Source organism: Sulfuriferula sp. AH1, assembly GCF_002162035.1.
Lineage (GTDB): Bacteria > Pseudomonadota > Gammaproteobacteria > Burkholderiales > Sulfuriferulaceae > Sulfuriferula.
The window spans coordinates 2748902-2806279 of sequence record NZ_CP021138.1; the positions used below are offsets into that span (position 1 = coordinate 2748902).

Sequence of the window (57378 nt, forward strand, 5' to 3'; positions counted from 1 at the left end):
TCTGCGCCCGGGCACAGCGCGTACCCGATCACGAATAATTTACCCATAAAAAAGGCGTTCCGTTTTTATCCGGAACGCCTTTTTTACAGGCTTTTTTACAGGAGCAAATCCCTTACATTTTTTTCGCATCTGCGGCCGGAGCAGCAGGTGCACCCGCAGGAGCTGGAGCAGCGGCACCTGCGGCAGGCGCAGCACCTTCAGGCGGCGTGAATTTCGCGCCGCCAGCATTCGCCATGTAAGCAACGGCACGGGCAATTTCGACATCGGTCAGATCAGGATTGCCGCCACGGGGAGGCATTTGCCGAATACCGTTCTCTGCGTGCTGAATCAAAGTCTGATAGCCCTGCTTGATACGAGGACCCCAGGCGGCTTTATCGCCGAACTTGGGCGCGCCTAACGCACCAGGCGTATGGCAGGCAGTACAAACTTCGCCGAACACTTCGGAACCTTCTTTATCGACGTGCACAGCATTGGCATCAATTATCTTGACTTCGCCAACAGGGTGAATCCGCTCTTCGACAGCCTGGTCATTGTAAGCCAGCGCTGCCTCATTGGAATGGCTACCCTGAATCTTGGCAATCAAGCCGACAATCAAGGCAATTGCAATAATTGGTGCAAACAACCCACCCCATAATGCAAAGAAAAACTGTTGTGGTGTGGTTTTAGTCATTTTTGTGTCATGGTCACTCATCACTACATCCTTAAAAGTCGCAAACTCGAAGATTTTACGATTATAACGTCAAATCTTCAATCGCAAAAGCACTGCATGCAAATGCATATAGACGTTAACGCTGAAAATCGTTATCCTAGCAGTCTGAATGCGCCCGTAGCTCAGATGGATAGAGTGTTGGTTTCCGAAGCCAAAGGTCACTGGTTCGACTCCAGTCGGGCGCACCACCCCTTTCCACATCCCGCGAATACCAGGAGTACAACATGGCAGGACTGGATAAAAACACCCCGCTCCCGACTGAGATCAAATTGCATCAAGCCTCGCATATCCTGGAAGTGGCATTTAACGACGGCAGCATATTTCAGCTACCCTATGAATTTTTGCGCGTCTATTCGCCGTCTGCCGAAGTACGCGGCCATGGTCATGGGCAGGAAACACTGCAGGTGGGCAAACAGGGCGTCACCATTACCGGAATCGAACCGGTAGGCAGCTATGCCGTGCAGCCAACATTCTCCGACGGCCATGATTCCGGCATTTATTCCTGGGATTATCTTTATGAAATCGGCAAAAATCAGCAAATGTTATGGGAACGCTATCTGCAACGGCTAGCTGATGCAGGCGCTTCACGCACTCCACTTTAAGCTGGATACATTCGCAACATGCAGCAACTTGTACTGGATATCGCACCTCCGCCACCTCCGCGCTTTGATAATTTTGTAACGGCTACCAATGCGGAAGTGGTTCATGCCACCAGCGCAATGGCCATACAAAACAATAGCGAACCGCAGCTCTACCTATGGGGTGCACAAGGCAGCGGCAAAACCCACCTGCTCCAGGCCAGCGTGCATCTCGCGTGCTCTCGGGGTCACCGCGCTGTCTATGCTGATGCCGCAGCATTCGGCGCCATCGATCACACGGCATTCGAACTGCTTGCAATTGATAACGTCGATCAGCTTGATGCGCCCAGTCAGATAAAACTATTCAATTTCATCAACCAAGTGCGTGAGGGTCAAGGGCGTCTCATTGCGGCAGGACTGACTGCCCCCATGCAACTCCCGTTGCGGAACGATCTGACCACACGCTTGGGCTGGGGGCTGATTTATCAAATCCACCCGCTCTCCGATGCTGACAAACTGTCTGTCCTGTCAACGCATGCGCAGGCGCGTGGTTTCGAATTGCAGGCAGGCGTCGCCGATTATCTGATACGCCACTGGCGGCGCGATCTGCCGTCATTAATTGCTGCACTGGATAGCCTTGACCGCTATTCGCTGCAAACTCAGCGTCCGGTTACGCTGCCATTGCTCAAGGAAGTGCTAGGTTAATCCAGCCATGCACTAAAATTCCGCTGCCGGCTTTGGAATGGAAAAAGGGCACTCAGCGAGTGCCCTTTTTTACAGCTTGCTACTTGCAGTCAAACGTTACGGATTGTACGCACGCTCACCGTGGGTTGTAGTATCCAGACCTTCGCGTTCCTCTTCTTCAGGTACGCGCAGACCCATGAACATGTCGATAAGTTTGAACAGCACAAAACTCACGACACCTGACCAGACCACTGCTGTGCCGACTGCCCACAACTGACTGACCAGCTGGGTAGAGGTACTGTACTCGGCAACCTTGTTCGCAGCGTAATCAAACACGCCGGAACCGCCCAACGCAGGATTAGCCACGATGCCGGTACCCAGCGCGCCGATGATACCACCGATACCGTGCACGCCGAACACATCCAGACTGTCATCGTAACCGAGCATTTTCTTCAAGCCGGTCACACTCCACAAGCACACAGCACCCGTCACTGCACCCAGTACGATGGCACCCATCGGACCGGCAAAACCTGCTGCCGGCGTTACTGCAACCAGACCGGCAACCGCACCGGAGGTCACTCCAAGCAAACTGGGCTTGCCTTTGATCATCCACTCGACGAACATCCAGGATAAACCGGCTGCCGCAGTTGCAACGATCGTGTTAACCATGGCCAGCACTGCCGTACCGGTTGCTTCAAGGTTGGAACCGGCATTGAAACCGAACCAGCCCACCCACAGCAAGGAGGCGCCGATCATGGTCATCACCAGGCTATGCGGCGCCATGGCTTCCTTGCCGTAACCGATACGTTTGCCCAAAACGATCGCACCCATCAGCGCAGCCATACCGGCATTGATGTGGACAACAGTACCGCCCGCAAAGTCCAGCGCGCCCTTACCGAACAGGAAACCGGAAGGATCGCCGAATGCGGAAGGGCCGCCCCAGAACCAGACCATATGAGCCATAGGCAGGTATGAGAAAGTAAACCACAATACCGAGAACACCAGCATCGCGGAGAACTTCACGCGCTCAGCCAGACCGCCGACGATCAGCGCTACGGTAATCGCAGCAAAGGTCAACTGGAATACCATGAATACCATTTCGGGAATGACGACACCCTTGGAGAAGGTTTCCACCGTGGAATTCACGTCCATGCCGCTGAGGAACAATCGCGACATACCGCCGATAAAGTCGTTCATCCCCCCGCCTGCGGTAAACGCCATCGAATAACCATACACTACCCATAAAATGGAAATCAGGCAGAAAATGGTAAATATCTGCGTCAGCACGGACAGCATATTCTTGGAACGCACCAAGCCGCCATAGAATAATGCCAGGCCGGGGATAGTCATCATGATCACCAAAGCAGTGGCGACTATCATCCAGGTAGTATCACCCTTATCAGGTACTGGCGCTGCGGCTGGTGCAGCTGCAGGTGCCGATACGGGTGCTGCGGCTGCCGGAGCCGCTGGAGCAGGCGCTGCGGCTTCCGGAGCAGAAGCGGCTGCGGGCGCTGCAGCCGGCATGGCGGCATCATCGGCAAGAGTCACGCCGGAGATGCCTAAGGTACACAACATACTTAGTGCGATGAGCCATTTTTTCATGTCGCTCTCCCTTTATAACGCTTCTGGCCCGGATTCACCGGTACGAATCCGCACGGTTTGCTCCAGGTTGAATACAAAAATTTTGCCATCACCAATTTTGCCGGTATGTGCGGATTTTTCGATAGCCTCGATCACCTGATCGAGCAATTCGTCAGCAATCGCCGCCTCAATCTTGACCTTAGGTAGAAAATCCACCACATATTCCGCACCGCGATATAGCTCGGTGTGCCCCTTTTGCCGACCAAAGCCTTTAACTTCGGTAACGGTAATACCCTGCACGCCAATGGCGGAGAGTGCTTCACGTACCTCGTCCAGCTTGAACGGCTTAATGATTGCCGTAACGAATTTCATGTTTCCTCCTTAGGTCGAGCGCAAAGTCAAACAGTGCGCCCGGGTTGGTTTGCAACGATCAAAGTTAGAAAGTCCGGGATACTGCAGCTACGAAATGGCCATCACCTTGGTTATTATCGGAATTTGCGCCAAGAATCTTCCATCCGGCATCTTTTGCATTGGTATCGGTGTAATAGGCAGTTGCGCTCCATCCAGTACCCAAATCCTTGGTCACGCCCAGTTTCCAGTCAACGTAAGAGTACAGACTGTCATTGGAAGCACCTCCGGCAACTGCAGTACCTGCAAAATACTGATTACCTACGTGTGCATTGATGGTCCAAGTATCGACGACTGGAATATTGGCTGATAAATCAAGATAATACGAGCCGCTTGCATCATTGACACCAAACAAGCCATTCGACACGACGTACGAAACCTTACCGGTTAACCATTTGTAAGATAATGCGCCGTATAATTCGGTAGTATCAGGTTTTACCGTACCGACAGGCAATACACCATAATGCCCCGGATAGTAATATTGCAGCACGCCTACATCATAACCGATGTCGCCAACGGTATTCTTATAACCACCGTACATGTCCCATTCCATGCTGACCGAATTTTTCGTACCATCCTGATTCGTCACGTTATCGGAGAACCAGCTAATGCTGGAAGCCCAGGTACCAGCATAAAAACCACTGGAATGGCTAAAATCAAATCCGCCTTGAATGGCTGGCTTGCTTGCGGTCTGTGTAATACCGCGATAAACGTATTGGCTGGTCAAGCTTACGTTTGCACTTAAAGTGTAATCTGGCGCGGGCGCATCAGCCGCAAAAACAGGTGCCGTCACGCAGGCGAGTGCGATGGTTAAAATGGTTTTATTAAATGTACGCATCAGAAACTCCTAAAGTAAAAATCGCAACATTGCGTGAGGGATATAGCACAACCCATGCCAGAAAAATTATTAATAATAAACATTGGATTAAGCATACCTCATTCAAGGCCACATTTTTCATCGCACCAAATTAATGCATAAAGGGATGGCTTGGCACCATTAGCGGGCACGAATATGGTGCATCGGATGAAATTTCCTTGCGCTTTGCCTAGCGGCTTGGCAATTTGCCGGTTAAAATGAATCGGTCATTGACATTGGCACATTCACACAGAGGATAAACATGCTACCCAACCAGAAACTATTCGATGAACTCGGTGACAAAATCAGTCAGGCGGTCAATCAGGGGCCTTTCAAGGACATCGAGCATAACTTGCGGGCGCTAGTGCAGAGTACATTGCAGAAACTCGACATCGTGACGCGGGAAGAGTTTGATGTGCAGCAGGAAGTATTGCTGCGTACCCGTGAACAACTCGTCGCGCTTGAGGCACGGGTAGCCGAACTGGAAAAACTGATCACCCAGCCGCCGGCAGCATAAGCCCATATGGCGATAGCGGTATTGCACAGCCGTGCACTCACAGGCATGGCTGCACCAGAAGTCGTTGTTGAGGCCCATTTGGCGAATGGGTTACCCAGCTTTACCATCGTCGGACTTCCTGAAACAGAAGTCAAAGAAGCACGCGACCGAGTCCGTGCCGCCATCCAGAATTCCCGTTTCGAATTTCCGGTCAGCCGCATTACTGTCAACCTCGCCCCGGCTGACCTGCCTAAAGAATCAGGCCGTTATGATTTGCCTATCGCGCTCGGCATTTTGGCCGCATCCGGACAAATCCCGGTGCAAGCGCTGAAGGAGTATGAATTTGCCGGGGAACTGGCTCTGACTGGCGAACTGCGTCCGATACGCGGCGCACTGGCCATGACGTTGGGTGCGGTATCCAGCGGGCGGGCATTCATCCTGCCGACCTCCAGCGCTGCGGAAGCCGCATTGGTCGAACATGCGGTCATTTATCCGGCTGACTCCCTATTAGCTGTATGCGCACATTTAACCCGGCAAACCCTGCTCTCTCCACAACCGCGAACGGCAGCCGGCGACTCGGCTTTTTCAGTGCCGGATTTCTGCGATGTCAAAGGCCAGGCGGGTGCCAAGCGCGCACTGGAAGTTGCAGCCTCGGGAGGACACTCCCTGCTGATGTCAGGGCCGCCGGGCACCGGAAAATCCATGCTGGCAAGCCGCTTGCCGGGCATATTACCGGACATGAGCGAACTCGAAGCCATCGAATCGGCCGCCTTATTGTCATTAAATGGCGGATTCCGTCTGGCGCATTGGCGCCAGCGTCCCTACCGCAGCCCCCATCACACCGCCTCTGCGGTCGCCCTCGTCGGCGGCGGCAGCAACCCCCGCCCCGGCGAAATTTCGCTCGCACACCATGGAGTATTGTTTCTGGACGAATTGCCGGAATTTCCGCGCACAGTGCTGGAAGTGTTGCGCGAACCGATGGAATCGGGTGCAATCACGATTTCTCGCGCCACACGGCAGGTCGATTTCCCGGCACGATTTCAACTGGTCGCGGCGATGAACCCCTGTCCCTGCGGTTATTTGGGGCATCCGGCAGGCAAATGCCGATGCACACCGGATCAGATCGCGCGCTATCGTGGACGTATCTCCGGCCCACTGCTGGATCGGATCGATATACAAATTGAAGTGCCTGCGTTAAATCATGACGAATTGCTCAAACAGGCTGATGGCGAAGCCAGTGCCATTATCCAGCAACGCGTTGCAACTGCACGTGCGTGCCAAATCAATCGCCAAGGCAAAGCAAATACCGCATTATCCGGCACCGAAATAGACCAGTATTGCGCGCCCGACCCGGCAGGGGAAGCATTATTGAAACAGGCCATCACCCGCCTGAACTTGTCAGCGCGAGCCTATCACCGCATACTCAAAGTGGCGCGCACGATCGCTGATCTGGCAGGAGAATCCAGCGTTACCAGCCGACACGTTGCGGAATCGATCCAATATCGCCGCCTCGCCCACACTTAAAGGCCAGCCCTCATGTCTGCACGTCATCACGCCCTCGAAGGCTGGCTGGAAGAAAAACGCTCAGCTTATCTGTATCGCAATATTGCGCTGGCCGAGACTGGCACTTCAAGACAGGGCTTGTTTACCGAATTGGCCAATGCGGCAGAACAGCAGGCGAAGTTGTGGGAAATCGAGTTAACCAAGGCAGGCAGCGCCATTCCGGCCCGTTTTCAACCCGACCTGCGCAGTCGGCTGGTAAGCAATCTGGTGAAACGGCTGGGTACGCGCACGATGCGCCCCGTATTATCGGCAATGAAGGTGCGCGGCATGGCCATTTATACACACGCCAGCGCCCAGCATCTTATGCCCGCCACCATTGAAGATGTCGGCCAACGCCACCGTCTCGGCGGACATGGCAATTTACGAGCCGCGGTATTCGGCATCAATGACGGCCTGATTTCCAATGCCAGTCTCATTATGGGGGTAGCCGGTGCAACCATGGGTCAAAGCCAGATGATATTGATTTCCGGGCTGGCCGGATTATTGGCTGGCGCGTTTTCGATGGCTTCGGGTGAATATATCTCTGTGCGCTCACAGCGCGAAATGTTCGAATACCAAATTGGCCTGGAGCGCGAAGAGTTAGCGCAATATCCTCAAGAGGAAGCAGCAGAGCTGGCGTTGATTTATGCCGCCAAAGGCATGGACAAAACCGAAGCGGAGCGGGTAGCCGACACCCTGATTGCCGACCCTGACCGGGCGCTGGATACCTTGGCACGCGAAGAGCTGGGACTCAACCCTGACGAGCTCGGTTCACCATGGGGCGCAGCAGTTTCCTCGTTCCTGGCATTCTGCACTGGTGCTGCCATCCCCTTGCTGCCTTTTCTGTTCAGTACAGGACTACCCGCATTGCGGGGTGTCATGGGCATAACCGCCCTGGCATTATTTCTGGTTGGCGCCAGCATCAGTCTATTTACCGGCAGACAGGCCATTTTAGGCGGCTTGCGCATGCTGTTAATCGGCGGTGCAGCGGGCGCAGCGACTTATTTTACAGGTCATCTTTTGGGGGTCAGCCTTGGTTAGCAACAGCTCAGCGAGACATTTATCCTTATTTGCGGCATAATTGCCAAAATTAAAGCATTACAATCAAAAACTAACAATAAATCATCACAGGAGATAACACATGGATTTCAATATCACCACCGTACTCAATTTTAGCGCCATCCTTATTATGTTCTACTGCCTGTATTTGGTACTTTCGCTCAAATCCAGTATCCCGGGCGGCATGGTAGGCAAGCGCTGGAATTTTCTCTCCATGCTGGTGGTATTATTCACCATCGGTTATCTGTCAACCCCCTTCTTCGACCAATTGCCCGATGACATCCTGCGCCTGGTAGTCTCCGGCATCTTCCTGTTCGGTGCAGTTTATGTGGTCGTGACCGTCCGTCTCATTTTCAACATTATTCGCGAATTAACTGAATAAACTGGAGTAATCATGCATCCAGATTTGATCTTATTTCGCACCCCGAAAGGTGAAGAAATTGCCCGCAGTCACGGGCATGAAATCTCTGCCAACCATCGCCGTGCCTTACTGGTCGTCGATGGCAAAACCTCTGTCGCCAATCTGGCAAAAAAGGTGTTCTGGGTCAGTGATGTGACCTCCGTCCTTAAAGAGTTGTACGCATTGGGACTGATTCATGATGACGTATCGACGATACATGGCCAGGTCAGCCAGTCCGGCGGGGGTGGATTGTTATTAAAAGTTCAGCTTGCGACCATCGCCAAGGAATTGCTGGGCAGCAACGCTGAGCGCGTCATTAAAAAGATAGAAGACGCTGATGGCACACCCGATGCACTGGATGAAGCACTACTGGCCTGCAAGAAATTGATTAAACTGACAATCAGTGACGAACTCGCCGATACGTTCCTGCGACGTGGGCGCAATGCGATCGGCAAATAGGCATCACAGATCCAGTGTGATCACAACTGGCGCGTGATCGGACGGCCGCTCCAGTCGTCGGGGCGCCTTATCTACCACGCAGCTGCGGCACTGCGTAGCCAGTATTTCGGACAAAAGCACGTGGTCAATGCGCGCACCCATATTGCGTCTGAATGCGGCCATGCGATAATCCCACCAGGTAAATACCGCTTCCGCCTGTTCAAACATACGGAAGCTATCAATGAATCCCGTTGCCAGCAGGCCTTGAAATGCCTCCCGTTCAGCGGCTGACACCAGTATCCCATCTCCCCAGGCTACAGCATCATAGACATCGGCATCCGCCGGCGCTATGTTATAGTCGCCGAACACTGCCAGTTGCGGGTGGCGTATCAGCTCATCAGCCAGATAAGCGGTCAACGCACGCAACCAGGCCAGTTTGTAAAGATATTTTTCCGAATCCAGACTTTGCCCATTCGGCACATAGACGCAAACTACCCGGACGCCTGCTACTGTTGCCGCAATGACCCGCTGCTGCGGATCTTCCCAACCCGGGATACCCATCACCACATCATCCAGGCCCGCACGACTCAGGATTGCCACGCCGTTATAAGCTTTCTGCCCGCAATACGCCACTTGATAGCCTGCTGACGTTATCTCATCCAGTGGGAAATTCGCATCCTCGAGCTTGGTTTCCTGTAAACACACTACATCCAGCTGCTCAGTTGCTACCCAGTCCAGCAAATGAGGCAAACGTACTTTTAAAGAATTAACATTCCAGGTAGCCAATTTCATCATTGCTTGATTTGCCCTAACGGTGGGGTGTCCTGCTTATGCGCACCCGCGGCGGATGATTTGGGATAACCGGCTTCATCCAGCATGGCGCTCCATCGCACTGGCTCGAATCCTTTCAATGTCGCTTTGCCTATCTGTATTACTGGCAATTCCATTGCGCCTGTCAGCGCATTCAGCGCTTCCGCATCTGCCTTGCTTTTCTGCGGGTCTTTCAGTGTGTAAGGAATCCCGCGCTTTTCCAGAAGCGTTTTAGCATTGGCACACAGTGGGCCGCAATCGCCGCCAAACAAGGTAACTGGATTTTTACTGACTGCATTTTTCACCAAATACGAGGCCTGCCCATCGATTACATTGGGATTCAATTTGCGCTGCTCCAATTTACTTACATGTCCGGTCGGCGCCTGATCGCTGTAATGAACCGCGCCAGTTTTATCTACCCAACGATAAAAATCCGTCCCATCCGCACTACCGGCACAGATCAGGAGTAATCCAATCAGGCTGTTACGCAGCATACTTCCTCCTTGCTCAATTCATCCCACTATGACGCAATAGCGCATCCATGTTCGGTTCTCGTCCCCGGAATGCCACAAATGATTCGAGCGCAGGACGCGACCCGCCAACGGCAAGTATCTCCTGCCAAAATTTGATGCCGATTTCCGGAGATAAAACACCATTGTCTTCAAACAGGCTGTACGCATCCGCAGATAAAACCTCTGCCCATTTATAGCTGTAATAGCCCGCAGCGTAGCCGCCCGCAAAAATATGTGAGAAATTATTGGGGAAACGATTGTAGTCCGGAGGAAACATCACTGCAATCTGTTGACGCACTTCTTGCAATAATTGCAATGCGCTACCGGATTCCGTGGCCGCACCGCCATGCAGGCGCAAATCGAATAACGAAAACTCGATCTGACGCAAGGTTTGCAATCCGCTCTGAAAATGTTTGGCCGCAATCATCTTGTCATATAACGCGCGCGGCAATGGCATATTGGTGTCGACATGCTGCGTCAAATGCGAGAGCACATCCCATTCCCAGCAGAAATTCTCCATAAACTGCGATGGCAACTCCACCGCATCCCATTCCACGCCATTGATACCGGACACACCCATGTCTTCTATCTGCGTCAATAAATGATGCAGACCATGACCAAACTCATGAAATAGGGTTATGACTTCATCGTGCGTCAATAACGCGGGTTTGCCGCCAACAGGCGCAGAAAAATTGCAGGTAAGATACGCCACTGGCGTCTGGATGGCATCTCCTTTGCGTCTCCGCGTCAGCGCATCATCCATCCATGCACCACCGCGTTTATGCTCGCGAGCGTAGAGATCCAAATAAAACTGCCCGATAAGCTTGCCATTGCTGTCAGTGATGTCGTAGAACTTGACATCATCGTGCCAAACTTCAGCCTTGCCGGGATTAACCTCCAACCCATACAGGGTATGGATCAGTTTGAACATTCCCGGCAAAACCTTTGATTCCGGAAAATATTGCTTTACTTCCTGGTCGGAAAAGGCATAGCGTTTGGCGCGCAATTTCTCGCTCACATAACTTATATCCCATGCTTGTAGATCGGTCATTCCCAGTTCTGTCAGCGCGAAATCACGTAATTCCTGCATGTCGCGCTCTGCGTATGGTTTCGCACGCTGCGCCAACTCTCTTAAAAATTCGTCGACTTGCTGCGAGGATTCCGCCATTTTACTGGCCAACGACAATTCAGCGTAACTGGGAAATCCAAGCATCAAGGCCGCCTCATGCCGCAACCTGACAATATCGGCAATCAACCCGGTATTATCCAGCTCTGCCAAACCAAACTCCGAAGCGCGGGTTACGTATGCACGGTAGATTTTTTCCCGCAACTCACGATTCTCAGCATATTGCATTACTGGTAAATAACTAGGGGCATACAATGTCAGTTTCCAGCCCGCCTGACCGTCGCGATGTGCGGCATCCTGTGCAGCCAGCAAGACATCATCAGGCAAACCTACCAACTCGGCTGCATTATCAATCAGCAAGCTAAACGCATTGGTGGCGTCCAGTAAATTCTCTTCGAATCTGGCAGAAAACTGCGCCAGTTGCTCCTGAATTTGCAAAAATCGTGGCTTGTCATTTTCATTCAGTTCAGCACCACCCAGCCTGAAGTCCCTCAACTCATTTTCGATTATTTTTTTCTGCGCGGGCGTCAGCCATGCGAAACTTTGGCTATGTTTTAGCTGTGTGAATTTATTAAACAATGCCAAATTCTGTGCCAGTGATGCGTAATACTGGGTTATTTTCGGCAAATTCTCATTATATGTTTCGCGCAGTTCGGGGCTATTCATTACGCTATTCAAATGGGAGACCGGTCCCCAGGCGCGAGAAAGCCGCTCATTTGCGTCTTCCATCGGCTGGATAAACGTTGTCCATGAAAGTATATGCTCTGACGCGAGCAGTTTTGCGATCAGGTCCGAATTCTCTTGCAATAGCTGATCAATTGCAGACGTTACATCAGACGCCTTTATACTATGATAATGCGGCAGGCCGGTGAAATCGAGTAACGGATTCATTTATTCCATTCTTAGTAAATAACAATTAACAGTAAAATTTTATTCGCATCAATCTGCAACCTTGGCACGAGCTTATAATAAGTCTTTTAGGATAACATTAGCAGAGCATATTATGCACAGCCATTTATCAGCGGTACAAGCCTATTTGAATCACATGCCCACAATTGCCGACAGCGCATGGATACATCATAGCGCCAATGTGATCGGCGATGCCACTTTAAGTGCCAACTGCTCAGTATGGTGCGGCGCCGTCATTCGCGGGGATGTTAATCATATTGAAATCGGCGCCAATACCAATATTCAGGACAACAGCATATTGCATGTTTCCCACAAAACACCTCTCGACCCCTCTGGCTCACCTTTATTCATCGGCAGTAACGTAACTATCGGCCATGGCGTCATCCTTCATGGATGCAAAATCGGTGATGAGTGTCTTATCGGGATGGGTAGTCTGATTATGGATAAAGTGACGATAGAACCACAAGTATTGGTGGGTGCAGGCAGCCTTGTTCCTGAGGGTAAAACATTGTTAAGCGGCCATTTGTATCTGGGGCGTCCCGCCAAACTCATCCGTCCGCTTAGCAGCGATGAGTTAGCCTACTTTCAATACTCTGCCGACCACTACGTGGCTTTATCCAAGCAATACGCAATACGTTAAATCCGGGATTGGGCAGGTGGTGATGCCAATTTCTGGCAATAAAAAACCCCCATGGCGTAAGCCCTGGGGGTTTCTGGAATGGGTGTCTGACGATGACCTACTTTCACATGGGTAATCCACACTATCATCGGCGCGGTCCCGTTTCACGGCCCTGTTCGGGATGGGAAGGGGTGGTTCCAGGACGCTATGGTCGTCAGACGTAAACGGTTGGGCATGTCACAGATTTTATGTCTTATGACATGCGCCTTATTCGGAAGAAGTAAAGTTCTGGTTTGCGTGTTATACACGCATGTTTCAATTGTATCGCGCTTTATTAACCCAACCTGCTACTTAAGGTTATAGGGTCAAGCCTCACGGGCAATTAGTACTGGTAAGCTTAATGCATTACTGCACTTCCACACCCAGCCTATCAACGTCCTGGTCTCGAACGACCCTTCAGGGGGTCTAGCCCCCGGGAAATCTCATCTTAAGGCGAGTTTCACGCTTAGATGCTTTCAGCGTTTATCTCTTCCGGATTTAGCTACCCGGCGATACCACTGGCGTGATAACCGGTACACCAGAGATCCGTCCACTCCGGTCCTCTCGTACTAGGAGCAGGTCCCTTCAAATTTCCAGCGCCCACGGCAGATAGGGACCAAACTGTCTCACGACGTTTTAAACCCAGCTCACGTACCACTTTAAATGGCGAACAGCCATACCCTTGGGACCGGCTACAGCCCCAGGATGTGATGAGCCGACATCGAGGTGCCAAACTCCCCCGTCGATGTGAACTCTTGGGAGGAATCAGCCTGTTATCCCCAGAGTACCTTTTATCCGTTGAGCGATGGCCCTTCCATACAGAACCACCGGATCACTATGACCTGCTTTCGCACCTGCTCGACTTGTCAGTCTCGCAGTCAAGCATCCTTTTGCCATTGCACTATCGCTACGATTTCCGACCGTAGCTAGGATACCTTCGTGCTCCTCCGTTACGCTTTGGGAGGAGACCGCCCCAGTCAAACTGCCTACCATGCACGGTCCCCGATCCAGATAATGGACCTAGGTTAGAATCTCAAACACACCAGGGTGGTATTTCAAGGTCGGCTCCACGAGAACTGGCGTCCCCGCTTCAATGCCTCCCACCTATCCTACACAAGTCTGTTCAAAATCCAATGCAAAGCTACAGTAAAGGTTCATGGGGTCTTTCCGTCTAGCCGCGGGTAGATTGCATCTTCACAAACACTTCAACTTCGCTGAGTCTCAGGAGGAGACAGTGTGGCCATCGTTACGCCATTCGTGCGGGTCGGAACTTACCCGACAAGGAATTTCGCTACCTTAGGACCGTTATAGTTACGGCCGCCGTTTACTGGGGCTTCGATCAAGAGCTTGCACCCCATCAATTAACCTTCCAGCACCGGGCAGGCGTCACACTCTATACGTCCACTTTCGTGTTTGCAGAGTGCTGTGTTTTTATTAAACAGTCGCAGCCACCTTTTCACTGCAACCCTGTTCTGCTCCGCGAGCAAGTCGCTTCACATACTAGGGGCACACCTTCTCCCGAAGTTACGGTGTTAATTTGCCGAGTTCCTTCTCCTGAGTTCTCTCAAGCGCCTTAGGATTCTCACCCTGCCCACCTGTGTCGGTTTGCGGTACGGTCGTCCTTGAACTGAAGCTTAGTGGCTTTTCTTGGAAGCAGGGTATCGCTCACTTCAGTGCCGTAGCACCTCGTCATCATGTCTCAGCATTAAACCCCCGGATTTGCCTAAGGATTCTGCCTACACACTTAAACCAACTATTCCAACAGTTGGCTGAGTTAACCTTCTCCGTCCCCACATCGCATTCAAGGCCGGTACAGGAATATTAACCTGTTTCCCATCGACTACGCTTCTCAGCCTCGCCTTAGGAGCCGACTCACCCTGCGCCGATGAACGTTGCGCAGGAAACCTGGGGCTTTCGGCGAACGGGCTTTTCACCCGTTTTATCGCTACTCATGTCAGCATTCGCACTTCTGATACCTCCAGCAAGGTTCACACCTCACCTTCGCAGGCCTACAGAACGCTCTCCTACCATATGTACAAGTACATATCCGTAGCTTCGGTGCACAGTTTGAGCCCCGTTACATCTTCCGCGCAGGACGACTCGACCAGTGAGCTATTACGCTTTCTTTAAATGATGGCTGCTTCTAAGCCAACATCCTGGCTGTCTATGCCTTCCCACATCGTTTACCACTTAACTGTGTCTTTGGGACCTTAGCTGACGGTCTGGGTTGTTTCCCTTTTGACACCGGACGTTAGCACCCGATGTCTGTCTCCCACGCTCGCACTCTTCGGTATTCGGAGTTTGCAATGGGTTGGTAAGTCGTGATGACCCCCTAGCCATAACAGTGCTCTACCCCCGAAGGTGATACGTGAGGCACTACCTAAATAGTTTTCGGAGAGAACCAGCTATTTCCAGATTTGTTTAGCCTTTCACCCCTATCCACAGCTCATCCCCTAATTTTTCAACATTAGTGGGTTCGGACCTCCAGTGCGTGTTACCGCACCTTCATCCTGGCCATGGATAGATCATCTGGTTTCGGGTCTACGCCCAGCAACTATCGCCCTTATCAGACTCGGTTTCCCTTCGCCTCCCCTATTCGGTTAAGCTCGCTACTGAACGTAAGTCGCTGACCCATTATACAAAAGGTACGCAGTCACGGATCAAGTCCGCTCCCACTGTTTGTATGCATGCGGTTTCAGGATCTATTTCACTCCCTCCCGGGGTTCTTTTCGCCTTTCCCTCACGGTACTGGTTCACTATCGGTCGATTACGAGTATTTAGCCTTGGAGGATGGTCCCCCCATGTTCAGACAGGATTTCTCGTGTCCCGCCCTACTTGTCGCAAACTTAGTTCTACACACAGGTTTTCACATACGGGACTATCACCCACTATGGTCCATCTTTCCAGAAGGTTCTGTTAACGTGTGTGCTATATCTTGCAGGCTCCTCCGCGTTCGCTCGCCACTACTTGCGGAATCTCGGTTGATTTCTTTTCCTCGAGCTACTTAGATGTTTCAGTTCGCCCGGTTCGCCCCACTGAGCCTATGTATTCAGCCCAGGGTACCCCTAAGGGTGGGTTTCCCCATTCGGATATCTGCGGATCAAAGCTTGCTTGCCAGCTCCCCGCAGCTTTTCGCAGGCTGCAACGTCCTTCTTCGCCTGTAATCGCCAAGGCATCCACCACATGCACTTAGTCGCTTGACCCTATAACCTTAAGCGCCTTTTTCAAGGCTATCCGGTTACAGGTTAATAAAGCGCTTATGACCCGGCATCGCTCGACTAAAAGCCATGCCGGTTGATACAATCAAAACCCATTTGTTAACGCCCTTCCTCATCACGCTTGCGCGCGACGCGTCCAGTCGTCAACCTTTACTTCTTCCTGTTTGTTAAAGAGCTTTCACACTAAAGCGTGAGGTCTGACGCGTCTTCAACGCGGCACACCTGACACTTCAAGTCAGGCTACAATTGTTTCTTCGCTACGCACATTGCGTTCTACTGCGGCCTTGCTCAATTTGATTATTCATCAATCAAGCAGGGTGTTTGGTGGAGGATGACGGGATCGAACCGACGACCCTCTGCTTGCAAAGCAGATGCTCTCCCAGCTGAGCTAATCCCCCGTAATCTTGGTGGGTCTGGTTGGGCTCGAACCAACGACCCCCGCGTTATCAACACGGTGCTCTAACCAACTGAGCTACAGACCCTGTAGCAGGATCTAGTCGTGTCGGGCTACTCCGCTCTGCTGTCTACGGTTCGCCTTCTTCGCGCCATTCCCTGTGCGTCGCTGACAACCGATAAGTGTGAGTATTTACAGCAGCTTCTCTAGAAAGGAGGTGATCCAGCCGCAGGTTCCCCTACGGCTACCTTGTTACGACTTCACCCCAGTCATGAATCCTACCGTGGTAAGCGCTCTCCTCGCGGTTAAGCTACCTACTTCTGGTAATACCCACTCCCATGGTGTGACGGGCGGTGTGTACAAGGCCCGGGAACGTATTCACCGCGACATGCTGATCCGCGATTACTAGCGATTCCGACTTCATGCAGTCGAGTTGCAGACTACAATCCGGACTACGATCGGCTTTCTGGGATTAGCTCCCCCTCGCGGGTTGGCAACCCTCTGTACCGACCATTGTATTACGTGTGAAGCCCTACCCATAAGGGCCATGAGGACTTGACGTCATCCCTACCTTCCTCCGGTTTGTCACCGGCAGTCTCATTAAAGTGCCCAACTCAATGATGGCAATTAATGACAAGGGTTGCGCTCGTTGCGGGACTTAACCCAACATCTCACGACACGAGCTGACGACAGCCATGCAGCACCTGTGTCTAAGTTCTCTTTCAAGCACCAAGCCATCTCTGGCAAGTTCTTAGCATGTCAAGGGTAGGTAAGGTTTTTCGCGTTGCATCGAATTAATCCACATAATCCACCGCTTGTGCGGGCCCCCGTCAATTCCTTTGAGTTTTAATCTTGCGACCGTACTCCCCAGGCGGTCAACTTCACGCGTTAGCTGCGTTACTAAGGAGGTCTCCCTCCCCAACAACTAGTTGACATCGTTTAGGGCGTGGACTACCAGGGTATCTAATCCTGTTTGCTACCCACGCTTTCGTGCATGAGCGTCAGTGTCGACCCAGGGGGCTGCCTTCGCCATCGGTATTCCTCCACATATCTACGCATTTCACTGCTACACGTGGAATTCTACCCCCCTCTGCCGCACTCTAGTCTTTCAGTTTCCAACGCAGTTCCCAGGTTAAGCCCGGGGATTTCACATCAGACTTGAAAAACCGCCTGCGCACGCTTTACGCCCAGTAATTCCGATTAACGCTCGCACCCTACGTATTACCGCGGCTGCTGGCACGTAGTTAGCCGGTGCTTCTTCTGCAGGTACCGTCATTAATCATGGGTATTAGCCACAATCGTTTCTTCCCTGCTGAAAGAGCTTTACAACCCGAAGGCCTTCTTCACTCACGCGGAATGGCTGGATCAGGCTTGCGCCCATTGTCCAAAATTCCCCACTGCTGCCTCCCGTAGGAGTCTGGACCGTGTCTCAGTTCCAGTGTGGCTGATCATCCTCTCAGACCAGCTACTGATCGTCGCCTTGGTAGGCCTTTACCCCACCAACTAGCTAATCAGACGTCGGCCGCTCCAATAACGCAAGGTCTTGCGATCCCCTGCTTTCCCCCTCGGGGCGTATGCGGTATTAGCACAGCTTTCGCTGCGTTATCCCCCATTACTGGATACGTTCCGACGCATTACTCACCCGTTCGCCACTCGCCACCAGACCGAAGCCCGTGCTGCCGTTCGACTTGCATGTGTAAAGCATTCCGCCAGCGTTCAATCTGAGCCAGGATCAAACTCTTCAGTTTAATTCCTGTTCGCTACTCGCCATCTTCCGAAAAAAACAACTTTCGCCGTCGCTTGCTCACAATATCTCTATTTCAAGCATGCGTATTTACTACAATAGTTTTTAGCTTCGCTATCCCGCCACGGTCTCCCGGAACAAAACAACAAAACCGCTACCGTAAATACCCACACTTATCGGTTGTCCAATTGTTAAAGAGCGATAATTCTTGGTTGCGGGGGCAGGATTTGAACCTACGACCTTCGGGTTATGAGCCCGACGAGCTGCCAGACTGCTCCACCCCGCGTCCGATTGTTTCTTTACTTCTTCGCTGCGCTGTAGCGCTGCGTCGAGAGGTGAGACTATAGCAAAAGCAGTTCACTCTCGTCAACACTTTATTTAATTCTTTGCTTTGCAGTACATGGAATTTCCTGCGAGAATACTTCCAACCTTTTGAGTTATATTGCTATTTACCCTGGCGGTATAATTAACCAATTATTTTAGACAACCATCATGTTCCCTGCCTTCAGCATTGCCCGCTTGCCACGCATCGAATTCGGTTCCGGAAAACTCAAGCTATTGCCGCAACTTATTGCCCTGCACGGCAAACGCGCGCTTATCATTACCGGCGCAACCTCTTTCCGCTCGTCAGAACACTGGCCGCGCTTGCTAGCGGAGCTCACTGCTCGACATATCGAGCACGTTGATTTACGCGTTACCAGCGAGCCGTCACCGCAACTTATTGATGCAGCAGTGCGGCAATTCCATGACGCAGACATCGATATCGTTATCGCCATAGGCGGCGGCAGCACACTCGATGCCGCAAAAGCGATTGCCGGGCTACTGAAATCCGGACATTCTGTTATGGACTATCTGGAAGGCGTGGGGGCCGAATTGAGCTACACCGGGCCTGCAACACCTTTCATTGCTGTCCCTACTAGCGCAGGGACAGGTTCTGAAGCAACCAAAAATGCCGTGCTGAGCATGCAAGGCGCCAACGGATTCAAGAAATCATTCAGGAATGAGCAGCTGGTGCCCGAATACGCCATTATCGATCCGGATCTGCTCGAATCGTGCACTCCGGCCATGATCGCTGCAAACGGCATGGATGCATTCACTCAATTGCTCGAATCGCTGGTCTCGACCAAAGCAAACGCATTTACCGATGCGCTAGCATTAAGCGGGCTGGAAGCGGCAAATAACGGATTGCTCGACTGGTACCTGAATCGCACCCAGAATCCGGATGCGCCTGCGCAGATGGCATATGCGGCTTTGCTATCAGGCATTACACTGGCCCAAACAGGTCTGGGCTCAGTACACGGACTTGCTTCACCGCTTGGCGCCTTCTTCCCCATTCCGCACGGCGTGGTTTGCGGCACGCTGGTTGCTGCTGCGGCTGACATTAATGTCAGCGCACTACTTGATCGTGCGCCACAGCATCCGGCCTTGCGAAAATACGCCGAAACCGGACGACTTCTGGCCAGAAACCATACGCTTGATGATTACTCGGCCCGACAGGCACTGCTAACAACCCTGGAAGAATGGACGCAACGCATGTCGCTACCCAAGCTCTCCAGTCATGGCGTGACCGAAGCGGACATTCCGCGCATCGTTGCCAATAGCCGTGGCAGCAGCATGAAAACCAACCCCATAGTCCTGAGCGACGATGAAGTAGCAGCAATCATACTGCGGCGGCTGTAACTACTTGCCCAACTTCTTTGCGATAACGGTTTAAGTCTTTTGTGCTCTCAAAGTTGCGACCAAACAAATTGGACAGCTTGGTCAGTATGGTATTTACCACTTTCGCTTCCCATGGCGCATCAAAACGAATCTGCTCATCCAGCCAGCGCTCCAGCCACGCCGGATCAGGCAAGTGGCTCTGTACCGTATCATTAGGAAACAACGCCTGACTCACATGCAAATTGGTTGGGTGCAGCGCTTTTGCGCTACGCGAAGAACTTGTCATTAACACACCCACCTTGGAAAAAGCGGCCCGCGCCTCATCACCCAGACGCTCGATCGCCTGCTGCATGTAACGGAAATAAATCCCGCCATGACGGGCCTCGTCACCAGACAGCAACCCGTAAATATGCTTGATCACCGGCTCGGTATGCCATTGCCCGGCACAGCGATACCACTGCGTCAGACGTATTTCGCCGCAAAAATGCAGCATCAGCGTTTCCATTGGCGGCGCCGGATCAAATTCGAACCGCACTTCATGCAACTCGGCTTCGGTTGGCACCATATCCGGACGAAAACGCCGCAAATATTCCATCAACACCAGAGCATGCTTTTGCTCTTCATAAAACCATACCGACATGAATGCAGAAAAATCGCTATCGTGGCGGAAATCGCGCAGAAACATCTCGGTCGCAGGCAACGCCGACCATTCTGTAATTGCATTCATTTTAATTGTTGCGGCCTGCTCGTCCGTCAATAAATCCGCTTGGAAACTACCCCACGGCACATCTTGCGCCAGACTCCAGCGCACTCGCTCCAAACTCGCAAAAGCTTCAGGATAAATCATGCACACCCTCACAATCAGTCATTAGTTTAATTATGGTATCCGAGTTTTAATACTGCAATGTGACAAATCGAAGAAAAATCCGATATTCCAGTTTAGCCCAATCACAAGAGATATGCACAATCAGACGGCACGTCGAACCGGATAAAAAGTGCAACGCGCTGACGAAAGGCAAAAAAAACCCGAGTAATCATACTCGGGTTTGAAATCCTCTTATGATGGAGGATGGAGGAGACAACACTGAAGCTCTTGGGGAAAGAGCTGAAGAATCAGCGTTATTAGAATTTTCTAATATTATAACTTTCTTGTCAAGAACTTTTTCAAAATGATCTGGACAAGACATAATTCACAAACCCAATACTGCCGAAGATACGGATTGCTCGGCCACATCGAACATCTGCGCAAAACGTCCGGCGAGCAACCGGTAACGCGACAGATCCTCGCTGGTCAATACTGATTTGGCATGATCATGCTGCGGACGATACAAACACACACCTACGTCACTGTATATAAATACATCTGCATCCCGCTTTTCGGCAAGCACACGAATTTCAACCTGATGAGAAAAATCCCGCATCAAATTTTGCGTACGCGCTGCGCGCTGCTGTATAAATAACGGGTCAGACAGCACAACCCTCAAGCGCCGGGCAGTATTTTGCGCCAAAAAACTGCGCAACGACTCATGACGCGCATGCTCTTCAAACCCCAGGTCGGCAAGGTCTGTGTCATAGACGTCCAGACTCGCCTGGGCCGACGCAATTACCGTATCCACACCCTGCCGATATTCGCTCAGTGTAGTAAAAATCTGATAACCCTCATCAGGCACAAATGTACCAGGCATGACATTACACTCCTACCATAAGAAATCCATCGACATAGCAGCCATACAACCAGTCCAGCATCACCGCATCAAATACCTGCGCAGAAATTCGGCGCTTGTCGGCCAGTAACTGCAGCAAATCGCAGCACCCGGCCAGCTCCACCAGCTCCCCATTCAAATAATATTGGTCTGAATAGAACAGCATGCGCGACTGCGGCGCCAGGCGAAGCCCCTGCTTTTGCACCTGGGCTGCAAATTTCTCAAAACTGACGGCACGGCGCGGCGGCTGAAAATACACATGGGGTTTGGGTTCGGTCAAATAGCGCCCGAGAAAATCGGCCACATCAGCTCGCCCCCAACGCACCTGAGCAATCATGGCTTCCATTTGCTCAATCATCGCTTCGCCGATTTCTGCCGGATGCGTCTGCAGCGCCAGATCCGGATCCTGATAACGCCCTTCCAGCACCAGCTTGTCCTGCATATAAACCAGGAATTGGGTGGCAATCTCTTGCGCGGCAGGCGCCCGGAAGCCAATTGAATACGTCATGCATTCATCCATGGCAATGCCGTTATGCGCATAACGCGGCGGCAGATACAACATGTCTCCGGGCCCCAGCACCCACTCCTGCTCCGGCTGAAAATGCTGCAAGATTCGCAACGGCGCACCTTCCATCAGCGTCAAATCGTCTTGTGCACTGATCTGCCAGCGGCGATGACCACGCCCCTGCAACAGGAATACATCATAAGAATCAAAATGCGGACCGACGCCACCGCCAGGCACGGCATAACTCACCATCAAATCGTCCAGTCGTGCATGCGGGATAAAATCGAATTGCTGCAGCAACGCTTCGCCGGCAGGCACGTAATGATTCAATTCCTGCACCAGCAATGTCCATACCGCCTTGCTGCGCCCGGTTTTAAAATCACCTGCCGCAAACGGCCCCTGCCGCAACTCCCAGCCGGCCCCTTTCTGCCGCACCAACCGCGCCAGGACATCCTCATCTGCCGCCAGTTCGAACAAAGCCGCAGGCTCAATCAATCCGGTAAAATCCGGAATCGCATTGCGCACCAGCAACGGCTGCTTTTGCCAGTAATCGCGCAGAAATTCGTCGCGGCTGATGCCGCCAAGTAATTGTTTATTCATAGGCATGAATTATAATCCTGAAATGCGTTAGAATATCCGCATAAAATTTATCCGCCCCGTCGAGGACACACTATGCAAATCGCAAAAAATACCATTGTCACCATTACCTACGAACTCAGCAATTTGGCTGGTGAAATCCTGGAAAACGGCAGCGAACCTGTCAGCTACTTGCACGGCGGCTATGACGGCATATTCCCTACCGTCGAAGAAGCGCTTGAAGGCAAGAACAGCGGCGACGACATCGAAGTCACTCTTGAGCCGGAATATGCATTTGGCGAATACGAAGCCGAACTTATCCGTGCCGAGCCTCGCCACCTGTTCCCGGCCGAAGCCGCTGTTGGCATGCAATTCGAAGGCGCCGCCGAAGGTACCGACGAATTCATGCTGTACACAGTTACCGAAATTACCGAAGACACCGTCATGGTTGACGGCAACCACCCGCTGGCTGGCCAGACCCTGAAATTCAAATGCCATGTAGTCGACGTACGCCAAGCTACCGAAGAAGAAGTCAGCCACGGCCATGCTCATGGCGATCACGGCCATCACCATTAAACCGCACGGCGGCAAATTCTTTGCCGCCTATCCGTTTTTGTTATTTTCCGAACCATTACCATGCCGTTTTAACGGTCCAAGTTGCCCATGAAAACCACCTTTCTGGACTTTGAACAGCCCATCGCCGAATTGGAAGCCAAGATTGAAGAACTCCGCTGCGTGCAGGATGATTCAGCGCTGGACATTTCAAAGGAGCTCGTCCTGCTGCAAAAAAAGAGCGAGAAACTGACCCAGGATATTTACGCCAAGCTCACACCCTGGCAGATTTCCCAGGTAGCCCGGCATCCTCAGCGTCCTTATAGCCTGGATTATATCGGCGCACTCTTTTCCGATTTCGAAGAACTGCATGGCGATCGCGCTTTTGGCGACGACCACGCCATCATCGGCGGCATTGCACGCTTCAACGATCAAAGCATCATGATCATCGGCCATCAAAAAGGCCGCGACACCAAAGAAAAGATCTATCGCAACTTCGGCATGCCCCGCCCAGAAGGTTATCGCAAAGCGCTGCGCTTGATGCGCCTCGCGGAAAAATTCGGCATTCCGGTCATGACCTTCATCGACACCCCTGGCGCTTATCCCGGCATAGGCGCGGAAGAACGCGGCCAATCCGAGGCCATCGCCCGCAACTTGTATGTCATGGCAGAATTGCGCACGCCGATCATATGCACCGTTATCGGCGAAGGCGGCTCAGGCGGCGCACTGGCAATCGGTGTCGGCGATCAGGTCATGATGCTGCAATACTCGACTTACTCGGTCATTTCCCCCGAAGGCTGTGCATCTATTCTGTGGAAAAGCGCCGAAAATGCACCGATCGCAGCTGAAACCCTGGGCATCACCGCACCACGCCTGAAGTCATTCGGTCTTATTGACCGCATCATTCCCGAACCTGTCGGCGGTGCACACCGAGACCCGGCCGCGATGATGCATGCGATGAAATCGGCCCTGGAAGACACACTTGCCGACATGCAGAAGCAGCCTATCGACGCCTTACTCAAAACCCGCTACCAGCGTCTCATGAGTTATGGACGCTACAAAGACACCCCAGCCAAATAACCTTTATGCCGCATTTCGGGCGTGCGTGGCACAGCATGTAGCGCCCGAAACCCGTGTTTGTGTGGCCCTGAGCGGCGGCGTGGATTCAGTCGTATTACTCCATCTGTTCACGCAGCTGCGAACGGACTACCCAGTTATCCTGTCCGCCATTCATATCCATCACGGCCTCAGCCCGAATGCGGATCACTGGGCGCAGACTTGCCGGCAATTGTGTACCACACTGGATATTCCGTTACGGATTTGCAATATCAGTCTCGAACGCAGTGCGGATCTAGGTATCGAGGCAGCCGCGCGCCATGCCCGCTACGCGCAATTCCGGCAGCAGGATGTCGATTGTATCGCCCTGGCCCACCACCGCGACGATCAGGCCGAAACCCTGATGCTGCAGCTGTTGCGCGGCGCTGGCGTCAAAGGCCTGGCCGCCATGCCGGTAATCCGCCACCAGCCCCGCCAGCCAAGCTATTTGCGCCCTTTGCTCGACATCGACCGCAGCACCATTCTGGACTGGGCACACCGGCACCAATTGCACTGGATTGAAGACGAAAGCAATCGGGACAGCCGTTATGCCCGCAACTTTTTGCGTCATGAGATACTGCCTCTGCTCACTCAGCGTTATCCCGCCTGGCGGACGACGATGGCGCGCAGCGCGCAGAATCTGGCCGAAGCCGCCGAACTGCTCGACGAACTGGCACAGCTCGACGCAGCTCAAGCAATTCAGGCCCGACACATCAGCTGCGCTTATCTTGCCGACATCACGCCAGTACGCGCCCGCAACCTGCTACGTTATTTCCTCGCCATACACGGACTCACCATGCCCAGCCAGGCACGTCTGGCCGAAATGCTGCAACAATTAACCCACGCCGGTACAGACAGCCATGTCGCCATAGACCATGACAGTTATATCCTGCATCGTTTTCGGCACTATGGCTATCTGGTAAAAAAACGGACGATACCCGCCAGCAATAGTCGCTGGCACTGGCAAGGCGAGACACAGCTGGCGCTCCCGCCGCTGGGCGGAACTCTCCATTTCGAACGCGGCCCTGCCCCGGGCTGGATCTCGCCAAGCTACAGGATATCAACATCCGTCTTCGTCTCGGCGGGGAGATGTTCCGTCCCGATTGCCGTCGCCCCAACCGTCGCCTCAAGGACTTGTTGCAAGCCGCCAATATTCCCCCTTGGCAGCGCCAGCGCACACCATTGCTTTACAGCGGCGACACGCTCGTTCATGTACCCGCCATAGGGACAGCATGTGGCTGGCAAGCAGCGCCCGGCAGTCCTGCGCTGCATGTCACCTGGCAAATCGGCGACTGAGCATGGGCGAAAAAAAAGCACAACCGCAGTTGTGCTTTTTTAGCAGGCAGGCCATTACATACCAGCGTGATATGACAGCACGACCTCAACTTCATTTTTGGAACCCAGGATCACTGGCACGCGCTGATGCAAACCTTCGGGTTGCACATCCAGGATGCGCTGACGACCGGTGCTCGACAAACCGCCAGCCTGCTCAACGATAAAGCTCATCGGATTGGCTTCGTACATCAGACGCAGCTTGCCGGCTTTAGCCGGATCCTTGGTATCTTTAGGATACATAAAGATACCGCCACGGATAATTATGCGATGCACTTCCGCGACCATCGAAGCCACCCAGCGCATATTGAAATCGCGTCCGCGCGGACCAGTTTTCCCTGCTACGCATTCGCTGACATAACGCTGCACCGGCGCTTCCCAGAAACGCTGATTGGAAGCGTTGATGGCAAATTCCTTGGTGTCAGCCGGAATCATCATGTTCGGGTGGGTCAGCACGAACTCGCCGATATCGCTGTCCAGCGTAAAGCCATTTACACCGTGACCGGTAGTAATCACCAGCATGGTAGAAGAACCATACAGCGCGTAACCGGCTGCAACCTGCTTGGTACCTGGCTGCAGGAAGTCGGCGGCCACCGGATTGGTTGCGCTGCCTTCATAACGCAACACGGAGAAAATCGTACCTACCGAGATATTCACGTCAACGTTGGAAGAGCCATCCAGCGGATCGAACACCAGCAGATATTTGCCGTGCGGGTATTGCGCCGGGATATCGTAGACGTCGTCCATTTCCTCGGACGCCATGCCGGCCAGCTGGCCGCCACGCTCAGTGGTCTGCATGAAAATTTCGTTGGTGATCACATCCAGTTTCTTCTGGGTTTCGCCCTGGATGTTTTCTGACTCCAGGCTGCCCATCACCCCAACCAATGCGCCTTTGTTAACAGCATTGGAAATCACTTTACACGCGGTAACCACTTGCCCCATCAAAGCAAGCAAATCAGGATTATTGGTGTTGTTCTTACGCTGTTCATCAGCGAGAAATTGCGCAATGGTTGTGCCAATCTGCATGGGTTTAGCCTTTTTAGATAAAATGAATGGATAAATTATATCATGACGTTGGTCCAACATGAGACCTTTGCATGAGGCACTGATGCAGCTGTTTGCCGCTTGGGCAATGAATTGGGGCAGTTATTCTTTCGTGCTTAGCTGATCGCCGGGTGCAAATGTCCAGGTGCGGGTAATGACAACCACATCGGCCTTTTTGCGTACCTCTTCCGGAAATGGCGAATATGGCGCGGCCTGGCGCACGATGGCGACAGCAGCGGCATCCAGAATCCTGGAGCCCGAAGAACGGCTTACTTCGACATTATCCAGACTGCCATCGGCCTTGATTGACACCGTCAGCTGCAATTTGCCATAAATCTTTTGCTGGCGTGCCGCGTCCGGATAATTCTGGTTACCCACCCGCTCCACCTTGATCCGCCAATCCTCAATGTAACGGGCAAACACGTATTCCTGGGCGCTGGCACCAATAAACATCTTGCGCGGACGCTTTTGATAAGCATCGTACTCCTTGGAGATGCGTGCCTCCAGTTTTGCCATCTCCAGACTGCGCTCCAGCAGATTGCCTGTGGCCGATTTTGCATCCATCGTTTTTTCCGGCGCATCCGGTTGCGGCTGACCATTATCCAGACTGTAATTCGACTTGAGCTGGGTCATGATCTTGCGGCTTTCCGCCTCCAGCAGCTTCACGCGCTGCTGGGCGGCTTCTGTCTCGGATTGGCGCTGGTCGTGCAACATTGCAGGCAAAGGGCTTTTGGCCCGGCGATCTGCATCGGTATTGCCCCCGCCATCGAGGTTGCTTTGCGCCAATGCATCGGCCTTACGTGGACGCGCAGCCGATTTGCTGTTTACCAGTACCACTTCCAATGGCGGGGTGAAGAAATTCTGCTCACTCACTTCCGGCAGTTTGAATGTCAGACTCAATGCAGCCGCATGCAAAAAAAACGATACGAGCAGAGCAACCACAAACGCCACGGGCAGGCGCAACATCGCAGCTAGATCGTAAAGTGGCTTGAGTGCATTCATGCGTTTTATTCTAACCCGGAATCGCCACCCGCGGGCGCGGTATCGTTATCCGGCACCGACTTGTTGAGGAAAGTACAACTCAATTCGACATCGAGCAAGTCAACCTCGTCTATCGACAGATTCACCTGACTGCCTGCGGCCAGCTCGGGCAAGGATGGCACTCTGGTAATAAAGGGCAAACCCTCCAGGCGAACCAGATTTTCCTTGATCACACTGGCACGAATACGGCTGACATTCTCCTGCTGCAACCAGCGCAAGCACCAGTAGCGTTCCATTTTTCGCTGGAACTCATTGTAGGCATCGTATGCCAGTTCAAAATCACGCAATACGGTATATAGCGTGTCCGATTTCGGCGGGTATGGCGGCGGCGCTTCCTGCGCCAGCGCGATGACCTGACGCTGATTAATCAAATCGACATAACGACGCAACGGGGAACTCGCCCAAGTGTACTGCGCCACTCCCAGACCGACATGCGGCGCCGGTTTGGTGCTCATCTTGACCTTGCCGTTCTGCTGCGTGCGATACAACGCCATGGTACCGGTATCCGCCAGCCATTTACCCCATTCCGCGTTCACAAAGATCATTAATTCCGACACCACCCGATCGATCGGATTGCCGCGCAGCCGGTCGGTAATGGTCACACGATCATTTTCCACCTTGAAGTTATAATCCACCCGCTGCGGCAGTTTTGGGTCCGGCGTTTTGCCCCGCGCAGCTTCCAGTGCGCCGGAAAAATGCCACAGCATAGTCAGTTCGGCTTGATGGGCGTAGGTTCCGCTGCCTGCCGTTAAATTCTCGTGATTAAAATGCCCTTCCAGCAGTTCATGGCGCAGATTGGCGGCGATATGCACACTTTCCACACGCGTCGCATGGCTAACCACCTGCCATGCCCCATCAGTCACTTCGATATACATCGACAAGGCAGGAGCGGTACGCCCCTCGCTCAAGGTGTAATCGGCTATGGCGGCATCCGGCAGCATCGTGATCTTGCCGCCCGGATAATAAACGGTCGACAAACGCTGGGCGGCGATCTGGTCCAGTCTGGATGCAGGTGCAATTCCCAACGCAGGCGCCGCTATGTGTACACCCACTTGCCAATTGCCATTCGCCAAGCGCAGCACAGAGAAGGCATCATCTATTTCCGTGGTTGCGGCATCATCTATGCTGAACGCACTGACTTCTGCCATCGGCAAATCAGGGATGGCTGACAATGCCTCGACTTCGGCAAAGCCGATACCACACGGAAAATGCTCGCGTAAAAATAATTGCAAATGGTAATCATGACTGGAGGCGATCGCGCCGCACCGGTCGAGCAGTTTCAGCGGCGTTAAGCCGGTATGCTTGCATGCCGCATCCAGCGCTTTCCACATCAGATGGTTTTTATCGGGCGCATAGAGTAATTGCGCTACATGCTCGCGCAGATCGGCCGGTAAGCTGAATGCCGTCAGCTCGGCAACATACGCTGCCAGCTGCTCGGCTTCGCGCTGTCTACGCTCAACGCCGGCCTTGGCCGCAGTCAGCGCTTCGGCAGGAGCCGATTTATACCGCCCCCGGCCCTTCTTGTAGAAGTGCATAGGCGATTCGTGCAAACGCATCAGAATACCTGCAGATTCAGTCGGTGTCGGCACATGCCCGAAATAGTCGGCGGCCAGATCGCCAAAACCGAACTCTTCCTGACTGGCGACCTCCCATAGAAAATCGGCATCCGCCTCATCCCGTATGCTCTGGGCTGCTGCGATGAACTCGGCCGGGGCCGGTGCTGCAAAACGCATCATCACGTTAATGACTTTCACTTTGACACGCTTGCCGTGCTGGCTGTCGACTTGTAACGAGGTCTCGTTATCAGTAATTATGGTTCCGGCCTTGAACTGGCCATCTTCTTCGTAGAGTAAATACATGATGGGTAACCGCGCAAGCGCGCATAAACGATGCGGCTAGAATGCCAGAATCGTGGGAATATATTGTGTAAAAGATTGAAATCCGTGGTCGCCACCTGGCACCACTATTTGACGACTGTCGGCATAATAAGCAACTGCATCACGATAATCCAGCACTTCGTCCCCGGTTTCGGCCAGCAACAGCAAGTTTTCCGGATGTTCCACTTGCGGCAAATCCAGAGCCGCCAGCTCATCCAGATGCTGTTGGGTAAACTGATAGATTTCGCCGCTGCTATAGTTTTTTTGTTCGCCGAGTTCGTCCGCCAGCAATAAATGCGCATGCACGGCAGGGTTAACCAGTGCAGCCTTTACGCCGAACTGCTCCGCCAGCCAGGTTGCATAAAAACCGCCCAACGAACTGCCAACGAGTTTTGCGCCATCGTGTTTTTGCAGCAAATCGCTCAGCATTGCGATAGCCTGAACCGGGCGATGGGGCAGATCCGGGCACAGAAACACCTGCGACTGTCCCAATCGCGTAAAATATCCCTGCAACTCACGAGCCTTGGACGAAGCACTGCCGCTGTTGAAACCATGTACGTAAATCAGCATGCCGTTCAATTGCTCGAAATACGATCCAGGCGCATGGCGGCGACCTTGCTGGCAGTTCGCTGTTCCAGCCATTCCTTGATACGTTTGGCATCGCTGATCCGGCCATATTTGCCAGAAGCATCGAGCAGCACGATGATCACCGGGGTTTGTGCGATTTTCGCCTGCATCACCAGGCAATGCCCGGCTTCATTGATAAACCCGGTTTTGGACAGGCCGATGTCCCATTTGTCGTCACGCACCAGCTGATTGGTATTATGAAACGCGACCGTGCGGGTCACACTACGCCAGTTCTGCTTATGCTTGTAACGTACTTTCACTCTGCCGGTACTGGAGATTTCATAGTTTCCCGTGGTGGTAATTTCATGTATGGTTGGGTAGCGTACGGCGGCTTGCACCATCTTTGCCAAATCCGCCGCTGTAGATTGATTGTTGCTGGATAAACCGGTGGAATCCTCAAACGAGGTATGTGCCATGCCCAGACTGCGCGCCTTGCGATTCATCGCCGCAATAAAACTGTCCTTTCCCCCCGGATAATTGCGGGCCAACGCCGATGCCGCACGATTTTCCGAGGCGATCAGCGCCAGATGCAGCATTTCACCGCGGCTTAACCGGGTGCCGACTGGCAATCGCGAACTGGAATGGCGCAGCGTATCCACATCTGCCTGGGTAATTTCAAGCATTTCGTCCATATCCAAATGGGCATCCAGCACTACCATCGCCGTCATTAACTTGCTAATCGATGCGATAGGCGTTTCCATATCAATGTTTTTTTGATATAAAGGCTGACCGTCATTTTGATTTAATACCAATACCGATAATGCACTTAAATGGGGCAGACCAGCGCTTTCGGGCTCGATGAACTCAGCCTGTTGTAACGCATGATGATGTCGCTCGGCAGCATTTGCATTTATCGCTACCGCAGCAGCAAACGCGGCAAACAGCAGGGTGTAACGAAACGGGATATTCATGGGGCTTTACCTTGAGCTTAGCATTAGTCCAAATATAGCAAAAATATAACAAGTTGGCGCGATTAGTTAAGGAAGTTTTTAACTTTTCTACGCTGAAGCTACAACAATACAATCGATGGTAGACTGCCTTGAAGATTTATAGTTTGTTACTGATCATCGTCGGCATAGTGTGTATGCTGCGATCCAGCGGCTATGCCCGCATATTGCTAAAAGATGAACATACCCGCAACCTGGCCGGATGGCGCCTGTTATTCGGCTTTGTCATCATGTTCATCGCAGGCTATATCGGTTACGGCCTGACCTTGGTGGCTCGCCCTGCCGCTCCGGTAGATATTGTGGTATCCGCCGTATTTTTCGGGGGTGGATTGTTTGTCCTGGTTACCATGCATGTCAGCGTACAGACTTTGCACTACGTACGCGAAATCATGAAACGCGAACGCCACGGCTGGCTCCACGACAGCCTGACCAATCTGCCCAATCGCCGCCTGTTGATGGAACGCATAGACCAGGCCATCACCATCGGCAATCTCACCAAAAAACCCATTGCGATCATGATCATGGACCTCAACCGGTTCAAGGAAGTCAATGATACACTGGGGCATCATTACGGCGACGAATTACTGATCGCATTATCGCAGCGTTTGCAAGGCATCGCCAGCCCATCCTGCATGGTTGCCCGCATGGGCGGGGATGAGTTCGGCTTTGTACTCGAATCCACCAGCAAAAAGGAAGCCATCAGCTTCTCCAAGCATGTACTGACGATGGTAGATGAACCTTTCGCCATCGACGGCCATAAACTCAGCATCGGCGGCAGTATCGGTATCGCCATGTACCCCGAACACGGGGACATCACCCAGCAGTTGCTGCAACATGCCGATGTCGCCATGTATGCCGCCAAACATGCGGGCAGCGGTTACGTCATGTATGCAGCAGGCATCAATGAATCCAGTCTGAGCAATCTGAATCTCATCGCGATACTCAAACACCCCGACCTCAAAAACCAGTTAAGCATCCACTATCAGCCCAAAATCAATCTGAGAGACGGCGTCGCCTGCGGCCTGGAAGCGCTGGTACGCTGGAATCATCCGGTACTCGGCAGCGTTCCTCCGGACCAGTTCATTCCGATTGCGGAGCGCATCGGCGTCATGAAACAAATCACCTTTGCGGTACTGCACAGTGTCCTGGCACAACTCGAAGAATGGCACGCACTGGGTCTGAACATCAAAGTCGCCGTCAATCTGTCGATGCGCAATTTAAGCGACGAAAGCCTGCCCGACGACATCGCCTCCGCCCTCAAGTCCTACAACATTCCGCCTTCCAGTTTAATTCTGGAAGTCACGGAAAGCAGCATGATGCTCAATCCCGAACTCGCCAATGCCACGCTCACCACTCTCAGTGAATTGGGCGTGCAATGCTCGATTGACGATTTCGGTACGGGCTACTCCTCTTTGGCCTATCTGAAAAGCCTGCCGGCAGCTGAAATCAAAATCGACAAATCATTCGTCACCAACATGACCACTGACGAAAACGATGCCATCATCGTTCATGCCACCATCGTCATGGCCCACAATATGGGCTATCGCGTTGTCGCCGAAGGGGTAGAGAACGCAGAAATACTCGAGTTGCTGCAAATTCTGGGTTGCGATATCGTACAAGGCTTCTATTTCAGCAAGCCCATGCCTGCCGCCAGTGTACCGGAATGGATAATCTGGCATAACAAACAAAGCCTGCGTTTTGTGAGCAGCCGACTGGCACTCCGTTAAGCTTCGACTGCGTTCGCAGTTAGCAAAGCCATCTGTGCAGCATCCAGATGGCACCACTCGCCTTCATCCAATCCCAATGCATCCAGCTCCAATCCGCCTATCGCCACCCTGCGCAATCCGGCGCAATGATTGCCGGCTGCAGCCAGCATGCGCTTGACCTGATGGTATTTTCCCTGCTCCAGGACGATCTCAAGCTGATACTCGCCGATTTGGCGGCAGGTTACCGCACGCAAAGACTCCGGCTCGTCATGCAGCCTCACCCCTGCCAGCAAAGCCGCCACCAGAGCGGCATTCACCGGCGAATGGGTGGTCGCCACATAGACTTTTGCAACGTGCCGCCGCGGCGAAGATTGCGCATGGATAAAAGCACCGTCATCCGACATCAGCAACAAGCCCGTAGTGTCGTGATCCAGACGACCTACCGGCTGCACATCGCGCCACGCAAACTGCTCCGGAAGCAACGTCAGCACGCCCGGATGGTGACTGGGTTTGCGGGAGCACTCAAAACCGGTCGGCTTGTTTAATACAATATACAGGTGCTCGCGATACATCCATTCGGTATCGAACAAGGTAAATTGCAACCTGTCAGTTGCAAACTTGCTACGATAATCAGTCACCACCTGACCGGCTATCGTGACGTTGCCCTCCGCAATTAATTCCCGGCAATATTTGCGGGTGCCAAAGCCTTGCGATTGGAGAATGCGATCCAGCGATAATGTATTCATTATACGACTCTACCAGAACCATGGCCTGATTTACCAGCCGGGATTCCTGCCGCTGCGCGCTCAATCAATACCGCTGTCAGACTTTGATATAAGTCCACCCACCTTGCAATCGATTTACAATTTCCTCGATCGCCGTCGGCGTCACCTGAGTGTGCGGCAACAGCTTTACCTTAACACCCTCTTTATCCAAACGGCGCATGGTTTGGTTACATGCCACAAAAATCACATTAGGGTGACTTTGGATCAAGCCGTTTATGCGTGCGGCGTAAGGCGTGACATCCGAGCGCAACATATTGAGCCCGTAGTGACTTGCAATCACCTCCACCTGCACCGGCTGTCCCAGCACCGCCTGATGCCGAGTCAGGTAATCGACGTCATCCAGCAGGGTTTTGAATTTGGCAGGATCGGCGGAATCCACATGCATCACGACTTTATGTATATCTTCCGACACCCCGGCCAGGCTGACCGGACGCAACGTACCAACAGGAAACGCGACATGCGGCTGCGGCTGTGCCTGCGCCACTTGCGCAGCCGGAGCAGACTGACTCCAGTCGTGCCCCAGCCAGCCCAGAGTCAATCCCAGAGCCAGCATCGCACCCGCCACCAGCGACCTCGGTACGTAAAACTGCCGCGCCCACTCTTTCCGCACTAATACCGGCAGCTCTGCATAGCCGTGCCGCACAAGCTCTTTGACAGCACGCAACTCGCAAACCTGCTGCGCCACTTCAGGATCAGCCTCAAACTCGGCGAACAAAGCGTCCTTCTCTGCAACATCCAGTTCGTCATCGACAAAAGCGTTTAGCTGTTCGTTTGAAATTTCCGGGCTCATTTCACTATCCTCAATACCGTACCTTTGGTAACAGGCGCCAATTCAATCAATGCTTCCTTCAGCGCCAAACGTCCCCTGCACAGTCGGCTCATCACTGTACCCACAGGAATCGCCAGAATCTCGGCAACCTGGTTGTAGCTGAATTCTTCCAGATCCACCAATGTCAGCACCTGACGCTGCCCTATCGGCAATAAGGCAATTGCCGCACGCACACGGTCCACTACCTGACTGCGCGAATTGATATGCTCTGGCGTCTCGTTATGGGCGTAAAGGTAGTCTTCCAGATCCTCCACATCCTGGAAATCCTTCTGGCAGCGCAGACAATCACGCCAGCAGTTATGCAAAATCTTGAACAGCCAGCTGTCCAGCTGGGCCGGATCACGCAGCTGATGCAGGTGCGACAGACCACGCGTAAGCGCCTCCTGTGCCAGATCATCTGCCAGCGTCCGGTCATGGCACCAGGAATAGGCGACACGATACAGGCGCGTCCGCCTTTCCTTGATCTGAGCGCTAATCCCGATGTTCACACCCACCAAATCCAATAAATTCATTATTTTAAACCCATCTCTATCCATCCACCTTAAATTAAGACGTACGTCCAGAATGTTTTATTCCATCAAAATTATTTATTTTTTATGATGGAATAATACCGGAATTCGATTCGTCTTTACTTAACGCACCTGATTACAAAACCGTGCACTTGGCTAATTACATCGTCTAACCGCAACAGGAGAAATGCATGGGCAACACAATCGCCAAACTACTTTCTACCACCATGGCGCTATTCAGTCTGGTGCTGGCCCCTCTGAGCCATGCAGCAGTCAAACCGGATGCAGAACCGATCAAAGTGGTTTATCACATTAACGATGCTTCGCGGGCCAGCGCGTTGCTCAAAAATGTGGAGAACCATTTGCGGGCGGCACCCGGCAGCAAGATAGCCGTAGTCGCTCACGGCAAGGGGATAGATTTCATGCTCAACAATGCCCAGGACGCGAACGGCAATCCCTACAACGTAATTATGGAAACATTGGCGCAGCAAGGAGTGGAGTTCAAGATCTGCAACAACACGCTTAAAAGCCGCAACCTGACCGCTGCCGATGTCGCCTACCCGGCCGTAGTCGTTCCGTCCGGCGTGGCTGAAATCGCCCGCCTGCAAGCAAAAGAGGGCTATGTCTATTTGAAACCTTAACCAGCTTCACCGTCCGACAACACAAGCAATTTTTAACAGGGGAAACACAATGAAGAAATACGCATTACCACTCGCCCTCCTCTCAGGATTGGCCATTTCCAACACCAGCCACGCTACCGACTGGATGTCAGTCCAAGGCCTGGAGCCTGCAAACGCACCGGCATACAAAATCTGGGGCTTTATACAACCGACCTACACCTATATCGATTCCAAACCCGTGACCGGATTGCAGGGTGCCGCCGCTACCTACAACAATCATCAGCAGATCCCGAACCTGGTTGGCCCGGATCTGGACAGCACCCAAAACATACAGCTGTTCCGGGCGCGCTTGGGTGTCAGAGGCAAATTAAAAGCCATCGACGACCGCATTAACTACTTCGTGCTCCTGGAAGCCGGTCGTAATGGCGTCACCCGCGACCAAAGCGTCGTTCTCAGCGATGCCTCCATGACCTTCAGCTACATTCCCGGCATGCACCTGCGCGCCGGCTTGTTCAAGCTGCCTACAGGCGAAGAGGCGTTGTCTGCGGTTCACGTTGCCTACAACTACATCAATTTCACCAACGTCACCGATGGCTTGCTCAATGAACGCGATATGACGCCAAAAGCCGCCATCCCCGGAACACCCGCCGGACTGGCCGCCGCCTCGGTAATGGGCAGCCTCAGCGGATTCCGCGACATCGGGGTAGAAGCATTCAACACCTTCCGCAAGAATCGCTGGGAGTTTGGTTACGCCGCGATGATTTCCAACGGCAACAATATCAATTTCATCACCGACAACAACCATGCCAAAGACTTCACCGGCAGACTGCAGGTCTCCTACATATTCAATGGCGCAGGCCCTAACCGTGAAGACGTCAACGCCTGGATCTGGCACCAGGAAGGTAAGCGCACGTTCGGCGGTACAGATTACAACCGCATGCGTGAAGGCACCGGCTTCAAATACCTAAAAGATAATCTGCGCTTCTCCGGCGAATATATGCGCGGCGCAGGCATGATCTACAATGGCCCGAACCCGCCATTCGTCGATATCCCGACGGATAGCACACCGGCTCCGGTCGATACCGTGGCGTTACAGGATTACAATAAGGCGGACGGCTGGTATCTGGAAGGCGGCTATCACTTCCTGCCAAAGTGGAGAGCCAACCTCAAATATGATGTGTATCATCGCCTGACCAACTCACAGCAAGCGGCAAACCAGCGCAACTTCAACACCTGGACAATAGGCGGCGAATACTTGCTCAACAAATCGACTCACTTCACCATGACTTATGAAATCCGCAAAGCTGAAGTGGCCAATCCGTCTGCACTCACTGGCGCAAACCTGAATAATGCGATGATCATTGCAAACAATCTGGGCAACCGTATCAGCCTGCAAATGACTCACATATTCTAATCAACCCGCACGGCAACGGCCTCGCTGTTGTCGTGCAATTTCTCCAGCAATCGAATCAAATCAGCACATCCTCAATCTCGAATAAACGACGGTATTCACGCATCGCATAACGATCAGTCATGCCGGCAATATAATCGGCAATCACCCGTGGCGTATCACTCTGCGGATGCGGCTGATGCTCGATCGGCAACAGCGCAGGCGTGCCCAGAAAAGCATCGAACAGGTCGGTCACGATACGCGCCGCTTTGGTAGTCATGCGTACCACGCGATAATGCCGGTACAGATGCTTGCGCAGGAACTGCTTGAGCGCCTGATTTTGTGCAGCCAGCTCCGGGCTGAAGCCGATCAGCTGCGGCGCAGCCCGAACCTCATCGGGGTGTCCGACGCCAGCCGCACGAATGTTCGCCTGGCTATGCGCAATCAGGTCCACCACCAGGGTATTGATCATGCGTCGTACCGTTTCATGGATGGTACGCCGCTCGCTCAATTGCGGATATCGCTCGCGCACCTGCGTCAGATGACCGGCAAACAGCTCGACCTGCTCCAGCTGCGCCAGCGTAATCAGCCCGGAACGCAAGCCGTCATCCACATCATGGTTATTGTAGGCGATTTCGTCGGCCAGATTGGCCACCTGCGCTTCCAGCGTAGGCTGTTGCTTGTGCAGGAAACGTTCGCCGACGTCGCCGAGCTGGCGCGCGTTTTCCAGAGAGCAGTGTTTCAATATACCCTCGCGGGTCTCGAAACATAAATTCAGGCCGTCGAATTCGGCGTAACGCTGCTCCAGCTTGTCGACCACGCGCAAGCTCTGCAGATTATGCTCGAAACCGCCGTAATCCTTCATGCAGGCATTCAGCGCATCCTGGCCGGCATGGCCGAACGGCGTATGCCCAAGATCGTGTGCCAGCGAAATCGCTTCCACCAGATCCTCGTTCAGTCCCAGCACCCGCGCAATGGAACGCCCGATCTGCGCGACTTCGAGACTATGGGTGAGACGGGTTCGGAACAGATCGCCCTCATGATTCACGAATACCTGGGTTTTGTATTCCAGCCGTCGGAATGCGCCGGAGTGGATGATGCGGTCGCGGTCACGCTGAAATTCGCCGCGCGTTGCGGCAGCAGGCTCTGCGTAGCGCCGCCCGCGCGACTGCGCATCGTTCGCGGCATAAGCCGCCAGATTAAATGGCGTGAACATGATATGTCAGCGCCGCAGTCAGATCAGCCTCCGGTACATCGGCGCTGACGAAGGCTGCGCCGATGCCGCGCAGCAATACGAAGCGGATGCGTCCACCTTCGACTTTCTTGTCCAACCCCATGTAATCCATATATTTCCCTGCTCCCAGATCCGGCGCGGTATCCGGCAAACCGGCGCGGCGATACAGCGCACGGACCCGTTCTACCTCGGTCGCGCTCATCAACCCCATGCGCCGTGACACATCGGCCGCCAGCACCGTACCCGCCGCCACCGCTTCGCCATGCAGCCAGTTGCCGTAACCCATTCCGGATTCGATCGCATGGCCAAAGGTATGACCGAGATTCAGCAGCGCGCGCAATCCTGCCTCGCGCTCGTCCTGTGCCACCACTTCGGCCTTGATCTCGCACGAGCGATAAACCGCATAGGCGATGCTGTCTTCATCCAGCGCCCGCAGCTTGTCGATATTGGCTTCCAGCCAGTCAAAGAACGCTGCGTCATAAATCAGCCCGTATTTGATCACTTCTGCCAGCCCGGCAGACAGCTCGCGTGCAGGCAATGTAGCCAACGTGCGCGTATCCGCCAGCACCAGCTGCGGCTGATAAAATGCGCCTATCATGTTCTTGCCCAGCGGATGATTGATGCCGGTCTTGCCGCCCACGGAAGAATCCACCTGCGCCAGCAACGTGGTCGGAATCTGGATGAACGGCACGCCGCGCAGATAACTTGCTGCAGCAAATCCGGTCAGGTCGCCGATGACGCCACCACCCAGCGCGATCAGCGTAGTCTTGCGCTCGCAGCGATGCGTGAGCAGCGCATCAAATATGCTGTTCAGCGTTTCCCAGGTTTTATATTGCTCACCGTCAGGCAGAACGATCGGCACCACCTCTACGCCATGCGCGACCAGACCAGCCGTCAATGTCGCCAGATACAATGGCGCCACCGTGGTATTGGTAATGACCGCTACGCGCTTCTGCGGCAAGTGTGCCACGATCAGCTGGGGCTGTTTAAGTAAATCCATACCGATATGGATGGGGTAGCTGCGACTACCGAGGGCGACAGTTAAGGTTTGCATCTTTATATAGTGACTTTGATTAAACAGGATAGTCCAATTATACCCAGCAAGTAGAAGGAATTGGACAGCTAATGCTAAACTACAGGCTTGTTTTATATTAAGGCAGTGCCATGAATTACTTCAAACACCACGTATTTTTCTGCACCAATCAGCGTGACGATGGCGCGAAATGTTGCGGCGCGTCCGGCGGTCAGGCCATGCGCGATTACGCCAAGAGGAAGATCAAGGCGCTGGACATGAACGGTGTCGGCAAATGCCGTATCAACAGCGCGGGATGCATGGACAGGTGCAGCGAAGGACCGTTGCTGGTGGTGTACCCGGAAGAAGTCTGGTACACCTTTGTTGACGAACAGGACATAGACGAAATCATCGAAGAGCATTTGCAGCACGGGCGTATCGTGGAACGTCTGCAACTAAAATGAAGCGCTCCAAATTACGCATCAAATCCGCCATCGGCCATATTGAAACCCTGGTCAACGACCCGGGCGATACGCGCCGCGGCCTCGCATTCATTGCCCACCCTCATCCATTGCATGGCGGCTCGATGGATAACAAGGTCGTGCAAAGCATCGCGCAAATTTGCCACGACCAGGGCTATGTCGCCGTACGCCCCAATTTCCGCGGGGTCGGCAGCAGCGACGGCGAATACACCGGCGGCAGCGGCGAAACTGAAGACATGCTGGCGGTGATCGCCTTCGTACGCAGCCATTACGATGCGACCCTGCCTATCGTACTGGCCGGATTTTCCTTCGGCGGTTACGTGCAACACCGCGTGGCGCAGCAAATGGCAGTGGATAAACTGCTGCTGATAGGCCCGGCAGTCAATCTGTATGAATTCGGCAGCGTACCTGCCAACACCACCATCATCCACGGCACCGAAGACGAAGTCGTGCCCTTTGCCGATGCGCAAGGCTGGGCGCAAAACCACAATGTCGCATTTAAACCCATTGCCGCAGCCGGACATTTTTTCCACGGCAAGCTGGCTGAACTCAAGATGGTCGCACTGGCAGCATGTCTATCATAAAGGTACGTAATTTAACCAAGCATTACGGCGGCGCCGAAGTCGTGCGCGGCCTGGACCTGGATATCAAACGCGGCGAATGTTTCGGCTTGCTTGGCCCTAACGGCGCAGGCAAAACCACGACGCTCAAGATGCTGCTGGGGCTGATCACGCCGGATGCAGGCGAAATCCGCATACTGGACCAGACCATCCCGCTGCAAGCGCGACAAGCGCGACTGCGCATCGGCGTAGTGCCGCAAATGGACAATCTCGACCCCGACTTTACCGTTGCCGAAAACCTGCTGATATATGGACGTTATTTCGGCATGGCCGATGATCTGATCAACAGCCGCATCCCCGGTTTGCTGGAATTCGCCGGGCTTGCCAGCAAGGCCGACACCAAGATCACCACTCTGTCGGGCGGCATGAAGCGCCGCCTTACCCTGGCTCGCGCTCTGGTCAACGACCCCGAACTCATCGTCCTCGACGAACCCACCACGGGACTCGATCCGCAAGCGCGTCATGTCATCTGGCAGGGACTGCGCCGGCTGATCCATCAGGGCAAGACCATCCTGCTCACTACCCATTTCATGGAAGAAGCCGAGCGGCTGTGCGACAACCTGGTGATACTGGATCACGGCAAAGTCATCGCCGCCGGCAATCCCCGCGACCTGATTGCCGCGGAGATCGAGCCCGGCGTCGTCGAAATTTACGGCGAGCAGGTCGATGAATGGGCCAGACAATACGGCGCAGCCTGGTGCACCCGCCATGAAATCACCGGCGAAACCCTGTTCTGCTACACCCATGACGGCAACAGCCTGATCGCGCATTTGCGCGAACAATGCGAATTGCGCTATGTACAGCGCCCTTCCAATCTGGAAGACGTGTTCCTGAAATTTACCGGACGTGAGTTACGCGACACATGAACTACTTTGGCCACCCTCAACTGTCATGGCGCTTCATTCCGGTGTGGCGGCGCAATTTCCTGGTCTGGAAAAAACTGGCCGGCCCCAGCATCCTCGGCAATCTGGCCGACCCGATGTTTTACATGCTCGGTTTCGGCTATGGCCTGGGCAGCCTGATCCCGCAAGTGGGCGGCGCCAGTTATATGGCCTTTCTGTCGGCGGGTACCATCTGCTACTCCACGATGAACAGCGCCACCTTCGAAGTGCTGTATTCCGGCTTCTCGCGCATGCACGTGCAAAAAACCTGGGAAGCCATCCTCAATGCGCCGCTGACGCTGGATGACGTGATGTTTGCCGAACTGAGCTGGGGCGCATCCAAGAGTCTGCTGTCCGGACTGGCGATACTTGCGGTGATCTGGGCGCTCGGCCTGCAGCAGAACTGGCTGCTGAGCCTGTGGGTGATCCCGGTGGTGGTCCTCATCGGCCTCACCTTCTCCGCGATGGGGCTGGTGATGACCGCGCTGTCGCCCAGTTACGATTTCTTCATGTACTACTTTACGCTGGTCATCACCCCGATGGTGCTGCTGTGCGGCGTATTCTATCCGGTAGAGCGCATGCCCGAGATTCTGCAAAATGTCGCGGCGGTGCTGCCGCTATCGCACGCCATCAATCTGGTGCGCCCGCTGATACTCGGTCATATTCCAACCGCCATCACTACCCATATCGCCGCGATGCTAGCCTGGGCCGGTGTCAGTTACTGGCTGGCAGTCGGGCTGACGCGACGCAGGATACTGAAATAATCGATTCGCAATGCCGGATTATTGCTGAAAATACTGACACCAGCCATGCGGATTGATATCGCCTTCAACCAACCTGCATGCGCCATTGCCCTTTCCTGATTTGACGGCAATATAATGCACGCAGTCATCGCAATCGGGCTTGCCTTTCAGGTGAATTTCATAATGCGCACTCGCCTTTGTCATCTTGGCCGCAGCGGCATCTCTTATTAGCACCGTGGGAATAATAGATATCCCCGCCAGCGAAGCTGATGTTTTTAAAAGATCACGACGCGACACCACCCGGTTTTTGATTTTATCCATAGCACCCCCCTAGACCAATTTCATTAATATCTTATTTCCCAAAATCAAACAAAGGCATCAAATCACCTAGCGCCGGACGATTTAGCGGTATGTAAGGATTCTTTTTATTGGATACAGGATTCGGCAGGTTATCGCGGCTACGCTGCGACAGCGTCGGCAAATTCCAGTTACGTTCAATAAATTTGGCGATGGAAGCATGGTCATAATAGGTATGATCGACTGCCCCCTTGCGCGCATAAGGCGAAACAGCGATCATCGGCACCCGCGTACCGTCACCGAAGAAATCCAGGAATTGCACATATCCGGAATCATAGTAGCCGCCACCTTCGTCAAACGTGATAAGAATGGCCGTCTTTTTCCACAATGCCGGATTGGCTTTGACCCGGTCGACCACATCCTTGACCAGTTCTTCAAAGCCGGTTTCCATCGCATAGCCGGGGTGACCGGAAATACTGTCATAGGTCGAAATAAAAGTAACTGCCGGGAAGTGTCTGGCATCTTTTACATCCACATAAAACTGTTGCAGATCCAGCAGCCTGTTCTGGTCAGCACCTGTCATGGTCGACTTGAAGAATGTCAACGGGTCGCACATGCCGCAATATTCCCTGTCAACTTTTTTACCATCATTACGCCCGCCGCTGTACCACTTCCACGACAGTCCCGCCGCGCTCATGGTATCGCCAATAGTCGGCATGACCTGGGGTGGCAGCAACCATTTATCGTGTCCCAACGTAATCGACTGAAGATTCGCCGTATAGGATGGATCAAGATTGTTAACCATGTAATAGGTGCCTGGCTCACAGTTGCCATTATTGAACGGACGATAAGGCAAACTGTTCAGATAATGCTGGATGGGTGCGACTCCATCGGCAGCCTGATCTGCGCACTGCACATAAACGCCGCCGTTTTCCACGAGCTGCTTGCCATTTTTGAGCAATTGCAATCGCAATATCTGCTCGACAGGAGGCACGGCTTTCTTGCCGTTCTCGGTATGAATAGCCACATCAGCCGCTACGATAGCCACATAATTTGCGGCGGTTCCTCCGAGAATTGCCTGATGATAGTTATCGGCAATCGCGTAACGCTCGGCCAGCTGTCTGAAATACGGCGCATCCCCCTGAGCCATGTTGTAAAAACCCATGGCCACAGCACCCTGATGGGTAGGTACCGACTCGACTGCGTTAATATCGTTTCCACGATAAAAACCGAAATTTTCCGCCGTCCATACAAACAAGTCGCTGGCCCCGCCATTCACCTGCTGCCACATCTGAAAAAACCGGTGAATCGGATCGCCCGTATGCGCGCCGGCACTTACATAAGTGGTGATCTGAAACGGCCCGTTTGCCAACTCGGCCGGGAACCGGGAATCCGGTACGCCTTGTTGCTGGCCTACAGCCCCGGAAGCATAGGGCTGTGGCAATATACGGTAGCTTCCGGTGATAGGCGGCGTCGGGCTATAACCTTTGCTCATGTCCGCCGTTTTCTGGGCAGCCAAATGGTAATTTGGTCCCGGAGTTCCGTCCTCACGCACAATGCCTGCGGAAAGAAGGTTCCTGATCGATTGCCCATTTGGAGTTTTATAAACACCGTATAGATTATCGAACGAACGATTCTCACCCACTACGACTATCACATGCTCGATGGGAGTAGTCGCTTTGGGTGCAGCACCCGCGTGCAGCGGCAGCATGCCAATGACTGCAGCCGTGGTAACGGCAAAGCGTGACAGCATGATAAATCCTCACATTGATGGCTGCAGCCGGGTCACTTTAACGTGCGCCCAGCAAGGTCAGGGTAATCAGTTTCATCTGATTGGTTACTTCTTCTGCTTTGGCATTGAAATAGTTGTAGAACAACATCGCATACATGGCGATGAAAATGCCCACGCCGGTAGCGTACAGGGCCGTACCAATGCCGCGGCTGACGGCGGCCGGATCGGCGGCAACATTGCCTGACGACAAACTGTAGAAGGCATCAATAATGCCCAGTATGGTACCTAGCAGACCCAACAGAGGGGATAGCGTAATGATCGTATCCAGTATCCATAACCGGGAAATAACGGTGGGCTGCTTTTCCACATAAATCGACTGGGCGATGTATTCCATCTGCTCATGCCCATGATTTTCCTGCGACGCTTCAACCACTTCGCAAATCGCTTTTGCCTGAGGGCTCTTGTGATCCTTGAAAACATCCAGTATTTCGCCATGCAGGCTTTTATCGTGCAGGTGGCTGCGAATGAAACCCACTACATCCTTGCCTTCGCGCAAAGTCGCTGCGAAGTAAATAAATCGTTCGATAATTACATAGGTAGCAAGCAGAATCACCGCTACCATGATGTACATAACAATGTCGTGTATCTGTGTGAACGTCATAACAAATTCCTTGAAAAAACCGGAACCCGAACGGGTTCCGGTCGATTGCCAGCCTGCTTAAAACTTGCCTGTTACGCTAAAGAACACTTGACGCGGTGCGCCAACCTGCAAAGTCTGCGTGGTGCCATTCGGATCGGAATAACCAAAGCCGTTGGTGCCCATTGAAGCAAAGTACTGTTTGTCGAGCAGATTGTTGATGTTGACCTGCGCCTTGACTTCCTTCAGGAAACCGACATTCTTCGTGCGATAACCCGCACCCAGATTCCACAGCCAGCGCGCATCTACAGAGTTATCGTTGGAATAGGTGTAGTAGCGCTTGGAAGTATAATCACCGCCTAAACGCGCAAACCATGTACCGTCGTCATAAGCCAGTTCGGTTTTGAACATTTGCTCCGGCACACCGACAACCTGCTTGCCGCTTACGTATTGAACAGTGGAGCCGTTAACGTAGTTGTCCTTGTACTGGGTGCTGTTAATGCTCAGCGCATTGAACCAGGACCAGGTGCGGGCCAGTTTCCAGTTCAGGCTCAGATCGAAACCGTTGGACTCGACTTTGCCCACGTTCGCCAGAACAGTCGGACTGCCGACAATCCCCGCGCCACTGCTGATGCTCAGCAGACGGTCGTAGAAGTCCACGTGGTACAGCGACAAAACGCCGTCCAGCTTCTCGTGATGGAAACGCCAGCCGCCTTCATAGGTATCCGATGTTTCCGGACGCAGATCGCCCTGGATCGCCGCGAAACCGGCCTGAGTCGTGCTAAACGGCTGGGTGTAGATTGCACGCATGTTTTGCGCAAATCCAGCGAAAAGTTCGTTGGACTGATCCAGCTTGTACACCATACTCAACTGCGGAAGGAAAGATTTCTTGGAAGTAATCGTGCCGGACGGGTAGTTTGCACCGGTCGTTTCAGTACCGGTCACATCCACCTTGGGCGACTTGAAGCCGGCATTCACCGTCAAACGCGGCGAAACGGTGATGGTGTCCTGGGCATACCATTGCATGGTTTTCTCGGTGTAGTTGAACGCCCAGTCGGTACGGAACGGATTGGAAGGAATCACATACGGGCTCAGCGGATCGGTTGCCGTGGTGGCATAATAGCGGCGAGCTTGATCGAAGTCGTCGTTTTCATACCACAGACCGCCGTTCAGCTTGTGCTTGCCCATCGTATAAGTCAGGCTGGACAACAGGCCGGTACGGTCGATGTCATACTCGGTCGTACGCACGGACGGCGTATTGCTCACTGGCGACAGCACATAAGGCGTCCACCACAAGCCGGCACCGTGGTTGGTGTGCTTGTAAATGGTGTTCTTCCAGCGCAGGTTATCGTTGATCTTGGAATCCAGGGTTACACCGCCCAGATAATCTTCACGTATACCGGAACCGGCATAATACGCATCGTCAACCGAGGTTTCACCGCTGGTCCAGATACCTTGCGAAGACTGGATGGCTTTTTGCCAGTCCGGGTAGTAGTTATCCCAGTTGTAACCCAAACGGCCCAGCATCTCCTTGGACATATCCTGGTAATCGACTTCCTGGCGATCGGACCAGTTCAAGAAGGCAGACAGCTTGCTTTCGCCGAAGAATTGCACGTATTTGGTATTGATCTGCTTATTGCGCTGCTCGCCGTGACCTTTCCATTTGTCGGAATTCTGATCTACTGCACTGATATAGAACTTGCCGCCATTGCTCAAACGACCGGTATCCAGGCGAAAATAGCTGCGGCGCGAGAAGTCGCCGCCCAGCATCTGGCTGGCAACCGCACCGGATTGCTCATCAGGGTCGGTCGAATAAAACTGCACTGTGCCACCCAGATTGCTGGTGGAAGCGGTATCGAGGGAGCCGGTACCTTGCGACACCTGCGCATGCGAAATATTCTCGGTCGAAATGGCACGCGAAATATGCAGACCGTTGTGGTTGCCGTAGCTCATGTCACCCAATGGCACATCATCCAGTGTATAGCCCAGCTGATTCGAGCTGAAACCACGCACACTGATGGTGGTAGACCACTCATAGGCACCGAAACTGTCGCTGGATTCAAAGTGCACACCTGGCACCTTGTCCAGCACTTTCAGCGGACTGCTGCCTGGCGCAGCTTCCTCTATATCCTTCTTTGAAAGATTCTGTACCTGGCGGGTTTGTCCCTGACCGAACACCGAAATTTCATCGGTTTGAACCGCATCATCCTGCGCATAAGCGCTGCTCATAAGCGCTGAGGAAACCAGCAATACAAGCGGACGAAGAGATAGCGCTTTACTCATTTTCAAACTCCCTGATTAGAAAAAAGCCGGCACATATTCAACCAGCTAGTAATTGATGGAAAAAACCAGTTTGGTACGAAATTCCTTCTGGTTTTCCCCTACCCAGGCATCTGGCGGAAATGATGCAAAAGTCGCAGAACGTACCGCGCGCAAAGCCGCCTGGTCCAGCAATGCGTAACCTGATGATGTAGCCACTTCGGCACGCACAAGCGTGCCTGTACGATCCAGCACGTACACCACCTCAACCACCCCACTCATGCCCAAATCGCGGGCTGAATCCGGAAAAATCTTCTTGCGTTCGATCTGCGTACGGACATCTTGGGCAAACCGGCCTTCAGCTGCGGCATTGCGTTGCACAGGTGCCGGTGCCGGCTCAGCCTTGGGCATTGCTTTTTCATGTGGCGCCACAGGGGGCGCAGGGTCGGCTCTCGGTAGTGTCCTGGCCAGCGGATCAACCGCAGCATCAGGCACGCTTACCGGTTTCGCTTCTGGCACCGGGGACGGCTTGGCGACGACCGGGGAACGGACTGGCTTCTGCGCAGCCGGCTTGGGAGGCGGCTCCTTGGGTTTTGGCTGCTCAAGCGGCGGCAACTCGACCGGCTTTGGCAGCTCCACCGGGGGATCGGCCAGAGTGATTTGGATGGGTTGCTCGACAGGCATCGCTTCATGCCGGATAGCCATGTGCGAAATCGCCAATGCCAGCAGCACGCCCACCAGAAATGAACTGCCACTTGCAATCCATTCGCGCTTGTCATACACCATGGGGATAGTTGCAGTGCTCATGTCTTCACTCCGACGGCATTCCTATTTATGCGCAGAAGCAATAGCAACTGACGTGATACCGGCTGACTTCACGGTATCCATCACGTCAATCAGTTGCTGAACCGAAGCATCCCGGTCACTGTTGACGACAACGTCAACGGCTTTGTTAGTCTGAACAAGTTTGAGCAAGGCCGCATGCAGTCCATCCAGGGAATAACTCACCCCGTCCAGCTGTACCTGCCCATCTTTGGTAACAGTCACTACGGCATGTGTCCGTACCTCCAGTTTTTCGGGCTTGCTGGAAGTCGGCAATTGCGTCTTGAGTCCCAGCGCAGGAATCACGTTCAAGCTAATCAGCACAAAAAAAACCAGCAGAAACATCATGACGTCAATCATGGGGATAATCTCGATACGAGCCTTGCGCCGGGGCTCTTCATGCCAAAACAACATAAGAATCCTTAACTCGGGAAATGTTACAAAAAATCACAAACCGTTACTGTCGGTTACAATATCTTCAGCATTCTGAAAGGAACGAATGACAACCTTAAAAAGGATTTATTAATAATTTATTAAATTAGAACAAGCTTATATAAAGTGACTGACGCCTGTTATACCTGCCTTGATGGCTGTAACCGCATGATAACGATCTGTGTTATCTCGCCATCAGCAACGATCCGCGTCTGCAGTACGGCATTGCGCCAACAGAAGAAGCCTGAATTCATGGTAAAAATTTATATTAGCATTGCCTGATACCGCTTGAACGAGGTAGAATCGAGGACATTTCGTTTTAACTTTTATATCGCTACCAATGGACAGACAAAGCTGGTTGCAGGGGACTCTTTACCGCCCCGATTTCGAACAAGATAGTTGTGGTTTCGGCCTGATGGCCCAGCTGGATGACCAGCCGAGTCACTGGCTGGTGCAGACGGCGATTTCGTCCCTGGCCTGCCTGACCCACCGCGGGGCTGTCGCTGCCGACGGCAAATCGGGTGATGGCTGCGGTTTGTTATTCAAAAAACCTGATGCATTCCTGCGTGCGGTTGCCGCCGAATGCGGTTTTACCCTGAATTCCCATTATGCCGCCGGCGTGGTGTTTCTGAATCAGGATACCAACTTTGCAGCCGTCGCTCGCGATACACTGAATCGCGAACTGACTAATCAGGGCCTGGTTGTTGCCGGCTATCGCCAACTCCCGGTCAATATTTCCGTATGCGGCAAATACGCACTGGCGACGTTGCCGCACTTTGAGCAGATATTCGTCAATTGCCCGGAAGAAATGGACGCCGAGATCTTCGAGCGCAAACTCTATATCGCCCGCCGCCTGACCGAAAAAACGCTGGCAAATGACAAGACTTTCTATATTCCGACGCTGTCCGGCAATGTAGTGCTCTATAAAGGGCTGGTGATGCCGGACGCATTACCGGTTTTCTATAAAGATTTAAGCGACGAACGCTTTGCCTCTTCGCTGGCGGTTTATCATCAGCGCTTCTCCACCAACACCTGGCCGGAATGGCGTCTGGCGCAGCCGTTCCGCTACCTCGCGCACAACGGTGAAATCAATACCGTACAAGGCAACCGTAACTGGTCACTGGCGCGTGAGCGCAAATTTGCGACGCCGCTGTTGCCAAACATAGCCGATGTCAGCCCTATCGTATCGCGCAACGGTTCCGACTCCTACAGCATGGATAACATGCTGGAAGGTCTGGTCATGGGCGGTGCGGGGCTGTTCCGCAGCTTGCGTATGCTGATTCCGCCCGCATGGCAGAACGTGCCGGAAATGGACGCTGACCTGCGCGCCTTCTACGAATATAATTCCATGCACATGGAACCATGGGACGGCCCTGCCGGCGTGGTATTGACCGATGGCCGTTACGGCGCCTGCCTGCTTGATCGCAACGGCCTTCGTCCGGCGCGTTATGTGGTCACCAAAGACCGTCATTTCACCATCGCTTCCGAGATCGGCGTGTGGAATTACGCGCCCGAGGACGTCGTGCAGAAAGGCCGCATCAAGCCGGGGCAGATGATTGCAGCCGATCTGGCGACCGGCAAGATACTATTGCCTGCCGACATCGAAGCCGAACTGAAATCAGCTCGACCCTACCGGGAATGGCTCAAGCAATCGCAGCGCCTTGAGCTGGGCATGGAACAGGATGCCAAAGTGGCGCGCCTGGATGCCCCCAGCCTCTCCATCTACCAGAAACTGTTCGGCGTGAGCTTTGAAGAACGCGACCAGATTCTGCGCGTGCTGGCCGAAGACGGTCAGGAAGCCATCGGCTCAATGGGCGACGACACGCCGATGGCGGTATTGTCGCAGAAGGTACGCTCGCCATTCGACTATCTGCGTCAGCAGTTCGCCCAGGTCACCAACCCGCCGATCGACCCGATCCGCGAAGCCGTGGTCATGTCGCTGAATACCTGCTTCGGCCCGGAACGCAATTTGTTCGAACAGACGCCGGAACATGCCCACCGCCTGGAAGTTCCATCGCCAGTGCTGTCGCATGACGCATTCACGCATCTGACCACATTGACGGACCCGGCCTACCGTTCGGTACACCTGAAACTGTGTTACCACCCGGCAGAGACCAACCTGAAAGCCGCGCTGGAGAAACTCACAGCTGACGCGATCGCCGCAGTAAAAGCAGGCAACGTCATCCTTGTGCTTTCCGACCGCAGCATCGGCAAAACCCTGTTGCCTATCCACGCCCTGTTTGCCGTCGGTGCGGTGCACCATGCGCTGATTGCAGCCGGCTTGCGTTGCGACTGCAACATCATCGCCGAAACCGCCTGCGCGCGCGATCCGCATCAGATCGCATGCCTTATCGGCTATGGCGCGACTGCGGTTTATCCTTACCTGGCCTATCAGGCGATTCTGGAAATGATAGACAGCGGCGAAGTCAAACTCAAGCCGGAAAAAGCGCTGGCCAATTATCGCAAAGGTACCGACAAGGGCCTGCTCAAAGTGTTGTCGAAAATGGGTATTTCAACCATTGCCAGCTACCGTGGCGCTCAGCTGTTCGAAGCCGTCGGCGTGCATGAGGAAGTCATCGACCTCAGTCTGAAAGGCACGGTTTCGCGTATTTCCGGTGCAAATTTTGCCGATTTCGAAGAAGATCAGAAGCAGCTCGCACGTGCAGCGTTCAACCCGATGCGCCCTATCGGCCAGGGCGGCTTGCTCAAATTCATCTTCGGCGAAGAATTCCACGCCTACAACCCCGATGTGGTAATTCAACTGCAGAAGGCCGTTAAATCAGGTGATTACGAGCTGTACAAGAAATATGCCGGGCTGGTCAACGGCCGCCAGGTCGCCATGCTGCGCGACCTGATGGGTTTGCGTGAAGATACCCAGGCGATTCCGCTGGAAGAAGTCGAATCCGTAGAAAAGATCCTCAAACGCTTCGATTCGGCAGGAATGTCGCTCGGCGCGCTGTCACCCGAAGCCCACGAAGCGCTGGCTGAAGGCATGAACCGCATCGGCGGACGTTCCAACTCCGGTGAGGGCGGTGAAGATCCTGTGCGTTACGGCACGATGAAAATGTCCAAGATCAAGCAGGTCGCATCCGGACGTTTCGGTGTCACCGCGCATTATCTGGTCAATGCCGAAGTGTTGCAGATCAAGATTTCACAAGGCGCGAAACCGGGTGAAGGCGGCCAATTACCCGGGCATAAAGTATCCGAAATGATCGCCCGTTTGCGTTGCGCCAAACCCGGAATCTCACTGATTTCGCCGCCGCCGCATCATGACATCTACTCAATCGAAGATCTGGCCCAATTGATTTTCGACCTGAAGCAGGTCAATCCGCAAGCACTGGTATCGGTCAAGCTGGTCGCAGAACCGGGCGTGGGTACGGTTGCCGCGGGCGTTGCCAAAGCCTATGCCGATCTGATCACCATCTCCGGTTACGATGGCGGTACCGGCGCATCCCCCTCACCAGCGTGAAATACGCAGGTACGCCATGGGAACTCGGGCTCACCGAAGCCCAGCAGGTATTGCGAGCCAACGGCTTGCGCGGCCGTGTGCGCGTACAGGCGGACGGCGGCCTGAAAACCGGCTATGACGTGATCAAGGCCGCCATTCTGGGCGCCGAGAGCTTCGGCTTTGGTACCGCGCCGATGATCGCGCTCGGCTGCAAATACCTGCGCATTTGCCACCTCAACAACTGCGCTACCGGCGTAGCGACCCAGGACGAACGTCTGCGCAAGCAGCATTTCATCGGTCTCCCGGAAATGGTGGTGAACTTCTTTACTTTCGTCGCAATGGAAACCCGCGAATGGATGGCCAGGCTGGGTATCCGCAGTATCGAGGAACTGATCGGCCGCATCGACCTGCTCAAACTCAATCAGGGCGATACCGCCCGCCAGGGACGCCTGAATCTGCAGACATTGCTGAGCCAGGGCGGCATCCCGGAGACCGAACCGCGCTTCTGCGTGGAAGCCTCCAATCCATCGTTCGACAAGGGCGAACTGGCAGAACATATGGTCAAGGATGCCATGCACTGCATCCAGACCAAAACACCAACGACGCTGGAATATACCGTGCGCAACGTGAACCGCTCGATAGGCGCACGCTTGTCCGGCGAGATCGCCCGCGCGCATGGTGCAGAAGGCCTTCCGACCGGTTGCCTGACCATCAAATTGCGTGGTTCGGCCGGCCAGAGCTTCGGTGTATGGAACCATAACGGCCTGGATCTGTTGCTGGAAGGCGATGCCAACGATTACGTCGGCAAGGGCATGTCGGGCGGCATCATTGCCATCCAGCCACCCAAGCAGTCGGGTTTCGTTGCACATGAAGCCGTGATTATCGGCAACACCTGCCTGTATGGCGCAACAGGTGGCGAGCTGTTTGCCGCCGGCCTCGCTGGTGAGCGTTTCGCAGTGCGTAACTCCGGTGCTTACGCGGTCATCGAAGGCGCAGGCGATCACTGCTGCGAATACATGACCGGCGGCTGCGTTGTGGTTCTGGGCGAAACCGGTATCAACTTCGGCGCAGGCATGACCGGCGGCTTTGCACTGGTTTACGATGCAAAAGGCGACTTTGCGCATCGTTACAATAATGAGCTCATTGATATCCAGCGCATCCATACCGAACCAACGGTTGAATATCGCCACTTCCTGAAGCAGCGCCTCGAGGCGCATGCCATGCATACCAACAGTGCACGGGCACAATGGATGCTGGCGCACTTCAATGAAGTTGTGGCGCAGTTCTGGCTGGTGAAGCCCAAGGCTGCAACTTTGGATAGCTTGTTAAAGGCTTGATAGCACATTAGGGCAAGCCATGGTACAGAGTGACTCTGCGGCGCAAACGGTAGCGATCGGCACCGGCTTGCGCACTCCGCCTCACCGTGCCGGTTTGTGCAACGACGCAAATGCGTCCCTGAAATAATTTGGTTTAGGTGAATACTATGTCTGACGTATTTCAATTTATGAACATTCCGCGCCAGGACGGCGCGAAAACTGCTGCCGAAGTGCGGCGCATGGAATACAAGGAAATCTATGCGCCGATGGACCCTACCCAGGCCACCGAACAATCGGGGCGTTGCCTGTCGTGCGGCAATCCGTACTGCGAATGGAAATGCCCTGTTCACAACTACATCCCAAGCTGGTTGAAACTGGTCAACGAAGGCAAATTATTCGAAGCGGCGGAGTTATCCCATCAGACCAATTCCCTGCCTGAAGTCTGCGGCCGCGTCTGCCCGCAAGACCGCTTGTGTGAAGGTGCATGCACACTAAACGACGGTTTTAGCGCCGTCACTATCGGCCAGATCGAAAAATATATCTCGGAAGAAGCATTCAAGGCCGGCTGGCGTCCCGATATGAGCCAGGTGATCGCGACCGGCAAGCGCGTCGCCATCATCGGTGCAGGCCCTGCCGGTCTGGGTTGTGCCGACATTCTGGTACGCAACGGCGTGACTCCCGTGGTCTTCGACCGTTATGAGGAAATCGGCGGTCTGCTGACATTCGGCATCCCCGAATTCAAAATGGAAAAATGGGTCATGCGCCGCCGCCGCGAGGTGCTGGAAGAGATGGGCGTCGAATTCCGCCTCGGCGTCGATGTCGATCACGCCAAAATGCAGGAATTGATGGCTGGCTACGATGCAGTTTTCATGGGTATGGGTACCTACACCTACATGAAGGGCGGTTTTCCCGGCGAAGACTTGCCTGGCGTACTGGAAGCCCTGCCATTCCTGATTTCCAACGTTAAACACTGCCTCGATCTGGAACAGCCGGGTGATATTTACAACTCGATGGAAGGCCAGCGCGTGGTCGTGCTTGGCGGCGGCGATACGGCGATGGACTGCAACCGAACCAGCATCCGCCAGAACGCAACGTCCGTTGTTTGCGCGTACCGCCGCGACGAAGAAAACATGCCCGGTTCCAAGCGCGAAGTCACTAATGCCAGGGAAGAAGGCGTGCAGTTCCTGTGGAACCGCCAGCCTGTAGAAATCATCGGCAACGGCAAAGTCGAAGGCGTAAAACTGGTTACCACTGAGCTTGGCGCGCCTGACGCACGCGGCCGCCGTACACCGGTAGTGGTAGCAGGTTCGGAAGAAATCATCCCGGCCGATCGCGTCATTATCGCATTCGGCTTCCGTCCGAGTCCGGCTCCCTGGTTTGCCGACATAGGCGTGACCACGGATCAGGGTGGCCGCGTCATTGCCAAAGGCAGCCAGCATAAATTTCAGACCGCCAATCCCAAAGTGTTTGCCGGTGGCGACATGGTGCGCGGTTCCGATCTGGTAGTAACGGCAGTGTTTGAGGGCCGTGAGGCCGCTGAAGGCATACTGGCCTATCTGGGTGTGTGGTAGACCGGACATTATGGCTTGCCGGGGTAAGCAGCCGCTTACCCCATTTCCAATTACTTGCACTCGATAACAATGTCAAAACTCAGAAATGATACCTTCCTGCGCGCGCTAATGCGCCAACCCACTGAATATACGCCGGTCTGGATGATGCGCCAGGCAGGTCGGTATTTGCCCGAATACAATCAGACGCGCGCCCGCGCGGGCGATTTTCTGTCGCTGTGCAAAAATCCGGATCTCGCTACCGAGGTCACATTACAGCCTTTGGCACGTTTTCCACTGGATGCCGCCATTCTTTTCTCGGATATCCTGACCATTCCCGATGCAATGGGTCTGGGCCTTTATTTCGCCCAGGGCGAAGGCCCGAAATTCGAGCGGCCGTTACGAGAAGAATGGGAAATACGCGCACTCACAGCCCCTGATCCGCATGAGCATCTGGGTTATGTCATTGATGCCGTCAGCCAGATCCGGCATGCGCTGGACAATAGCGTGCCGCTGATCGGTTTTTCCGGCAGCCCGTTTACCCTGGCCTGCTACATGGTGGAGGGAGAAGGCGGCACCGATTTTTCCACAATCAAGAAAATGCTGTATCAGCGCCCGGATTTACTGCATCACATTCTCGCCACCAACGCATGCGCAGTGACGGATTATCTCAATGCACAGATCGAAGCGGGCGCACAGGCCGTCATGATCTTTGACACCTGGGGCGGCGCGCTGTCTCATGCGGCGTACCACGAATTCTCATTGCAATACATGCAGCAGATTATTGCCGGCCTCACACGTAAGCACGAAGGCGCCGATGTGCCTGTCGTGCTCTTTACCAAAGGCGGCGGCAACTGGTTGGAAAGCATGGCTGCGACCGGCTGCGATGCGCTGGGACTGGACTGGAGCATCGATATCGGGCAAGCGCGCCAGCGCGTCGGCGATCGCGTTGCACTGCAAGGCAACCTGGACCCCGCCATCCTGCTAACCGACCCTGACACCGTACGCAATGAAGTAGCCAAGGTTCTGGCAAGTTATGGTCAGGGCCACGGCCATGTCTTCAATCTGGGTCATGGCATATCCCAGTTTGCGCCGCCTGAAAATGCAGCCGCATTGGTAGAAGCGGTGCATAACCTCAGTCCTGCCTATCATCGCTAACATCCCGCTGGCGGATTCGGCCCTGAATCTGCCGGCCTTCCCTGCTCATCGCCCCGAATCAATTTTTTGGTGCATGATCACCCGAGAAAATCCCGCATCAGAACGCCCATAGTTAGCTTGCTTTGTTATGGTGAATTCTAAGATAGCCAGCTAATCCATTCATCCAGCAAGGCTTTTTTCTTATCCACATAAGCTGTGGATAACTTTGTGGGTAAAACGAAAATAAAACGCTAAACCCGCTAACCGTAAAGACTTTTGCTAATTCGATTAAAAAATTCGCAACAAAATAGTAACAATAAATTCAATGGGTTATGTTTTGCTGATGGAACTTGAATTAGGCCATCAAAAAATTCTATATGGCGCACCCTCATTGTGCATAAGTAAAGCTTAATATTGCTTAAAACCGCCCAAAACGGTGCAGACCCTGCTCGGTCAGTATGGCATTGAGCGGGATGTCCCAAGGATCGTGCGGCAGTTTACCGGCAACATGCTGGCAGGCAAAAGCGACGCCGACCAGATAAGGGCGTCGCCAGCGTTGCCGCTGCAGCAGGAACGCCAGACTGGCATCGTAATACCCGCCCCCCATGCCGATACGGTAACCGAAATCGTCATAACCTACCAGCGGCATGAACACCAGATCCAGATGCTGGGCTCGCACTGTCTTGCGTCCATGGTTTTCAGCGATGCCAAAGCGGTTATAGGTCCAGCGGTTACCGGCTTCCAGCCGGTTAAACCAGAGCTTCTTGCCGCGACCGAACGGCAACATCGGCAAATAGGTCTGTTTGCCCAGGCTCAGCACACGATTCAGCAATGGCAAGGTATTGATTTCAGCACCGTGCGGCAGATAGGCGCCGACATGCTGGTAGCGCCGCAACAAGCCGGCACGCAATGCATGCCGTACAATCTGCCGCGCCGCCTGCGTCCGCTGGCTAGCGCTTAGCGCACGGCGGCGGCGTTGCAACTGGCTGCGTAACTGGGTTTTATCCATATGCACATTTCTCGGCATCAACTGTATTGCTTTAAAAATTGGGTTTTACACAAACATGAGCCGACAAGATATTTTATCGTGCCTTGATACGCGAAAGATTGGGAGTTGCACAAGAATCCGCCTGGGTGGGAGGGTGCCCCCCGCCAATGCCGTCAGACCGCTATCTTGAACCTAGGGTTCAAGGGGTCACAGCGCAAGCGCATCAGGCACATTAACGGGTAACGCGCACACCAGCACTCATCTATAGCTGCAACCTTGGCAAATTTATTGGTTCAAAGAATTCGCAGTCTAGGCGCACACCGCAGGGAGCATAGCGGAGAGGTCAGGAGGATAGTGAATCGGGCGTATCGAACAAAGTTTCCTGCGGCCGCAACGCTTCATCTATCATCGCTTCCATGGTTTCGATTTTACGCTCCAGCGCACTGATGTCAACGCCATTTTGTTTGGGGCGATTTTGCAGCTCGAAGGCGATATTCAGTGCCGCCATCACCGCGATACGCTCGACGCCGATAACCTTGCCCTGTTCGCGGATCTCGCGCATTTTCTGATCCAGATACTGCGCGGCTGCCTGCAATGCTTCCTGTTCGGATTCCGGACATGCGACACGAAATTCGCGTCCGAGAATATTGATATCCATGCTCTTGCTATCACGGCTCATAATTCGGCCCCGGGAATCTTGGATAACAGCGATTCCATGCGCGTGCGTGCGTAAATTACCCGCTCGCTGAGCTGCTTGTTATGATCGTTGGCCACCGCAAGCTGCTGGCGCAATTTTTGATTCTCGGCACGCAAACTCTGGCACAATTCCAGCATTTGGCGTAATTTGATATCGAGCGAATTTAATTGAGATT

The 57378-nt window shown here is 53.6% G+C and carries 51 protein-coding genes, 4 tRNA genes, 3 rRNA genes, 1 other RNA gene and 2 pseudogenes (2 of these 61 only partly in view); 25 read left to right on the forward strand and 36 right to left on the reverse strand.

From position 1 onward, the window contains the following. On the forward strand, positions 1-38 hold the 3' portion of the coding sequence (gene alr, locus CAP31_RS13800) for an alanine racemase (RefSeq protein ID WP_087448065.1). It extends 1027 nt beyond the left edge of the window; 38 of the gene's 1065 nt are visible here — the last part of the coding sequence; its start codon lies beyond the left edge, outside the window; it ends in the stop codon at positions 36-38. A 74-nt stretch (positions 39-112) separates the two neighbouring features. Here the strand turns inward: alr and CAP31_RS13805 are convergent, their stop codons facing one another. Beyond that, positions 113-691 (reverse strand): cytochrome c5 family protein, encoded by a 579-nt coding sequence (locus tag CAP31_RS13805; RefSeq protein WP_087448066.1) that lies wholly within the window; start codon positions 689-691, stop codon positions 113-115. A gap of 129 nt (positions 692-820) precedes the next feature. Here CAP31_RS13805 and CAP31_RS13810 point away from each other — a divergent pair. The 3 genes from CAP31_RS13810 to hda all read left to right on the forward strand — a co-directional run bounded on the left by CAP31_RS13810 (position 821) and on the right by hda (position 1992). Continuing rightward, positions 821-897 (forward strand) — tRNA-Arg (locus tag CAP31_RS13810). Positions 898-933: 36 nt separating this feature from the next. Further along, positions 934-1311, forward strand: a complete 378-nt coding sequence (locus tag CAP31_RS13815; protein WP_087448067.1) for a gamma-butyrobetaine hydroxylase-like domain-containing protein — start codon at positions 934-936, stop codon at positions 1309-1311. Between the two features lie 18 nt (positions 1312-1329). Continuing rightward, the gene (gene hda, locus CAP31_RS13820) at positions 1330-1992 is read left to right on the forward strand and encodes a DnaA regulatory inactivator Hda (RefSeq protein WP_087448068.1); all 663 of its coding nucleotides are present in this window, start codon (positions 1330-1332) and stop codon (positions 1990-1992) included. A gap of 96 nt (positions 1993-2088) precedes the next feature. Here hda and CAP31_RS13825 read toward each other — a convergent pair whose 3' ends face one another. The 3 genes from CAP31_RS13825 to CAP31_RS13835 all read right to left on the reverse strand — a co-directional run bounded on the left by CAP31_RS13825 (position 2089) and on the right by CAP31_RS13835 (position 4798). Further along, positions 2089-3573: an ammonium transporter gene (locus CAP31_RS13825; RefSeq protein WP_087448069.1), complete on the reverse strand. Its 1485-nt coding sequence runs from the start codon at positions 3571-3573 to the stop codon at positions 2089-2091. 12 nt (positions 3574-3585) lie between these two features. Next, a complete protein-coding gene (glnK, locus tag CAP31_RS13830) occupies positions 3586-3924 on the reverse strand; it encodes a P-II family nitrogen regulator (RefSeq protein WP_087448070.1) in 339 nt (112 codons plus the stop codon). 64 nt (positions 3925-3988) lie between these two features. Beyond that, on the reverse strand, positions 3989-4798 hold the full coding sequence (locus tag CAP31_RS13835) for a TorF family putative porin (protein WP_087448071.1): 810 nt from the start codon (positions 4796-4798) through the stop codon (positions 3989-3991). Between the two features lie 280 nt (positions 4799-5078). Here CAP31_RS13835 and CAP31_RS13840 point away from each other — a divergent pair, with 280 nt between their 5' ends. The 5 genes from CAP31_RS13840 (at position 5079) to CAP31_RS13860 (ending at position 8772) form a co-directional block, all read left to right on the forward strand. Continuing rightward, entirely contained in the window at positions 5079-5333 is a 255-nt protein-coding gene (locus CAP31_RS13840) for an accessory factor UbiK family protein (RefSeq protein WP_087448072.1), read from the forward strand. Positions 5334-5339: 6 nt separating this feature from the next. Then, positions 5340-6836, forward strand: a complete 1497-nt coding sequence (locus CAP31_RS13845) for a YifB family Mg chelatase-like AAA ATPase (protein WP_087448073.1) — start codon at positions 5340-5342, stop codon at positions 6834-6836. A gap of 12 nt (positions 6837-6848) precedes the next feature. Further along, on the forward strand, positions 6849-7895 hold the full coding sequence (locus CAP31_RS13850; RefSeq protein ID WP_087448074.1) for a VIT1/CCC1 transporter family protein: 1047 nt from the start codon (positions 6849-6851) through the stop codon (positions 7893-7895). A 100-nt stretch (positions 7896-7995) separates the two neighbouring features. Further along, on the forward strand, positions 7996-8295 hold the full coding sequence (locus tag CAP31_RS13855) for a hypothetical protein (protein WP_087448075.1): 300 nt from the start codon (positions 7996-7998) through the stop codon (positions 8293-8295). 12 nt (positions 8296-8307) lie between these two features. Beyond that, positions 8308-8772, forward strand: a complete 465-nt coding sequence (locus CAP31_RS13860; protein ID WP_087448076.1) for a hypothetical protein — start codon at positions 8308-8310, stop codon at positions 8770-8772. Positions 8773-8775: 3 nt separating this feature from the next. On the opposite strand, the gene xth is transcribed toward CAP31_RS13860, so the two are convergent. Genes xth through CAP31_RS13875 form a run of 3 tightly spaced genes read right to left on the reverse strand, consistent with a single transcriptional unit; the run spans position 8776 to position 12090 of the window. Next, positions 8776-9543: an exodeoxyribonuclease III gene (gene xth, locus CAP31_RS13865; protein ID WP_087448406.1), complete on the reverse strand. Its 768-nt coding sequence runs from the start codon at positions 9541-9543 to the stop codon at positions 8776-8778. Beyond that, positions 9543-10055, reverse strand: a complete 513-nt coding sequence (locus CAP31_RS13870; protein ID WP_087448077.1) for a glutaredoxin family protein — start codon at positions 10053-10055, stop codon at positions 9543-9545. Before CAP31_RS13870 ends, xth begins: the two co-directional genes overlap by 1 nt. A 13-nt stretch (positions 10056-10068) precedes the next feature. Next, positions 10069-12090 carry a M3 family metallopeptidase gene (locus CAP31_RS13875; RefSeq protein ID WP_087448078.1) on the reverse strand — a complete coding sequence of 674 codons (2022 nt, stop codon included), beginning with the start codon at positions 12088-12090 and terminating at the stop codon, positions 10069-10071. A gap of 112 nt (positions 12091-12202) precedes the next feature. Between CAP31_RS13875 and CAP31_RS13880 the strand changes: the two genes are divergently transcribed. Continuing rightward, positions 12203-12748 (forward strand): gamma carbonic anhydrase family protein, encoded by a 546-nt coding sequence (locus CAP31_RS13880; protein ID WP_087448079.1) that lies wholly within the window; start codon positions 12203-12205, stop codon positions 12746-12748. Between the two features lie 84 nt (positions 12749-12832). Here CAP31_RS13880 and rrf read toward each other — a convergent pair. The 6 genes from rrf to CAP31_RS13910 all read right to left on the reverse strand — a co-directional run bounded on the left by rrf (position 12833) and on the right by CAP31_RS13910 (position 18408). After that, a 5S ribosomal RNA gene (gene rrf / locus CAP31_RS13885) occupies positions 12833-12946 on the reverse strand. A 142-nt stretch (positions 12947-13088) separates the two neighbouring features. Then, positions 13089-15969, reverse strand: a 23S ribosomal RNA gene (locus CAP31_RS13890). 337 nt (positions 15970-16306) lie between these two features. Continuing rightward, positions 16307-16382: transfer RNA gene (locus CAP31_RS13895), tRNA-Ala, on the reverse strand. Between the two features lie 7 nt (positions 16383-16389). Beyond that, positions 16390-16466, reverse strand: a tRNA-Ile gene (locus tag CAP31_RS13900). A gap of 122 nt (positions 16467-16588) precedes the next feature. Continuing rightward, positions 16589-18126, reverse strand: a 16S ribosomal RNA gene (locus CAP31_RS13905). The 16S, 23S and 5S rRNA genes sit together here with 3 tRNA genes alongside, the layout of an rRNA operon. 205 nt (positions 18127-18331) lie before the next feature. After that, positions 18332-18408: transfer RNA gene (locus CAP31_RS13910), tRNA-Met, on the reverse strand. Positions 18409-18614: 206 nt separating this feature from the next. Here CAP31_RS13910 and CAP31_RS13915 point away from each other — a divergent pair. Then, positions 18615-19802, forward strand: coding sequence for an iron-containing alcohol dehydrogenase (locus CAP31_RS13915; protein ID WP_087448080.1), 1188 nt, complete (start codon positions 18615-18617; stop codon positions 19800-19802). Here CAP31_RS13915 and CAP31_RS13920 read toward each other — a convergent pair. From CAP31_RS13920 to CAP31_RS13930, 3 genes are all read right to left on the reverse strand, one after another. Next, positions 19783-20628, reverse strand: coding sequence for an acyl-ACP desaturase (locus tag CAP31_RS13920; RefSeq protein ID WP_087448081.1), 846 nt, complete (start codon positions 20626-20628; stop codon positions 19783-19785). The genes CAP31_RS13915 and CAP31_RS13920 overlap by 20 nt on opposite strands. 343 nt (positions 20629-20971) lie before the next feature. Beyond that, positions 20972-21466 carry a hypothetical protein gene (locus CAP31_RS13925; RefSeq protein WP_087448082.1) on the reverse strand — a complete coding sequence of 165 codons (495 nt, stop codon included), beginning with the start codon at positions 21464-21466 and terminating at the stop codon, positions 20972-20974. A 4-nt stretch (positions 21467-21470) separates the two neighbouring features. Further along, positions 21471-22595 (reverse strand): cupin domain-containing protein, encoded by a 1125-nt coding sequence (locus CAP31_RS13930; protein ID WP_223247295.1) that lies wholly within the window; start codon positions 22593-22595, stop codon positions 21471-21473. Positions 22596-22661: 66 nt separating this feature from the next. Between CAP31_RS13930 and CAP31_RS13935 the strand changes: the two genes are divergently transcribed. The 4 genes and pseudogenes from CAP31_RS13935 (at position 22662) to tilS (CAP31_RS15340) (ending at position 25508) form a co-directional block, all read left to right on the forward strand. Then, on the forward strand, positions 22662-23141 hold the full coding sequence (locus CAP31_RS13935; RefSeq protein ID WP_087448084.1) for a peptidylprolyl isomerase: 480 nt from the start codon (positions 22662-22664) through the stop codon (positions 23139-23141). 87 nt (positions 23142-23228) lie between these two features. Then, the gene (locus CAP31_RS13940; RefSeq protein ID WP_087448085.1) at positions 23229-24197 is read left to right on the forward strand and encodes an acetyl-CoA carboxylase carboxyltransferase subunit alpha; all 969 of its coding nucleotides are present in this window, start codon (positions 23229-23231) and stop codon (positions 24195-24197) included. Further along, positions 24166-25107 (forward strand): annotated as a pseudogene (gene tilS, locus CAP31_RS13945) (tRNA lysidine(34) synthetase TilS); the annotation flags it as partial. The gene CAP31_RS13940 and the pseudogene tilS (CAP31_RS13945), both read left to right, overlap by 32 nt. A gap of 194 nt (positions 25108-25301) precedes the next feature. Further along, positions 25302-25508 (forward strand): tRNA lysidine(34) synthetase TilS, encoded by a 207-nt coding sequence (gene tilS, locus CAP31_RS15340; RefSeq protein WP_087448087.1) that lies wholly within the window; start codon positions 25302-25304, stop codon positions 25506-25508. Positions 25509-25562: 54 nt separating this feature from the next. Here the strand turns inward: tilS (CAP31_RS15340) and CAP31_RS13955 are convergent, their stop codons facing one another. The 5 genes from CAP31_RS13955 to pbpG form a co-directional block, all read right to left on the reverse strand. Next, positions 25563-26570, reverse strand: a complete 1008-nt coding sequence (locus CAP31_RS13955) for a class 1 fructose-bisphosphatase (RefSeq protein ID WP_087448407.1) — start codon at positions 26568-26570, stop codon at positions 25563-25565. A 120-nt stretch (positions 26571-26690) separates the two neighbouring features. Further along, positions 26691-27590 (reverse strand): energy transducer TonB, encoded by a 900-nt coding sequence (locus CAP31_RS13960; RefSeq protein WP_087448088.1) that lies wholly within the window; start codon positions 27588-27590, stop codon positions 26691-26693. 5 nt (positions 27591-27595) lie between these two features. Next, the gene (locus tag CAP31_RS13965; protein WP_087448089.1) at positions 27596-29488 is read right to left on the reverse strand and encodes a ribonuclease catalytic domain-containing protein; all 1893 of its coding nucleotides are present in this window, start codon (positions 29486-29488) and stop codon (positions 27596-27598) included. Between the two features lie 36 nt (positions 29489-29524). Next, entirely contained in the window at positions 29525-30148 is a 624-nt protein-coding gene (locus tag CAP31_RS13970) for a YqiA/YcfP family alpha/beta fold hydrolase (RefSeq protein ID WP_223247296.1), read from the reverse strand. Further along, positions 30082-31044, reverse strand: coding sequence for a D-alanyl-D-alanine endopeptidase (gene pbpG / locus CAP31_RS13975; protein WP_087448091.1), 963 nt, complete (start codon positions 31042-31044; stop codon positions 30082-30084). The genes CAP31_RS13970 and pbpG overlap by 67 nt, the downstream gene beginning before the upstream one ends. Before the next feature lie 173 nt (positions 31045-31217). Here pbpG and CAP31_RS13980 point away from each other — a divergent pair, with 173 nt between their 5' ends. Then, entirely contained in the window at positions 31218-32807 is a 1590-nt protein-coding gene (locus CAP31_RS13980; RefSeq protein ID WP_157662763.1) for a bifunctional diguanylate cyclase/phosphodiesterase, read from the forward strand. On the opposite strand, the gene CAP31_RS13985 is transcribed toward CAP31_RS13980, so the two are convergent. From CAP31_RS13985 to CAP31_RS13995, 3 genes are all read right to left on the reverse strand, one after another. Further along, the gene (locus CAP31_RS13985) at positions 32804-33532 is read right to left on the reverse strand and encodes a pseudouridine synthase (protein WP_087448093.1); all 729 of its coding nucleotides are present in this window, start codon (positions 33530-33532) and stop codon (positions 32804-32806) included. The genes CAP31_RS13980 and CAP31_RS13985 overlap by 4 nt on opposite strands. A gap of 76 nt (positions 33533-33608) precedes the next feature. Further along, complete coding sequence (locus CAP31_RS13990; RefSeq protein ID WP_087448094.1) at positions 33609-34361, reverse strand: hypothetical protein; 753 nt, start codon at positions 34359-34361, stop codon at positions 33609-33611. Beyond that, positions 34358-34912 (reverse strand): RNA polymerase sigma factor, encoded by a 555-nt coding sequence (locus CAP31_RS13995; RefSeq protein WP_087448095.1) that lies wholly within the window; start codon positions 34910-34912, stop codon positions 34358-34360. Before CAP31_RS13995 ends, CAP31_RS13990 begins: the two co-directional genes overlap by 4 nt. A gap of 188 nt (positions 34913-35100) precedes the next feature. Between CAP31_RS13995 and CAP31_RS14000 the strand changes: the two genes are divergently transcribed. Both CAP31_RS14000 and CAP31_RS14005 read left to right on the forward strand, forming a co-directional pair. Further along, positions 35101-35550, forward strand: a complete 450-nt coding sequence (locus CAP31_RS14000) for a DsrE family protein (protein ID WP_223247297.1) — start codon at positions 35101-35103, stop codon at positions 35548-35550. Positions 35551-35599: 49 nt separating this feature from the next. Next, complete coding sequence (locus CAP31_RS14005) at positions 35600-36943, forward strand: hypothetical protein (protein WP_087448096.1); 1344 nt, start codon at positions 35600-35602, stop codon at positions 36941-36943. A 55-nt stretch (positions 36944-36998) separates the two neighbouring features. On the opposite strand, the gene CAP31_RS14010 is transcribed toward CAP31_RS14005, so the two are convergent. After that, positions 36999-38135 carry a deoxyguanosinetriphosphate triphosphohydrolase gene (locus tag CAP31_RS14010; protein ID WP_087448097.1) on the reverse strand — a complete coding sequence of 379 codons (1137 nt, stop codon included), beginning with the start codon at positions 38133-38135 and terminating at the stop codon, positions 36999-37001. Further along, positions 38119-39207 carry a 3-dehydroquinate synthase gene (aroB, locus tag CAP31_RS14015; protein ID WP_087448098.1) on the reverse strand — a complete coding sequence of 363 codons (1089 nt, stop codon included), beginning with the start codon at positions 39205-39207 and terminating at the stop codon, positions 38119-38121. Before aroB ends, CAP31_RS14010 begins: the two co-directional genes overlap by 17 nt. Positions 39208-39317: 110 nt before the next feature. Here aroB and CAP31_RS14020 point away from each other — a divergent pair, with 110 nt between their 5' ends. Genes CAP31_RS14020 through CAP31_RS14035 form a run of 4 tightly spaced genes read left to right on the forward strand, consistent with a single transcriptional unit; the run spans position 39318 to position 41912 of the window. Further along, positions 39318-39629: a ferredoxin gene (locus tag CAP31_RS14020; protein ID WP_087448099.1), complete on the forward strand. Its 312-nt coding sequence runs from the start codon at positions 39318-39320 to the stop codon at positions 39627-39629. Continuing rightward, the gene (locus CAP31_RS14025; RefSeq protein ID WP_087448100.1) at positions 39626-40231 is read left to right on the forward strand and encodes an alpha/beta hydrolase; all 606 of its coding nucleotides are present in this window, start codon (positions 39626-39628) and stop codon (positions 40229-40231) included. Before CAP31_RS14020 ends, CAP31_RS14025 begins: the two co-directional genes overlap by 4 nt. Next, positions 40219-41133, forward strand: a complete 915-nt coding sequence (locus CAP31_RS14030; protein WP_189836622.1) for an ATP-binding cassette domain-containing protein — start codon at positions 40219-40221, stop codon at positions 41131-41133. The genes CAP31_RS14025 and CAP31_RS14030 overlap by 13 nt, the downstream gene beginning before the upstream one ends. Then, positions 41130-41912, forward strand: coding sequence for an ABC transporter permease (locus CAP31_RS14035; RefSeq protein ID WP_087448101.1), 783 nt, complete (start codon positions 41130-41132; stop codon positions 41910-41912). Before CAP31_RS14030 ends, CAP31_RS14035 begins: the two co-directional genes overlap by 4 nt. A gap of 18 nt (positions 41913-41930) precedes the next feature. On the opposite strand, the gene CAP31_RS14040 is transcribed toward CAP31_RS14035, so the two are convergent. The 6 genes from CAP31_RS14040 to CAP31_RS14065 are packed head-to-tail and all read right to left on the reverse strand — an operon-like array spanning position 41931 to position 48052. Continuing rightward, positions 41931-42212, reverse strand: a complete 282-nt coding sequence (locus CAP31_RS14040; protein WP_087448102.1) for a high-potential iron-sulfur protein — start codon at positions 42210-42212, stop codon at positions 41931-41933. A gap of 31 nt (positions 42213-42243) precedes the next feature. Next, on the reverse strand, positions 42244-43941 hold the full coding sequence (locus CAP31_RS14045) for an alkaline phosphatase family protein (RefSeq protein ID WP_087448103.1): 1698 nt from the start codon (positions 43939-43941) through the stop codon (positions 42244-42246). Positions 43942-43978: 37 nt separating this feature from the next. After that, positions 43979-44581, reverse strand: a complete 603-nt coding sequence (locus tag CAP31_RS14050; protein WP_087448104.1) for a MotA/TolQ/ExbB proton channel family protein — start codon at positions 44579-44581, stop codon at positions 43979-43981. A 57-nt stretch (positions 44582-44638) separates the two neighbouring features. Then, on the reverse strand, positions 44639-46840 hold the full coding sequence (locus tag CAP31_RS14055) for a TonB-dependent receptor (RefSeq protein WP_087448105.1): 2202 nt from the start codon (positions 46838-46840) through the stop codon (positions 44639-44641). Between the two features lie 45 nt (positions 46841-46885). Then, positions 46886-47623 carry an energy transducer TonB gene (locus CAP31_RS14060; protein WP_087448106.1) on the reverse strand — a complete coding sequence of 246 codons (738 nt, stop codon included), beginning with the start codon at positions 47621-47623 and terminating at the stop codon, positions 46886-46888. A gap of 21 nt (positions 47624-47644) precedes the next feature. Next, entirely contained in the window at positions 47645-48052 is a 408-nt protein-coding gene (locus CAP31_RS14065) for a biopolymer transporter ExbD (RefSeq protein WP_087448107.1), read from the reverse strand. Positions 48053-48410: 358 nt separating this feature from the next. On the opposite strand from CAP31_RS14065, the pseudogene gltB reads away from it, so the two are divergent. From gltB to hemE, 3 genes and pseudogenes are all read left to right on the forward strand, one after another. Next, a pseudogene (gene gltB / locus CAP31_RS14070) lies at positions 48411-52855 on the forward strand (glutamate synthase large subunit). Positions 52856-53001: 146 nt separating this feature from the next. Beyond that, a complete protein-coding gene (locus CAP31_RS14075; RefSeq protein ID WP_087448108.1) occupies positions 53002-54405 on the forward strand; it encodes an FAD-dependent oxidoreductase in 1404 nt (467 codons plus the stop codon). A 69-nt stretch (positions 54406-54474) separates the two neighbouring features. Next, complete coding sequence (gene hemE / locus CAP31_RS14080; protein ID WP_087448109.1) at positions 54475-55539, forward strand: uroporphyrinogen decarboxylase; 1065 nt, start codon at positions 54475-54477, stop codon at positions 55537-55539. 397 nt (positions 55540-55936) lie between these two features. Here hemE and CAP31_RS14085 read toward each other — a convergent pair whose 3' ends face one another. The 4 genes from CAP31_RS14085 to CAP31_RS14100 form a co-directional block, all read right to left on the reverse strand. Beyond that, positions 55937-56545 (reverse strand): 5-formyltetrahydrofolate cyclo-ligase, encoded by a 609-nt coding sequence (locus CAP31_RS14085; RefSeq protein ID WP_223247298.1) that lies wholly within the window; start codon positions 56543-56545, stop codon positions 55937-55939. A 115-nt stretch (positions 56546-56660) separates the two neighbouring features. Further along, positions 56661-56838, reverse strand: a non-coding RNA gene (ssrS, locus tag CAP31_RS14090) — 6S RNA. 11 nt (positions 56839-56849) lie between these two features. Next, positions 56850-57185 carry a cell division protein ZapA gene (locus CAP31_RS14095; protein WP_087448110.1) on the reverse strand — a complete coding sequence of 112 codons (336 nt, stop codon included), beginning with the start codon at positions 57183-57185 and terminating at the stop codon, positions 56850-56852. Next, positions 57182-57378 carry the 3' portion of a hypothetical protein gene (locus CAP31_RS14100; RefSeq protein WP_087448411.1) on the reverse strand. Its footprint extends 4 nt past the window's final position, so 197 of the gene's 201 nt are visible here — the last part of the coding sequence; the start codon falls outside the window, past its right edge; it ends in the stop codon at positions 57182-57184. The genes CAP31_RS14095 and CAP31_RS14100 overlap by 4 nt, the downstream gene beginning before the upstream one ends.

What these genes read in the sequence shown, in the direction of transcription:
- CAP31_RS14010 (WP_087448097.1), bottom strand. Translation starts at nt 38,135, where the DNA reads ATGTTCACGCCATTTAATCTGGCGGCTTATGCCGCGAACGATGCGCAG.
- aroB (WP_087448098.1), bottom strand. Translation starts at nt 39,207, where the DNA reads ATGCAAACCTTAACTGTCGCCCTCGGTAGTCGCAGCTACCCCATCCAT.
- CAP31_RS14020 (WP_087448099.1), top strand. Translation starts at nt 39,318, where the DNA reads ATGAATTACTTCAAACACCACGTATTTTTCTGCACCAATCAGCGTGAC.
- CAP31_RS13875 (WP_087448078.1), bottom strand. Translation starts at nt 12,090, where the DNA reads ATGAATCCGTTACTCGATTTCACCGGCCTGCCGCATTATCATAGTATA.
- CAP31_RS13965 (WP_087448089.1), bottom strand. Translation starts at nt 29,488, where the DNA reads ATGTATTTACTCTACGAAGAAGATGGCCAGTTCAAGGCCGGAACCATA.
- CAP31_RS13925 (WP_087448082.1), bottom strand. Translation starts at nt 21,466, where the DNA reads ATGCCTGGTACATTTGTGCCTGATGAGGGTTATCAGATTTTTACTACA.
- CAP31_RS13825 (WP_087448069.1), bottom strand. Translation starts at nt 3,573, where the DNA reads ATGAAAAAATGGCTCATCGCACTAAGTATGTTGTGTACCTTAGGCATC.
- CAP31_RS14050 (WP_087448104.1), bottom strand. Translation starts at nt 44,581, where the DNA reads ATGACGTTCACACAGATACACGACATTGTTATGTACATCATGGTAGCG.
- CAP31_RS14045 (WP_087448103.1), bottom strand. Translation starts at nt 43,941, where the DNA reads ATGCTGTCACGCTTTGCCGTTACCACGGCTGCAGTCATTGGCATGCTG.
- CAP31_RS13855 (WP_087448075.1), top strand. Translation starts at nt 7,996, where the DNA reads ATGGATTTCAATATCACCACCGTACTCAATTTTAGCGCCATCCTTATT.
- CAP31_RS13980 (WP_157662763.1), top strand. Translation starts at nt 31,218, where the DNA reads ATGCTGCGATCCAGCGGCTATGCCCGCATATTGCTAAAAGATGAACAT.
- CAP31_RS14060 (WP_087448106.1), bottom strand. Translation starts at nt 47,623, where the DNA reads ATGAGCACTGCAACTATCCCCATGGTGTATGACAAGCGCGAATGGATT.
- CAP31_RS13970 (WP_223247296.1), bottom strand. Translation starts at nt 30,148, where the DNA reads ATGGCTGGAACAGCGAACTGCCAGCAAGGTCGCCGCCATGCGCCTGGA.
- CAP31_RS14025 (WP_087448100.1), top strand. Translation starts at nt 39,626, where the DNA reads ATGAAGCGCTCCAAATTACGCATCAAATCCGCCATCGGCCATATTGAA.
- CAP31_RS14055 (WP_087448105.1), bottom strand. Translation starts at nt 46,840, where the DNA reads ATGAGTAAAGCGCTATCTCTTCGTCCGCTTGTATTGCTGGTTTCCTCA.
- CAP31_RS13850 (WP_087448074.1), top strand. Translation starts at nt 6,849, where the DNA reads ATGTCTGCACGTCATCACGCCCTCGAAGGCTGGCTGGAAGAAAAACGC.
- CAP31_RS13930 (WP_223247295.1), bottom strand. Translation starts at nt 22,595, where the DNA reads ATGCCTATGAATAAACAATTACTTGGCGGCATCAGCCGCGACGAATTT.
- CAP31_RS13880 (WP_087448079.1), top strand. Translation starts at nt 12,203, where the DNA reads ATGCACAGCCATTTATCAGCGGTACAAGCCTATTTGAATCACATGCCC.
- CAP31_RS14095 (WP_087448110.1), bottom strand. Translation starts at nt 57,185, where the DNA reads ATGAGCCGTGATAGCAAGAGCATGGATATCAATATTCTCGGACGCGAA.
- hemE (WP_087448109.1), top strand. Translation starts at nt 54,475, where the DNA reads ATGTCAAAACTCAGAAATGATACCTTCCTGCGCGCGCTAATGCGCCAA.
- CAP31_RS13870 (WP_087448077.1), bottom strand. Translation starts at nt 10,055, where the DNA reads ATGCTGCGTAACAGCCTGATTGGATTACTCCTGATCTGTGCCGGTAGT.
- CAP31_RS13940 (WP_087448085.1), top strand. Translation starts at nt 23,229, where the DNA reads ATGAAAACCACCTTTCTGGACTTTGAACAGCCCATCGCCGAATTGGAA.
- CAP31_RS13840 (WP_087448072.1), top strand. Translation starts at nt 5,079, where the DNA reads ATGCTACCCAACCAGAAACTATTCGATGAACTCGGTGACAAAATCAGT.
- pbpG (WP_087448091.1), bottom strand. Translation starts at nt 31,044, where the DNA reads ATGAATATCCCGTTTCGTTACACCCTGCTGTTTGCCGCGTTTGCTGCT.
- CAP31_RS13815 (WP_087448067.1), top strand. Translation starts at nt 934, where the DNA reads ATGGCAGGACTGGATAAAAACACCCCGCTCCCGACTGAGATCAAATTG.
- CAP31_RS13915 (WP_087448080.1), top strand. Translation starts at nt 18,615, where the DNA reads ATGTTCCCTGCCTTCAGCATTGCCCGCTTGCCACGCATCGAATTCGGT.
- CAP31_RS14000 (WP_223247297.1), top strand. Translation starts at nt 35,101, where the DNA reads ATGGGCAACACAATCGCCAAACTACTTTCTACCACCATGGCGCTATTC.
- CAP31_RS14035 (WP_087448101.1), top strand. Translation starts at nt 41,130, where the DNA reads ATGAACTACTTTGGCCACCCTCAACTGTCATGGCGCTTCATTCCGGTG.
- glnK (WP_087448070.1), bottom strand. Translation starts at nt 3,924, where the DNA reads ATGAAATTCGTTACGGCAATCATTAAGCCGTTCAAGCTGGACGAGGTA.
- CAP31_RS14030 (WP_189836622.1), top strand. Translation starts at nt 40,219, where the DNA reads ATGTCTATCATAAAGGTACGTAATTTAACCAAGCATTACGGCGGCGCC.
- CAP31_RS13985 (WP_087448093.1), bottom strand. Translation starts at nt 33,532, where the DNA reads ATGAATACATTATCGCTGGATCGCATTCTCCAATCGCAAGGCTTTGGC.
- CAP31_RS13835 (WP_087448071.1), bottom strand. Translation starts at nt 4,798, where the DNA reads ATGCGTACATTTAATAAAACCATTTTAACCATCGCACTCGCCTGCGTG.
- CAP31_RS14075 (WP_087448108.1), top strand. Translation starts at nt 53,002, where the DNA reads ATGTCTGACGTATTTCAATTTATGAACATTCCGCGCCAGGACGGCGCG.
- CAP31_RS13935 (WP_087448084.1), top strand. Translation starts at nt 22,662, where the DNA reads ATGCAAATCGCAAAAAATACCATTGTCACCATTACCTACGAACTCAGC.
- hda (WP_087448068.1), top strand. Translation starts at nt 1,330, where the DNA reads ATGCAGCAACTTGTACTGGATATCGCACCTCCGCCACCTCCGCGCTTT.
- CAP31_RS13845 (WP_087448073.1), top strand. Translation starts at nt 5,340, where the DNA reads ATGGCGATAGCGGTATTGCACAGCCGTGCACTCACAGGCATGGCTGCA.
- xth (WP_087448406.1), bottom strand. Translation starts at nt 9,543, where the DNA reads ATGAAATTGGCTACCTGGAATGTTAATTCTTTAAAAGTACGTTTGCCT.
- CAP31_RS14085 (WP_223247298.1), bottom strand. Translation starts at nt 56,545, where the DNA reads ATGCCGAGAAATGTGCATATGGATAAAACCCAGTTACGCAGCCAGTTG.
- CAP31_RS14040 (WP_087448102.1), bottom strand. Translation starts at nt 42,212, where the DNA reads ATGGATAAAATCAAAAACCGGGTGGTGTCGCGTCGTGATCTTTTAAAA.
- CAP31_RS13805 (WP_087448066.1), bottom strand. Translation starts at nt 691, where the DNA reads ATGAGTGACCATGACACAAAAATGACTAAAACCACACCACAACAGTTT.
- CAP31_RS14065 (WP_087448107.1), bottom strand. Translation starts at nt 48,052, where the DNA reads ATGTTGTTTTGGCATGAAGAGCCCCGGCGCAAGGCTCGTATCGAGATT.
- tilS (WP_087448087.1), top strand. Translation starts at nt 25,302, where the DNA reads ATGTTCCGTCCCGATTGCCGTCGCCCCAACCGTCGCCTCAAGGACTTG.
- CAP31_RS14005 (WP_087448096.1), top strand. Translation starts at nt 35,600, where the DNA reads ATGAAGAAATACGCATTACCACTCGCCCTCCTCTCAGGATTGGCCATT.
- CAP31_RS13990 (WP_087448094.1), bottom strand. Translation starts at nt 34,361, where the DNA reads ATGAGCCCGGAAATTTCAAACGAACAGCTAAACGCTTTTGTCGATGAC.
- CAP31_RS13955 (WP_087448407.1), bottom strand. Translation starts at nt 26,570, where the DNA reads ATGCAGATTGGCACAACCATTGCGCAATTTCTCGCTGATGAACAGCGT.
- CAP31_RS13995 (WP_087448095.1), bottom strand. Translation starts at nt 34,912, where the DNA reads ATGAATTTATTGGATTTGGTGGGTGTGAACATCGGGATTAGCGCTCAG.
- CAP31_RS13860 (WP_087448076.1), top strand. Translation starts at nt 8,308, where the DNA reads ATGCATCCAGATTTGATCTTATTTCGCACCCCGAAAGGTGAAGAAATT.
- CAP31_RS13960 (WP_087448088.1), bottom strand. Translation starts at nt 27,590, where the DNA reads ATGAATGCACTCAAGCCACTTTACGATCTAGCTGCGATGTTGCGCCTG.
- CAP31_RS13920 (WP_087448081.1), bottom strand. Translation starts at nt 20,628, where the DNA reads ATGATTTATCCTGAAGCTTTTGCGAGTTTGGAGCGAGTGCGCTGGAGT.